This is a genomic window from Paenarthrobacter sp. UW852, from assembly GCF_024608385.1.
Taxonomy (GTDB): Bacteria; Actinomycetota; Actinomycetes; order Actinomycetales; family Micrococcaceae; genus Arthrobacter.
This window is the reverse complement of the sequence record NZ_JAMSGY010000014.1, coordinates 1-57,082: the sequence shown is the minus strand read 5'-3', so window position 1 is coordinate 57,082 and position 57,082 is coordinate 1. Positions and strand designations below refer to the sequence as shown.

The window sequence follows — 57,082 nt, the reverse complement described above, 5'->3', positions numbered from 1 at the left end:
TTGGAGTCTACAATCTTGCCCCGTTCGGCGGGCAATACCTGGGGTGTCAGTCGGCTCGCAAGGGCGGCTTCGGCCATTCCGCCCACGTCAAGTCCCTGCACCATGAACAGCTTGCCGCCCACTACAAGCAACAGCGTCAGCATGATGCCAAGGCCAACACGCAGCCGCTTCCTTGCCGCCGGCGTCTTCGGTTTTTTCGATGTGCCGGGGTTCTGCGCCACGTGGATTCCTTGCTGCTGGCCTTAATTCAATGGACTGATGGGCTACTGCCCTGGTGCCTTCTGCTGCGGAGCAGGTACCGATCCCCCGTGCAGTTCCACCGGCGGGGTTGCTGCCGTCCCAGCCGCCGGAGCGGCAGGCGTGGGGGCCGGAGCGGCCGGTGTTACTGGCTTGAGGTTCTCCAGCGGGTCCTTGGTAGTCACCGACGGAACAACATCAAGCATTCCTGCCACCGCGGGAGGAGCGAGCTGCGCACCGGGCTTGTCCCCCTTAACCGCAGGAGTCGCCTTTCCCGTAACTGTCATGGTGTCCACATCGATCTGGCCTTTCGCCGTGGACGGTACCATTCCCAATTCTGCAGCCTTCGCGGCCAGATTCTGCGGAGCTTCGTAGTTCTGCTTCTTCTGTGTCAGATCCTGGTTTTCCTTGTTAAGGGACGCGGCTTCCGCTTTGAGCTGCACCAGTTGGTACTGCGCTGTAGACACTGAAATGTTGAGTACCAGGACGGTCAGCAGCGCAGCTGCCATGGCCACGAAGCACAGGACGACGAAGGGCGTCCTCCGCTTCCCGGGCGCACTGCGGACCAAGGAAAGCGGTGTGCGTGCCTTCCTCGGCGCATCCGGCTTTCCCGCGGGAACTGGCAATGCGCGTGCCGTGTTGCCCACTACGGAGGGCGATGTCTTCGCTGCGGCGCTGCTCATGCGTCTCTCCTTGGTTTGATACGCTCCACTGCCCTGAGGCGGGCAGATGCCGCACGCGGGTTTTCAGCGATTTCTGCTGCTGTAGGCACTTCCGTACCTTTGGTGATGGTCTTGAGTTCGGGTTTATGCTCTTCGAGCTCAACCGGGAAGCCGAGTGGTGCGGAGGACTTCGATCCGGACTGGAAGACAGATTTGACGATCTTGTCCTCCAGGGAGTGGTAGGACATCACCACGATCCGTCCGCCCATGGCCGTGGAAGCCACGGCAGCCGGTACCGCTCTCTCCAGGACGTCGAGTTCTTCGTTGACTTCGATCCTCAGGGCTTGGAACGTTCGCTTCGCGGGGTGTCCCCCACTTTTGGCAGCGGCGGCGGGTACGACGCTGCGTATTTGCTCCACCAGCTCCCCGGTCGTCGCAAAGGGCTTTTCGGCCCGCGCGTTGACGATCCTGTTGGCGATCCGGCCGGCAAACTTTTCCTCACCCCATTTGCGGATAATGCGCACCAGCTCGTCTTCGCTGTAGTTGTTCACCACATCCGCTGCTGTCTGGCCACGGCTGGTGTCCATCCGCATGTCCAGCGGAGCGTCATAGGAGTAGGCGAAACCGCGTTCACGCTCGTCCAGCTGCAGGGAGGAAACCCCCAGGTCCATGAGGATCCCGTGCACCTCCGGAATGCCGAGATCGGCGAGAACGTCCTCGATCTCGTCGTAGACGGCGTGGACAAGGTCTATCCTGTTCGAGAACGGTTCCAAGCGGGCCCCGGCGAGGGAGAGGGCCTCTTCGTCGCGATCGATGCCAACAAGGTGAAGATCGGGAAAGCGCTGGAGCATCGCCTCGGAGTGGCCACCCATGCCGAGCGTGGCGTCGATGGCAACCGGCGTCCTGCCCAGCTTCCTCGCGGCTTCGAAACCAGGGGCCAGCAGGTTGATGCAGCGGTCTTTCAGGACGGGCACGTGGCGCTCCGATGTGGGCTTTGCCGCGTCCTGCTCTTCCACGCTGCCTCCTCTTTCCTTAGTGCTTGCACGCTGATTCTTGAATCGGATCCCCATCCGCGCCTATTGTCCTGCCGGCCTGGCTCAGGGGAAGTTGAGCCAGGAAGACTGTCCAATGGGCGGCTGGAGATCCCATCCAAGAAGCGGGATCCCTGCTCACTCAGCCCGGTTAGAAGAACCCGGGCAGATTGTCGTCATCCGTTTCCGAGAAGGCAGCTTCCTTCTCGTTGAGGTACTCATTCCAAGCTTCTGCATCCCAGATCTCCGCACGGGTACCGGCACCAATCACTGCCAGTTCCCGACCGAGGCCGGCATACGTCCGGAGCGCCGGCGGAATCGTCACGCGCCCCTGCTTGTCTGGTACTTCGTCCGAGGCCCCAGACAGAAAAACCCTGATGTAGTCGCGAGCCTGCTTGGAGGACAGTGGCGCCTCCCGCATCGACTCGTGAATGCGCTCAAATTCCTTCTGGCTGAAGACGTAGATGCAGCGCTCCTGGCCCCTGGTGAGGACCAGTCCCTCGGCAAGCTCCTCACGGAACTTGGCGGGAAGAATGATTCGGCCCTTTTCGTCGAGACGTGGTGAGTGAGTGCCCAAGAACACTGGCCCCACCGCCCCTCAGTCAAGGTGCCCGCACATGCCCAACACTGCCACTACCCTCTTATGTTCTCCACTTTACTCCACAACGCCCCACAGTCAACGCACGTTTGGACGTTTCTCCACCACTTTGAAATTCGAGCGGCCAATAAACCCGCGGATTTTGGGGAAGGGAGCACAGTGGAGGGCTGCGGGAGACTTGTCCCGGGCCGCGGCAGCCCGGGGGCACGCACAGGCGCCCCAACAGAGGGAATGGCGCTGAATGATGGGCCGGGTGGTGGGAAGTGGAGTGCCGCAGCTGGAGCCAGGGAATGCCCTGACCGGCATAAGCCGTGGGCAAGCGGGCGAAGACGCAAAGGGCCGGTTAAACGCGGAAAGACCCGCAGGGCGGGTCTTTCGTTATCCCCTGGCGGTAGTCAGGAGATGCATAAATCACTTGCTGAGGGCCTTCGCCGGCCGAAGGGAGCCGGAGTTCAGTTGTCGTCGCGGCGGCGTTCGTCCCAGCGTTCTTCGAGGCTGCTCATGAACGTGCTCTTGGGCTTGGCCTTTCCTGACCTTGCCTTGCCGCCTTTACCGAAGGCCGAACCGCGCAACGTGGCGAAGTACACCCCGGCGCCCATGACGACGAACCCCAGGACGCCTATGGGAATGGCTTGGATGGACACCCCAACCAGCAGGAGGAGGATACCTGCGATAGCGCCGAGCACACCGATGATCACATGCCGGGTTGACCAGCTGCGTATGGGATCCGAGCCCATCGTGTTGGCAAACTTCGGATCGTCCTCATGAAGTTGCTTCTCCAGTTGCTCAAGCAGCTTCTGTTCGTGCTCCGAGAGGGGCATCGCGACCTCCTTTAGTCAGCCAGCGTCTGGACATAACGCGTCCTGTGCGTCTGTTTCCAAAACGATCGGACCAGGGGAATCGTTCCCAAAATACTCTCTGGGTTCAGCGGGCATTCGGGGACCGACTGTTGAGGAAACAGTTTGTCCAGACGATCTAAATCTCTGTAATAAATAGGATAGTTTGTCGGACGCCGATCTGAAAGACACGCACCAGGTGAGCAAGGCGCCCTCCCGGGGATCAGGTCCCTGCTGGGGGCTTACCGGGTTCCAAAAGCCGGGCAGGCAGCAAAGTCCTGGAACCAAAGCGTTCAGACACACGGTCCAGGGCCTGCTCCGCAGCACGCCAGTTATCGTCCCTGCGGTCAAGGCTCAACTGCATGGACGTCTGCCCGGCCGGCTCCAGTTGCTCAGCCCGTACCCCTACCAGGCGGACGCTCATGGATCGCGACCCCAAGGACTCCAGCAGCTGCACCGCGACCTGGTAGATCAACTGGGCGCTGTCCACGGGAGTCTGCACAGTCCTGCTCCGCGAAACAGTGGAGAAATCGGAGTAACGAAGTTTGAGGGCAATGGTCCTCGCGAGCATGCCGGAGCTGCGAAGCCGCGAAGCCGTCCTATGGGACAGCCGCAGCAACTCCCGGTGCAGTAACGCGTTATCTCCCGTGTCCACTGCAAACGTTTCCTCGGCGCCGATGCTCTTTTCGAGCCTTGTCGGGGTTACCGGACGGGGGTCTATTCCCATGGAGAGCCGGTGGACATGCTCACCACTGGCCCCAAGCACCTTCTTTAAGGATGCGGGCGGCGTCGCGGCGACATCAGCAACGGTCCGGATACCCAGCCGGGCCAGTACCTCTCCGGTCTTCCCACCCACACCCCACAAGGCATTGACGGGCAGGCTGTGCAGGTAGGGAACCGTGTCGTCGGCATCGATTTGCAGGATCCCGTCCGGCTTGCAGCGCGTTGAGGCGATCTTGGCCACGAACTTGGAGGCAGCAATGCCCACTGAGGCGGTAATCCCCAGCTCCGATTCGACCCTGCGGCGGATCAGGTGCCCGATCTCAAGCGGCGTTCCCAGCCGCCTGATGGCACCACCCACGTCAAGGAATGCCTCGTCGACGCTCAGGGGCTCCACCAGCTCAGTGATCGAGGCGAAGATCTCCATCAATTGTGCCGAGACCTCGTAGTAGACCTTGTGCCGGGGATTGATAATGACTGCCGAAGGGCACCGCCTCATGGCGATGGACATGGGCATCGCGGATTTCACGCCAGTCGCCCGGGCCTCATACGAGGCGGACAGGACCACCGAACGTTCAGCCGGGAAACCAACGATCACCGGCTTGCCCCGAAGCTCCGGGCGGCTGCGAAGTTCCACCGAGACAAAAAAGGCATCCATGTCCACATGAAGTATGCTGGTTCGCCTCAGTTCCCGCAGGGCATCTCCAGCGCTGCGGGCGGATCCGTCGCCGGCACCTTGGGCGCTACCGAATGCTTCCTGCCTCACAACGGCAATACTATGCCCGCCCACTGACTAAACTGGAGGCACAATCCGGCTCAGCCCCAGGAAGGATACCCTGTGAAGCTCTTTGGAACTCCTCAAACGCGAGGGTTTGCCCTGCTCGCAGTAAGTGTCGCAGTGGCGGCCTCAGCCTGCACACCGTCGACCGGGGGTTCAGCAGCTCCATCCCCAAGCGACGCGGCTTCGGCGTCGTCCTCGTCCTCATCGAGCGCCGCGCCGACTCCGTCCGGCTCCGCCACCTCCTCAGCCACAGCATCCCCGGGCACAACCGCTCCGGCTCCCGATGCGACCGCCACGGTGAATGCCTTGGTCCCCGGCTTCCCGCAGCAACTGATTCCAGTCATGCCCAACACGTCGGTCCGCTCAAGCAGCGTGGACAAAAAGGACGCCCTGACCAACGTGGCCCTCGTCGGCACTGTTAAAGCGCCTCCTGAAGGGGTGGTGGACTACTACAAGTCCTCACTTGAAGCCCAGGGATTCAAGCTGGTTCCCGGCCCCGAAGCCGTGGGCAATGTCACCTCCCTTGACTTCATCCGGGGCGACGGGGAGACCGTCAACGTCTCAATCCGGCAGAAGGAGGGTGTTTCCACCTTCACCATCGGAGCCAATGTGGCAGCAGGATCCGTCAAGTGACGGTTTCCGCCCAGGTGTCCTCCGAACAAACAGAGTTCGTCAGTGCCGTTGCCGGGAAACTCAACGGCTTCCTTTCGGGCCAGCAGGACCTCATGGCCGGTGTCTCGGCCGACGTCGCACCACTCATCGGTTCCATTTCCCAGCTGGTCACCGGAGGAAAGCGCCTGAGGGCGCTGATGTGCTACTGGGGTTGGCGGGGCGCGGGCGGCGGCGCCGGCGATCCTGACATCGTCATGGCCGGGTGCGCCCTTGAACTGTTCCAGGCCGCAGCGCTGATCCACGACGACATCATCGACCGTTCCGACACGCGGCGGGGCGGGCCAAGCGTCCATAAGAGATTCAGCCAACTCCATGAGGCCCAGGGGTGGGCCCTGGACAGCGGGCGATTCGGCGACGCCGCGGCCATCCTGACCGGGGATCTCTGCCTGTCCTTCAGTGAGGAGTCGTTCACCGGTATCGGGACACGTGCGGCGTCCGGCACCCCGGCCCGCGGGATCTTCAACGTCATGCGCGCAGAGGTGATGGCCGGCCAGTACCTGGACATCCTTGAAGAAGTGGCCGGACCCGTCCGCGACCGCGTGGGATCCGTGGACCGGGCCAAGTCGATCATCCGGTACAAGTCTGCGAAGTACTCCACCGAACATCCCCTTGCCCTGGGCGGGGCATTGGCGGGAGCCCCGGCGGAGCTCCTGCGGGCCTACTCGGAGTTCTCCTTGCCGCTTGGCGAGGCCTTCCAGATGCGGGACGACGTCCTAGGAGTTTTCGGCGATCCTGAAACCACCGGTAAACCAGCAGGGGACGACCTCCGCGAAGGAAAAAGGACCGTCCTTGTAGGTTTCGCCATCAACCAGGCTGGGCCAGCCGAAGCCGATTACCTTGACCGCACCTTAGGCAATCCCGGGCTCGGAGCGGAAGAAGTGGAAGCGATCAGGCGAATCATTATCGAAAGTGGCGCGCTCGAGGCTACGGAGGCGCTCATTGCCGAACTCAGCTCGCAGGCCTTTGCAGCCCTGGAGCGATTGCCCCTTCAGGAAGTTCCGCTGATGGCGCTCAGCCAGCTTGCCGAAGCAGCTGTGAGCCGCGCGGCCTGACCGCCGGCGCACGTTGCCGCCGCAGGGTCAGCCGGCCCCACAAAACATGACGCGTACGACGACGGTGGAGACCGTCGTCGTACGCGTTTAAGTGTGTTTTACCCCAGGACGCGGCTTTACCAGGCCAGTGACTGGGCGCGGCGCCTGATCTCGGTCTTGCGCCCTTCCCGCAAGGCGTCTATGGGCCGTCCCTGCAGCGACTCGTCAGGGGTGAACAGCCAGACAATCAGCTCTTCGTCGGTATATCCGGCGTCGCTGAGAACCGCGACCGTCCCCTTCAGGCTGTCAACGACGTGACCGTCCTGAATAAACAGGGCCGGGATCGAACGGACATTCCGTTCTCCCCGCCTGATGGCAACTATGGCGCGCTCATCCAGAAGTCCGTGGACCTTGGTGATGGAAACTTCCAGCAGTTCGGCGACATCCGGCAAGGGCAGCCAGTCGGAAACAAGGCTTTCTACATTACTCACGGAACAAGGTTGCCACGCCGCCCCGCCCCTCGCCTAGCCGGAGGACGACGACGATACCGGCCGGTGCGGTGAACGCCCCCAATTCTGTCGGATAAATCGGGAAGCATAATCCATTACGTCCCGAATTGTTGTGCCGATGAAATAAGTGTGAGAGATTCACACTGATCACTCTTGCACCATTGATAACATCAGTAACATTGGTAACACTGACAACAGCGCAAACAATCGCCCCGCTGTTGAGATGAGGACACTTTCATGACGACGCCCCGCTCGCCGAAACGAACCATGAGCATGCCGGTCATTGCGGCAACCACGGCTGCGCTTCCCGCCGTGGTCTTGTCCTCATTGGCCTTGGCGCAACCTTCCATTGCGGCGCCTGCCCCGCAGCAGCCCCGGAAGATTCCGGCCACCCTTGCGGCAGCCATGAAGGCCCAGGCAGCCAACACCGGCACCGTGATACCGGCCCAGGCCGTCGCGGCTACGCTTCCCGCGACCCTCCGCCCGATGGCCCCGTCGGTACCGGACACCTACACCATCGTCCGCGGCGACACCATCAGCGCAATTGCCCGCCGGTTCAACCTGGACACAAACGCGGTGCTTGAACTGAACAAGCTCACGGCAACCACGCTGATCTTCCCCGGGCAGACCATCAAGCTCACCGGGACAGCTTCGGCCGCCCCGGCGCAGCCTTCGGCGCCGGCAGCCCCCAGCACGCCCAGCACCCCGGGGAACGGCGCCGTTTACACGGTGGTCTCCGGCGACACCCTGAGTGCGATCGCTGCCAAGCACGGCGTGCCCTTGTCCAGCATCTTCAGCTGGAACAACCTCAGCGGCAGCTCCATCATTTACCCGGGACAGAAGATCAAGGTCAGTGGCGGGTCCGCTCCCGCTGCGCCCACAGCGCCTTCGGCCCCCGCAACGCCGGCGCCGGCACCCACCACCAGCGCAGGTTCGTACATCATCAAGGCCGGCGACACGCTCAGCTCCATCGCCTCACGGAATGGCGTTTCCCTGGCTGCGTTGATGAGTGCCAACAACGTCACGGCCACCACCGTGATCTATCCCGGCCAGAAACTCACCATTCCCGGCGCGGGCACCAGCCTCCAGCCCGCGGGTGAGACCAAGCCGCTGGTTCCCAGCACCTTCCTTGGTTTCACCTACCCTCCGGCGGTCGTCAGTTCCGCCAACGAGAACAAGGCGCTCCTGAACGCCTCCCCGGTGCCCACCCGCGCCGAAATGAAGGGCATTGTGGCCGACACCGCGCGGCGTATGGGTGTGAGCCCGTCCTTGGCCCTGGCCTTCGCCGAGCAGGAGTCAGGCTTTGACCAGCGGGCCGTATCACCGGCCAACGCGATCGGCACCATGCAGGTCATCCCCTCCTCAGGGCAGTGGGCCTCCGACCTGGTGGGCCGGAAACTTAACCTCCTCGATCCGTATGACAACGCCACGGCCGGCGTTGCCATCATTCGGGCGCTCATTGCGACGAGCAAGGATCTGGACAACGCAATCGCGGGTTACTACCAAGGCCAATACTCGGTCAGCAAGTACGGAATGTACGACGACACCAAGCGCTACGTCGAGTCGATCAAGGCCCGCCAGCGCACCTTCGGCTAGGTCTTTCCCAGCACCTCGGAAGGGGCCCGCATCCTGCGTGGATTCGGGCCCCTTCCCCGTCTCGTTTAGGATCGTAAGGTGCAAGAACCAACGCAGGACCACCTCATCGGGACTACCGTCGACGGCCGATATACGGTCCGTTCACGCCTCGCAAGGGGCGGAATGTCCACCGTGTACCTGGCTACGGACCTACGCCTCGAGCGCGACGTAGCCGTCAAAGTCCTGCACCCGAACCTGGCCAACGATCCCACCTTCCTGCAACGCCTGAGCCGCGAAGCCAAGGCTGCAGCCAGTCTCTCCCACCCGCACATCGTGGGGGTCCTGGATCAGGGCGAGGACGGCCATATCGCCTACCTCGTCATGGAATACGTCAAGGGACACACCCTTCGCGACGTCATGACTGAGCAAGGGGCCCTCCCGCCGCGACTCGCGTTGGCGCTGATCGATCCTGTCATTGAAGGACTCGCCGCCGCGCACGGCTCCGGGCTGATCCATCGCGACATCAAGCCCGAGAACGTCCTCATAGCCGACGACGGGCGCATCAAGGTGGCCGACTTCGGATTGGCCAGGGCAGTCTCAGCCAACACCAGTACGGGCGCCCTGATCGGTACCGTCGCCTACCTGGCCCCTGAACTTGTGCTGGGCCAGGCCGCTGACGCCCGCAGCGACATCTACTCCGCCGGCATCATGCTGTACGAAATGCTGACCGGGAAACAACCCTACGCGGGCGACTCACCCATCCAGGTGGCGTACCAGCACGTCAATTCCGTTGTCGGGCGGCCGTCGGACGTGGCTCCCGGACTGGCAGACGACCTGGACGAACTGGTTCAGTGGTGCACCGCCACAGATGCCGAAAACCGTCCCGTCGACGGCACTGCCCTGCTGACGGAGCTGCGCCACATCCGAACCACCCTCACCGATGAGCAGCTGGACCACAGGCAGTCCCCCGCCCCGACGCCGCACTCCCCTGCATACGCACCTGAATCGGCACCGGTAGGCAGTCCGGCCGGGAATCCCACCGAGGCCTTGGCGACCACGGCGTCGCCCACTGAGTTCATCTCACAGCAGCGCAATCCCACCACCATCATGGCGGCAGCGGGCTCGGGGCTCCAACGTTCCACACAGGATCCCACCGACCACGACCTGAACCAGCCCGGCAAGCGTGAGCTGAAAAGGATTGAACGGCAGCAGGCAAAAGACCGCGCCAGGGCTGCGGCGACTCCGGTCCGCCAACTCCGTGAAGGCAACCCACGCCGCCGCGGCATCATCTGGGCCGTCGTGATCGTCATCCTGGCATTGTTGGCAGCCACTGCCGGGTGGTTCTTCGGCATGGGTCCCGGGTCTCCCGGAACCATACCCGACGTCAAGAACAAGACCGTGGCGGAGGCCCAGCAATTGCTCCGCACAGCCGGCTTCCAGTCTGAGCCGCGGGACGTGTTCGACGACGACATCCTGCCCGGTTACGCTGTGGGAACGGAGCCCAGATCCGGCGCGGAAGTCCGGAAATTCCAATCCGTCACAGTCTTCGTTTCCAAGGGTGCACAGCTCTTTCCGCTGCCGACGCTCACGGGAGGCACACTGGCGGAGGCCAAGACCGCCCTGAACGCGGCGCAAATGGCGCTTGGCAACGTAACCGAAGCCTTCGATGACAAGGTGCCGGCCGGCGTCGTGATCTCACAGGACCCCGCCACCGGCAAGGAAGTGCGGCATGGCACACCTGTGGCTTTGGTGGTGTCCAAGGGGCCGCAGCCGATTCCCGTCCCCGATGTCCGCGGTTTGGCGAAGGACGCCGCCATCAAGGCCCTCCAGGACGTGGGATTGAAGGCTGTGGTCGCCCCGGATAAGGTTTTCGACAAGTTACCCGACAATGGCGTCGTGTCGCAGTCCCCAGCGAACGGCACCCTAGTCAAGGGTGACACCGTGACGCTTACACTTTCCAAGGGCCCCAAGATGGTGAAAGTACCCAACTTTGTGGGAAAGAACGCCGATGCCGCAGAGAAAGAGCTCAAGAGCCTTGGTTTTGAAGTGCTCAGAAAACAAGATGTGGTGATCTTGAACCTCGTCCTGGTGCAGAACCCCGTCAACATCGAAGTTCCCGAGGGTTCCCCCATCACACTGACCGTAGTCTGATACCCAGGAAACAACAGAAGGCGCGGTCCCCTATCAGGGGACCGCGCCTTCTGCTTTGTCAGTTCATGGTGTCAGCGCTTGGAGAGGGCGCCCGCGACCAGGAACGCCATTTCCAACGACTGCATGTGGTTCAGGCGCGGGTCGCAGACCGACTCGTAGCGGTCCAGGAACGCGTCCTGGTCGATCGGATCGGCACCGCCCAGGCACTCCGCGACGTCGTCGCCCGTCATTTCGACGTGAAGGCCGCCCGGGACCGTACCTAGCGAGTGGTGGACCTCGAAGAAGCCACGGACCTCGTCAATGACGTCGTCGAAGTTGCGGGTCTTGTAGCCGTTGGGCGATGTGACCGTGTTGCCGTGCATCGGGTCCGTGACCCACAGGACCTGGGCACCGGAGGCAGTAACGCGTTCGACGACGGCGGGCAGCTTCTCGCGGATGTTCTTGGCACCCATGCGGGTTATGAAAGTGAGGCGGCCCGGTTCGCGGTTGGGGTCCAACTTATCGATCAGGCGCAGGGCGTCATCACCGCTGGTGGTCGGGCCAAGCTTGACGCCGATCGGGTTCCGGACGCGGGACAGGAAGTCAACGTGGGCGTGGTCGAGTTCGCGGGTCCGCTCACCGATCCATAGGAAGTGCGACGACGTGTCGTACGGCAGGCCCGTGCGTGAGTCGATGCGTGTCAGCGCGCGCTCGTAGTCCAGCAGCAGTGCTTCGTGGCTGGCGAAGAATTCGACGCGCTTGAGTGCCTCAAAGTCGGCGCCACAAGAATCCATGAAGCTGATGGCCCTGTCGATGTCCCGCGCCAGGGACTCGTAACGTGCATGGGCGGGGTTCTCGGTGAACCCCTTGTTCCACTGGTGCACCAGGCGAAGGTCAGCAAAGCCCCCCTGTGTGAACGCCCGGATGAGGTTCAGGGTGGATGCGGAGGTGTGGTACGCCTTGAGCATGCGGCTTGCGTCGTGTGCACGTGACTCTGGAGTGAAGTCGTAACCGTTCACAATGTCGCCGCGGTACGCGGGGAGGGTCACGCCGTCGCGCGTTTCATCGTTGGAGGAGCGTGGCTTGGCGAACTGGCCGGCCATGCGGCCCATCTTGATGACGGGCATGGCGGCGCCGTACGTGAGAACGACAGCCATCTGGAGGATGGTCTTCACCCGTGCACTGATCTTGTCCGCCGTTGCTGCCTCGAACGTCTCGGCGCAGTCTCCGCCCTGGAGGAGGAAGGCCTTGCCCTGGGCAGCGGCGGCGAGCCGTTCCCGGAGGACGTCCACTTCACCGGCGAAAACCAACGGCGGCACCGCTGACAGCTCTTTGACGGAAGCCTTGAAGACCTCGGCGTCCGACCATGTTGGCTGCTGGGAGATCGGCAGGTCCCGCCAGGCGTCAAGCCCGGGATAGTTCGCAGCTCCGCTCTGGGCGGTGCTTGCGAGGGGGTCTGCAATGGCGGGTGCGGTGTTCGCGGTTAGCTCAGTCACCCTTAAAGAGTAGTAGCCTCCGGCGGCGTTGCGGGACTGAAGCCGTAACTGACGATGGCCGGTGCGTCACAGTCTCTCCGCTGATCCATTCGCCCCGCTCCGCGGTTCATCCCTGTCATCGGAGATGTCGGGGGTCGCGTCCTCGGCAACCTCGACTTTCCGGACCGGCTCAGGGCCTTTTCCGGCGAGCTGGGCCTTGACCACTGCTGCGTACTCATCCACGTACTCCTGACCTGAGAGGCGCATCAGGCTGGACATGATTTCATCTGTAACGGCCCGCTGGACCTGGCGGTCGTCCTCCATGCCGTAGTAGCGGCTGAAGTCCATCGGTTGCCCAAAGATGATGCCGATCCGGCGGATATTTGGCAGTCTCTTGCCGATGGGCTGGACCTTTTCGGTCCCGATCATGGCTACCGGCACTACCGGCACCCGCGTCTGAAGGGCCAACTTGGCGACGCCCACCTTGCCGCGGTAGAGCCTGGCATCGGGGCTGCGGGTGCCTTCAGGGTAGATTCCCAACAATCCTCCGGACGCCAGCACATCCTTTCCTGCCTGAAGCGACATCTCCGACGCAGCGCCGCCCGAACGGTCCATGGGGAGCTGGTTGCTTAACCGGAAAAACATCGCCGTGAGCCGTCCTTTAATTCCCTTTCCAGTGAAGTACTCGGATTTGGCCAGGAAGATCACCGGGCGGCGAACCATCAAGGGAAGGAAGATGGAGTCGGAAAAGGACAAGTGGTTGGAGGCAAGGATGGCTGCGCCGTTGTCGGGAACGTTGTCCAGGCCCTTGACCCAGGGACGGAACAGAAGCTTGAGGATCGGACCAAGGAAGATCCTCTTCATGACCCAATAGAACACGTTAGTCCCCTTACGGCCGACGGTTGGCATGCTTCCGGCAACCCGGCCGGCACTCAACAGCAACCCTACTCCAGTGAGAAATCTCCAGAACAGTGACACGATGGGACGCATGACGGAACGCCCTTCACCTGCTGCGCCGCTCGCCTTCCACTATGCGGGGCATGGACCAAACGCCTCCACTGGCGTGGCCATCTGCCACGGTTTCACGGGCAGCCCCCTGAGCATGCTCCCGTGGGCTGAGTATCTGGCCTCCCAGGGATTTGCCGTCTCCGTGCCGCTGCTCCCCGGCCACGGCACCAGTTGGCATGACCTCGCAACCACCCGCTGGCAGGACTGGTACCGGACCTTCGAGCAGAGCTACCTTGAACTTGCTGGACAGACCAGGACCTGTTTTGTTGCCGGGCTGTCCATGGGAGGTGCCGTGGCACTTCGGGTTGCCGCAGTCCACGACGTGCCTGGCCTGGTGCTGGTCAATCCCGGCCTCAGCTTTTATGACAGGCGCGTGAAGTACGTGGGCGCCCTGAAGTATGTCATGCGGACCACCACCCCCATTGTGGAGGACTCACCGGCGCCGGCCACCGATGAGACGGGCGACTACTCCAAGACTCCCTTGAAGTCAGTGCACGAGCTGAAGAAGCTTTTCCGCGCCGCGACCCGTGGCCTGCCGGAAGTGCAGGCACCTGCATTGGTATTCAAATCGGCGGTGGATGGCGTCATCCCTCCGAGTTCCGTGGCCACCATCGAACGGCACATCGCTTCCTCGCGCCTGAAGGTCGTGACCCTTCCCCATAGCGGGCACGTAGCCACCCTGGATGTGGACGCGCCCACCATTTTCGAAGAATCCGCCAGGTTTTTCCGTCAGCACGCCGACGACAGAGTAGCCTCAGAGTCATCATGAACATGCTTCCGGATTTCTCGCCGTTCTCCAGCCAGTGGAACGGGATCGGGCCACGCGTTGGCGTTGTGATGTCCCATGGCTTCACTGGCAGCCCGCACAGCGTCAGGCCGTGGGCTGAACACCTGGCCGCTGCAGGCTACGCTGTCCGCCTGCCCCTGCTTCCGGGCCACGGCACCACCTGGCAGGACATGGCCACCCGTTCCTGGCGGGAATGGCACCGGGCAGTTGACGATGCATACCTCGAACTGGCGGCCGAGTGCGACTACGTCTTCGCTGCAGGCTTGTCCATGGGCGGTACCCTGGCCCTGCGGATCGCGGCCACCCGACCCGTAGCCGGCACTATCGTGGTCAACCCGGGACTGGTCCTCGATGACCCGCGTGCAGTGGTCGTAGCCGCGTTGAAGTATGTGGTGAAGTCGACTCCGGCCATCGCCAACGACATCCTCAAGCCGGACCAGGATGAAGGTGCCTACACCCGAACGCCGGTGGCTGCAGCCCATCAACTCAAGAAGATGTACAAGGACACTGCTGCCCTTCTCCCCCGCATCAATGCTCCTGTTCGTGTCTACAAATCAACAGTGGACAACGTCATCTCGAAGGCCAGCCTGGAACTCCTTCGTTCCCGCTCCAGCGCGCCTGTCGACATCCACTACCTGGCCAACAGCTACCACGTGGCCACGCTCGATAACGATGCCCCCGAGATCTTCCAGGGCACGGTGGACTTCATCCAAAAAACCGTTGCGAACCTGGCCGGACACGGAGCTTCCCCCGAAAAGGACACCGCCCATGAACAGGCCTGATCCCAACTCCGCCGATCAAAGCGCGAACAAGGATGACGACGCCGTATGGCTGGACCTCGTGGCCAGGCTGGAGGCCACGCCCTCGCCGTCCACGGAACACTCGGACCCACCACGTGAGGAGCCCGAGCCAGTCGACGGCGGACGGCCACAGCGGGGTACCGGCAAGGCGTTCAAGGACTTTGATCCGCTGGGACTAACGACGCCCGCTACTGAACCTTCGACAGACGCGTCCGCGGTCCCGGACACGGTTGAGGGTGCAGGCCGGCCTTTGGGCCCCCGCGATTTTGAGGTCGAGGACCTGGACGATGCCTTTGTCCCCGAAGAGCCACCCAGTTTGGCGGGCACCGAGCCCCTGATCATGCTGGCATGGGTCGGCGCAGTGGGAGGTCCTTTGGCACTGCTGTTCACGGCCATGTTCTGGCGGTCCGCGCCACTGACCGCGGTGATGGGGATCGTCGCGGCCTTCGTGGTCTCGGTCGTCTACCTCATCATGCGACTTCCCCAGGAAAAGAATGAGGACGACGACGGCGCCCGCCTCTAGGTGCCTACGCCCCCGTTTTGTCCTACGTCCCCTTTGGTCCTGCGGACTTAGCTGTGCGCGCGTCCGCTGACCCGCGATAGGTCTGCAGCACCGATCATTCCGGCCCGCGGACCGAGGGCAGCCAGGTCAATCCTGGCCATGGGGCGGAATCCGCGCCCGGTAAGGTTCTTGGCGAACGATTCCCGCGCCGGGCCAGCGAGCAACTCCCCTGCATCGCACAGTCCTCCGCCGATCACGAACGTTCCGGGGTCGAGGGCAGCTGCGAGATTGGCCAGGCCAAGTCCCAACCATTCTCCCTGGTCTGCCAGAAGCTCGCGCGAGGTGGCGTCCCCGGCCAGGGCCAGGGATGTGACGGTGGCCCCGGTCATGTTCTCGGCCGTGCCACCTGCCCTTTCCAGGAGCGCCCGCCCCTCGGGAGAGTTCGTCCGGACCAGTTGCCGGGCTTCCCTTCCCAAGGCGTTGCCCGAGGCATACTGCTCCCAGCACCCTCGGTTACCGCATTCGCATCGGTGCCCTCCGGGGAAAATGATCTGGTGGCCGAATTCGCCGGCCACGCCGTATCGGCCGCGCTCCACCTTGCCATCCATCACCATGGCACCACCAATACCTGTACCCAAGGTGATGCACACCAAGCGGCTCTCACCGCGTCCTGCACCGAAGCGCCACTCTGCCCAGGCCGCCGCGTCGGCGTCGTTGGTCAGCAGTACCGGCCGCCGGAGCAGTTTTTGCAGGCTGTCCCGCAGGGGCTCATTGCGCCAGGCCAGATGGGGGCTGAAGAGGACCGTGCCGCCGTCGAGGTCCATCCACCCTGCGGCACCGATTCCCACCGAAGCGACACGGTGCCCGGCGCTGAGCTCGTCAACGAGCTCCACAATGGTCTGTTCCACAGCCCGCGGGTCGGACCCTGGGGTCGAGCGTCGGGCTTCAGCGAGGACGCGCCCCTCCGCGTCCACCACGCCGGCCGCCACCTTGGTGCCGCCTATGTCGATCCCGATCGCCAGCCCCCGCCGGCCCATGTGGCTGCGGCGCGCACCCCAGGGAACATCCTTGAAGACCGGCGCTGGAGGCCTGAGTCGGGCACGGGAGCTGGACCTAAATGCGGGCATCCCCTCATCCTATTCGCCAGCCCCCGCACTACGGGAACCGGGCGCCCCCAAAGGGCCCGAGTTGCTTGAAATGACGGGTAATCCGTAAAGTTACTCGCCAGTAGGTGAAATAGAACACACCTCCATGAGCGGGCATACTAGAGTGAAAGCAGCCCCTCGTGGCCCGTGCATATCAAAGGAGCTAGCGTGCGTGAAATCAGTGTTCCTCCCCTCGTGAGCATCGCTCCGGAAACCAACATCACGGACTTCGTGATTCGGGCAGCGGAGAAGGCATCCAACCCTGCACTGTTTTCCAAGCTGGACAGCAACGCCCAGTGGCAGGACATTCGCGCCAAGGATTTCCTCGCGGACGTGCAGGCCCTTGCCAAAGGCCTGATTGCCAGTGGAGTAGGGCAGGGCGACCGAATCGGAATCATGTCCAGGACCCGGTACGAATGGTCCCTCGTAGACTTCGCCATCTGGTTTGCCGGCGCAGTCTCGGTGCCCATCTATGAAACGTCCTCTCCCTCGCAGGTGGCGTGGAACCTGGGCGATTCCGGCGCAGTGGCGGCCTTTGGCGAAGCAGCCCACCACGAGGACATCATCCGCCAGGCGGTTGCCGCGGAAGATATCAGCTCGGTAGCCAACGTGTGGCAGCTTGAGGGTACGGGACTGGATGCACTCCGCGCTGCCGGCGCGGGAGTATCCGATGACGAACTCGAATCACGACGTTCCGCCGCGGGGCTGGCTGACCTTGCCACCATTATCTACACGTCAGGCACCACGGGCCGTCCGAAGGGGTGCGAACTGACCCATGGCAACTTCGTGGAGCTTTCAGAGAACGCCCGTGCGTCCCTCCCGGGAATCATCAACGAAGACGGCAAGACCATCATGTTTCTGCCCCTGGCCCACGTCTTTGCCCGCTTCATCTCGGTCCTGGCCGTGGCCGGTGGAGTCAAGGTGGCCCACACCCCCGATATCAAGAACCTGCTGGCCGATCTGCAAAGCTTCCAGCCCACCTTCATCCTTGCTGTCCCCCGCGTCTTTGAGAAGGTTTACAACTCAGCGCTGACCAAGGCGGAGGACGGCGGTAAGGGTGCGATCTTCCACCGGGCCGTGGACACGGCGATCGCCTACTCCAAAGCCCGCCAGTCCGGGTCACTGGGGCTCGGGCTGAAGATCAAGCATGCCGTGTTCGACAAACTCGTCTACGGAAAGCTCCGGGATGCCATGGGCGGCCACGTGGCCCATGCCGTGTCCGGTGGCGGTCCCTTGGGGGAACGCCTGGGCCACTTCTTCCAGGGCATTGGGCTCCAGATCCTGGAAGGGTACGGGCTCACGGAGACCACTGCCCCGATTTCGGTCAATACACCCTCCATGATCAAGATCGGCACAGTGGGCGCTCCCCTGCCCGGTAACTCCGTGAAGATCGCTGACGACGGCGAAATCCTTGCCAAGGGTGTATGTGTGATGCGCGGCTACTTCAACCGGCCGGACCTGACTGAAGAGACCTTCACTGATGGATGGTTCCGCACGGGCGATATCGGCGAACTGGACAGCAACGGGTTCCTGAAGATCACTGGCCGGAAGAAGGAAATCATCGTCACCGCCGGCGGCAAGAACGTGGTTCCGGCCCTCCTTGAGGACCAGATCCGCGCCGATGCGCTGGTCTCACAGGTCCTGGTGGTTGGCGACAACCGTCCCTTCATCGGCGCTCTGGTCACCTTGGACGAAGAGGCCCTGCCGGGGTGGCTGGAACGTCACGGACTCCCCGCCAAAACCTCACTCGACGAGGCTGCCGGGCACGCGGTGGTCAAGGCCGCCGTGCAGGAACTGGTCAGCAAGGCCAACCAGTCTGTTTCCCAGGCCGAGGCGATCAAGTCCTTCCGGATCGTCACCGCCGACTTTACGGAAGCCTCAGGGCACCTCACCCCCTCCCTGAAAGTCAAGCGCGCCCAGGTCATGAAGGACTTTGACGCGATCATCGAGGAGATGTACTCAGCGCCCCGCGCCTCCTAGCGAACGCAGCCCACAGCGAACAAAAAAGTACCCCGTCCCACAGTGACCAAGTCAATGCGGACGGGGTACTTTTTTGGCCGATTGCTAGCCGATCACCAGCAGCAGATCGCCACCTTGGACCTGCTCCACCGAAGAAATGGCGAGCCGCGAAACCGTGCCTGCCACCGGCGTCGTAATTGACGCTTCCATCTTCATGGCCTCAATGGTGGCAACGGTGTCGCCTGCGTTGACGACGTCCCCTGCCTTGACTGTGACAGTGACGGCACCGGCGAACGGAGCGGCTACCTGGCCCGGCTGGGCGGGGTCGGCCTTCTCCGCAGCCTTGACGTTGCTGACCACGGATCGGTCCCGGACAACCACGGGGCGGGACTGGCCGTTGAGGGTACACATGACGGTGCGCATACCCTTCTCATCGGCCTCGGACACGGCTTCCAGCTGTGCGATGAGGCGCACGCCCTTCTCCAGCTCGATGACGTGCTCTTCGCCGTGCTGGAACCCATACAGGTAGTCACGGGTATCGAGCACCGAGATGTTTCCGTAGCTTTCAACACTCTTCAGGTAGTCCTTGGTGGGCCCTGCGAACAGGAGCCGGTTCAGTGTGTGCTGTCGGGTCTTGGAGTCACCCTTGAGGGCTGCACTGTCCTCGGCGCTGATCTCCACGTCGCGGACCTTGACGCTGCGTCCCTGGAGGGCCTTGGTGCGGAACGGCTCGGGCCAACCTCCCGGAGGATTACCGAGTTCGCCCGACAGGAAGCCGATCACGGAGTCCGGGATGTCGTAGTTCTGCGGATTCTCGTTGAAGTCCGCGGGATCTGCGTTCAGTCCTACCAGGTGCAGTGCGAGGTCGCCCACCACCTTGGAGGACGGCGTCACCTTGACCAACCGGCCGAGGATCCGGTCAGCTGCGGTGTACATATCCTCGATGGCTTCGAACTGCTCCCCCAGGCCAAGGGCAATCGCCTGCTGGCGGAGGTTGGACAGCTGGCCACCAGGGATCTCGTGCTGGTAGACACGGCCTGTGGGACCCGGTAATCCCGACTCAAAGGGAGCGTAGACCCTGCGGACCGCTTCCCAGTAGGGCTCCAGGGCACCCACATTGTCCAGGCTCAATCCGGTGTCACGGGGAGTGTTGGCCAAGGCCGCAACCAGTGCAGACGCTGCGGGCTGGCTGGTGGTTCCTGCCAGGGAAGCTGCTGCTACGTCAACGGCGTCCACGCCTGCGTCCACGGCCGCCAGGAGGGTTGCCAGCTGGCCGCCCGCGGTGTCGTGCGTGTGCAGATGGACCGGAAGGTCGAACCGCTCACGCAGCGCCGACACCAGCTTCGCGGCGGCTGCGGGACGCAACAAGCCGGCCATGTCCTTGATCGCAAGGATGTGCGCACCGGCGTCGACGATCTTTTGCGCGAGGTCCAGGTAGTAGTCAAGCGTGTACAGGTCCTCGTTGGGATCGAGGAGGTTACCTGTGTAACACAAGGCCACTTCGGCCACAGCCGTACCGGTCGCACGCACAGCGCGGATGGCCGGCGCCATCTGGTTCACGTCATTGAGGGCGTCGAAGATACGGAAGATGTCGATGCCCGTGGCGGCGGCTTCGTTGACGAATGCCTCCGTCACTTCTTCCGGGTAGGGGGTGTAACCGACGGTGTTGCGTCCGCGGAGCAGCATCTGGATACAGGTATTCGGCAAAGCCTGCCGCAGAGCGGCCAAACGGTCCCAGGGGTCTTCGCCAAGGAAGCGGAGCGCGACGTCGTACGTCGCTCCACCCCATGCTTCGACGGAAAGAAGTTCCGGCATCAGGGCCGTCACAGCGGGGCCCGCAGCCACCAGGTCCCGCGTACGGACGCGGGTGGCCAGCAAGGACTGGTGGGCGTCCCGGAACGTGGTGTCCGTAACCGCCAGTGCCTGCTGTTCACGCAGCGCCTTCGCGAAGCCTTCCGGCCCCAGTTCCTGCAGTTTCTGGCGCGAGCCGGAGGTGGGAACCGGACCTTCAATGGCCGGAAGTTTGCTGGCCGGGTCGGTGTGGACCTTCAGCTCGCCGTTGGGCTTGTTCACCGTGACGTCAGCGAGCCAGGTGAGGAGCTTGGTTCCACGGTCTGCTGAGATGTGGGACTTGAGGAGTTCGGGGCGCTTGTCGATGAAGTCCGTAGCCACGTTGCCCGCGTTGAAGTCGGGATCGGCGAGAACTGCCTGGAGGAAGGGAATGTTCGTGGAAACGCCGCGGATGCGGAACTCCGCCAGCGCCCGTCGTGCGCGGGCTACAGCAGCGCCATAGTCCCGGCCACGGCAGGTGAGTTTGACCAGCATGGAGTCGAAGTGCGGGCTGATCTCAGCACCCGAGTAGACGGTACCGCCGTCGAGCCTGACTCCAGCGCCGCCAGCGGAGCGGTATCCGGTAATCTTTCCGACATCCGGGCGGAAGCCATTGGCCGGGTCCTCCGTGGTAATGCGGCACTGAATAGCCGCTCCCTTGATGGAGACCGAGTCCTGGCTCAGTCCGAGATCCACGAGGGTTTCCCCCGAAGCAATCCGCATCTGGGCCTGCACGAGGTCGACGTCCGTGATCTCTTCGGTCACCGTGTGTTCCACCTGGATACGGGGGTTCATTTCGATGAAGACGTGCTGGCCGGCCCGTTCACCCTCGGTGTCCACCAGGAACTCGACCGTTCCGGCATTGACGTAGTTGAGGGCTTTCGCGAAAGCGACAGCATCGCGGTACAGCGCCTGGCGGATGTTCTCGTCCAGGTTTGGCGCAGGAGCGATCTCCACTACCTTCTGGTGGCGTCGCTGGAGTGAACAGTCACGTTCAAAGAGGTGCATGACGTTGCCCTCGGCGTCGGCCAGGATCTGCACCTCGATGTGGCGGGGGCGCAGCACGGCCTGCTCAAGGAACATCGTGGGATCGCCAAAGGCGGCGTCGGCCTCGCGCATGGCGGACTGCAAAGCCTCGGGCAATGCCTCGCGTGTTTCCACGCGCCGCATTCCACGGCCGCCACCACCAGCGACGGCCTTGGCGAAGATGGGGAACCCGATCTCGTCTGCGGCGGCAATGAGCTCATCAAGGTCCTTGGAAGGCTTGCTCGACTTCAGGACCGGGACGCCGGCTTTGCGTGCCGCTTCCAGGGCTGCGACCTTGTTGCCTGCCAACTCCAGCACCTCGGCCGGAGGACCGACGAAGGTGATTCCGGCGGCTTTGGCAGCACGTGCCAGATCCGGGTTTTCCGAAAGGAACCCATAGCCGGGGTAGATGGCGTCAGCGCCGGCTTCCTTGGCGACGCGGACAACCTCCTCCACGTCCAGGTACGCGCGGACGGGATGGCCCACCTCGCCGATCAAATAAGCTTCGTCGGCCTTTTGCCGGTGGATCGAGTTGCGATCCTCATGCGGAAAGACGGCTACGGTCTTGGCGCCCAGTTCATAACCAGCGCGAAACGCCCTGATCGCGATTTCGCCGCGATTGGCCACCAGAATTTTCGAAAACATACTTCTCCTGCATCATTGCGGGTGGATCGGTCGGTGGTCACAGTGTGTAGTGCCGCCAGCATCAAACACAAATCTTTGTGGCAACCATCACAAAGGAATCGTCATGTGGGCTGTATATGCGTGCGCGCGACCCGACGCCGTGCTATCGGGAGAGGTTCCGTTGGCCGCCCGGGCGCGTAGAAAGCGGGAATCCGTGGCGATGCACCATATGATGTTGAGGGGGTTCGGCAAACCCCGGCTCCGGTGCGTCCGGAGCCGAATCAGCGCGATACGGCAACCGGCGTTAGGTTTTGGTTTTTCAAGTGCAAGTAGTCAGCATCAGCAGCCTCAAAGGTGGCGTCGGAAAGACGTCCGTGACCACTGGCCTGGCGTCCGCGGCCCTCGCAGCCGGCATCCCCACCCTGGTGGTGGACCTCGACCCGCACGCCGACGCCACGACGGCCCTTGGCGTGCAGCCGGGCTCGCAACTGGACATCGGCAGGATGCTGAAGAGCCCCCGCAAAGCCAAAATCCAGGAGAACGTTGCCAGCAGCAGCTGGGTTTCCAACGGCTCCAGCAACGGCACGTTGGATGTCGCCGTCGGCTCGGCCTTCACTGGAATCTATGACCGACCGGACCTGGGGCGCCGCGATCTTCGCAGGCTGTCCGCGGTGCTGGCGGGTACTGCCGCCTACGAACTTGTCCTGGTGGATTGCCCTCCGTCCCTCAATGGCCTGACGCGCATGGCCTGGAGCGCCAGCGACCGCGTGGTCCTCGTCGCTGAGCCGGGGCTGTTCTCCGTGGCCGGCACCGAGCGCACCATGCGCGCCATTCAGTTGTTCCGCCAGGAGTTCGCGCCCAACCTGGCCCCCGCCGGAATCGTTGCCAACCGGGTACGCACGGGATCGGCTGAGCACACGTTCCGCTTGGCCGAGATGGAATCCATGTTCGGGGAGCTGCTTTTGACGCCCCACATCCCCGAACAGGCCAACTGGCAACAGATCCAGGGTGCTGCGCATTCGGTCCACCACTGGCCCGGTGACTCTGCCAAGAATTCCGCCAAGCTCTTCGACGCCCTCCTCCAGAATCTGCTGGAAGGCCAATCCGCCGTGCGGGACCGCCGTCAGCGGTAGCCTCCCCGCTACTACGCAACACAGAAAGGGCCTCTCCCCCGTGGGGAAGAGGCCCTTTCTGTGTCCTGCGAATTCTTTGTGGTTGGTTCCTAACCGATGCGGCGCGCTACCCGCCGCTTGCTCAATTCGTCGTCCGGAAAGGACTGCTCGGCGGCATGCTCGCTCGGAAGGGCGGCCAGGCTTCCCTCAACTTCCCGCCATACGCGCCCAACGGCGATACCAAATACACCCTGCCCGCCCTGCACCAGGTCAATGACCTCATCGGCTGACGTACATTCATACACGCTGGCGCCATCGCTCATCAGGGTGATTTGGGCGAGGTCCTCGACGCCGCGCTCCCGCAGGTGCTCCACCGCGGTCCGGATCTGCTGGAGGGAGACTCCAGTGTCGAGCAGGCGCTTCACCACTTTGAGGACCAGGATGTCCCTGAAGCCATATAGACGCTGCGAACCGGAGCCGGCCGCCCCGCGGACTGCAGGCTCAACCAGTCCCGTACGCGCCCAGTAGTCGAGTTGCCGGTACGTGATGCCTGCGGCTTTGCAAGCGGTGGGGCCGCGGTAGCCCGCGTCCTCGTCCAGCACAGGAAGGTCCTCTGTAAAGAGCAAACCTTGGGCGCCGGATGCGGGCGCAGCAATGCCGGCAGAGGACTGCTTCAGCTCGCCTGCTTCGCCTTTCGGACTCACGTGACCTCCTTGTTCTCAGTTCCCTTGGGGACGGTGCACACACCCATACAACACCGAAATGCAGCATTGTAATTCCCGCAAGACGGCACCTTCCAGTGTGACTTGCGTGGGCAGCGGATGCAACGGGAACTTGATACCTTCGACGTTAGGCCCGCGGAGGTCCGAAATCAAAGACCTTGGGTCCGAATTCACATCGTGTCGAAAGTTTCACCCTCAACTTTAGGCTTAGGGTGCCGTCAGCCCTCGAAATCCTCAGGCTCGACGTCATCGAGGAACTCACGGAAGCGGCGCATCTCACGCTCTTCGTCCACCGTTGGATCCGGTTCCGAGTCTTCGCCTTCGTCGTGTTCGGTAATGCGGACGCCGGCTTCTTCCATCACGGCATCGGCACACCAGATACGGCATTTGGCCCGCAAGGCAAGTGCCAACGCATCCGAAGCGCGCGAACTGACTACCGTGCCGTCGTCGAACTGCAGTTGTCCGTAGAAGATGTTGTCCTCCACGGCGACAATGTTGACGCTGATGATCGAATGCCCCAAGGACTCCACCACGTCCACCAGGAGATCATGGGTCATGGGCCGTGGAGGGACGACGCCCTGCTGGGCAAGGGCAATGGCGCTGGCCTCAGGGGTACCTATCCAAATGGGAACATGACGCTCGCCATTGAGTTCCCGCAGGAGGACCAGCGGCTGGTTCGACGGCAGTTCGATCCGGACGCCGACGATTTCGACCTCGATCATCAGCCGTCCATCCGGGAAATATGTCCGTGGACCAGTGCCCTGTGAAGAGTCAGGCAGAGGTCACTGATCTCGCGGGCGGCCTCGGCTGCCCGCGCTTGGGAAGCGGCGTCGCGGCGGGATGTCAACGGAGCGACAGCCCGTTCGACCAACCCAAATTCGCGTTCCGCAGCAGCCTGGAAAGGACGGAGGTGACGCGGTTCCAGCCCATGGCCCTCCAGTTGGACACATGCCCTGGCGACCTGAAGAGCATGTTCATCGAACTTCCCGCCGCTGTGGCTGATCAGTCCGAAACTCAGGAGCGACTCCAACAACGGCACGCTGGCGCCGGACTCGGCACGCAGTTGCTCTTCCGTCAGGGCGCGGGCACGCCCCTGCACGTCTGCCGCCATCTCGGCGGAGACCACCCGGGGAGAAACCGTGACTCCCGGCGGGAGGTTTTCGGGACGCTCTCCACGGTCAATGGCGTCGAGGTAATCCTTGATGACTTTGAGCGGCAAGTACTGGTCCCGCTGCAGGGCCAGCACAAAACGGAGCCGCTCCACGTCGTGATCGGCGTACTGCCTGTAGCCGGCAGGAGTCCTCTTGGGGTTAATGAGGCCCTTTTCCTCGAGGAAACGGATCTTGGACGCAGACATCCCCGGAAAGTCGTCGCTCAGCTGAGCAAGGACTTCCCCGATGTTAAGGACCTGCGGTCCGCGGCGGTCCGGCTGGGCAATAGCCACAGGCAGATACCCCGTCAGACTTGGCCTGCAGCGCGGACAGGGCTCAGGTAGTAGGTCAACCGGAACTTGCCGATCTGGACCTCATTGCCACTCTTGAGCTGCACGCGGTCCACGCGGTCGTGGTTGACGTACGTTCCGTTAAGGCTGCCCATGTCCACCAGCTCAAAACCGGTAGCCGTCCGGAGGAACTGGACATGCTTCCGGGACACGGTGACATCGTCAAGGAAGATGTCCGCATCGGGGTGGCGTCCAGCCGTGGTGGTGTCTGCATCGAGCAGGAACCTGGCACCGGCGTTAGGGCCGCTGTGCGCGATCAGCAACGCCGAGTTCGGCGGCAGGGCGTCCACCGACGCCCGCTCCTCGGCACCCAGCTGGGGTGCGATGCTGGGCTCATCCCACGTTGGCGTGATGCTGATCGAGGTGGTCTCCGACGTAGGCTGCTCCTCCGCGCCGTTCCCGACATTGGCTTGATTCTGTTCGCCGCCAACCATGGAATTTCCTCCTCATCCGCTGGCATTTCCAAACCTGCCAGCACTTCCGCATCCCGGTACCGCCGGGCAAATCGGTTCCCGGCCCGCCGTACCCCCTCCCACAAGGGGAAACGGCCTGACGGGCCAGATAACTTTAGCCTACCTGTTGTTCGTACTCCGATGCACTGAGCAGGGAATCCACGGCATCTGCCTCGGCCAGTTTTACTTCGATCAGCCAACCTTCGCCGTAAGGGTCGGAGTTGATAAGGGCAGGGTCAGTATCAAGGGCGTCATTGCGGTTGATGACTTCTCCCGTCACCGGAGCGTAGATATCACTGACACTCTTGGTCGACTCGACCTCCCCCACCACTTGGTTTCCGGTGACTTTGGTGCCCGGTTCGGGCATCTGGGCGTACACGACATCGCCCAGCGCGTCCTGGGCGAAGTCCGTGATGCCAATCCGCACCACCCCTTCGGAGTCCGGGGCGGATACCCATTCGTGTTCCGCGGTGTAGGACAGGTCTGCTGGAATATTGCTCACGGGTGGCCTTTCATCGGGATATTGACGAATCTCGACGGCGGCCCGCAATGCTGGCCACCGCTGAAAGTATAGGCACATTTCCCCTGCACCCAAGGGGGTCTCTGCCATGATTGACCCAAGACTGAACAAGCACAAGTACCAGCCCGGGAAAAGGGCAATGCGGGGGTCAAAGCCATTCTGGTACCGGTGGCATTGCTTATCGCCACGGGCGCCTGCTTCATCCTCGGCGCAGGACGGCAGAGTCTTGGAGCGAGCGTCCCGGCCGGGATGTTTTAGAGCTTCGTCTTCACCTTCTGTCAAAACCCGCCACGGAATAGTCCGTGGCGGGTTTACTTTTTTGCCGGTAGGGCTGACGCTCAGGCGACAGTCGCCCCGCGTGGTTCGCGCTCGACGTCGGACGCTGCAGCAGGTGCCGGAACTCCCCCGCGCTTGGCTGCGGCTGCCGCAATGACCATGACCACAAGAGCTGCGACCGTGATGCCCGCGCCGGCCCAGATGGGCGAGGTGTAGCCGAGGCCGGCTGTGATGGTGACCCCACCAAGCCAGGCCCCCAGCGCATTGCCCAGGTTGAAGGCACCAATGTTCGCACCGGACGCCAACGTGGGCGCCGTGGAGGCGAAGTGCATGACCCGCATCTGCAGGCCCGGAACTGTCGCGAACCCAAACCCGCCCATCAACGCCAGGGATACCAGGGTCGCTATGCTGTTGGACGCAGTGAGGGCGAAGAACACCAGCACGAGGACCAAGCCCGCGAGAATTACGATGAGCGTCTTATCCAAGGCTTTGTCAGCTGCCTTCCCGCCGAGGAAGTTCCCCACAAAGAGTCCGCCTCCGAACAGCACCAGGAGCCACGGCACCGCATTGGACTCGAAACCGGAGACTTCGGTCAGGGTGAAAGCAATGTAGGTGAAAGCGCCGAACATTCCGCCGAAGCCCAGGATGGTGACCAGGATCGAGAGCCAGACCTGGCCGGACTTGAAGGCACCCAGTTCGCTGCGAAGGCCCTTGGTGGGTTCCGTGCTGGCCTTGGGGACCATGAGCGCGATGCCGAGGAGGGCGATGACGCCAATCGCAGTGATCGCCCAAAACGTGGAGCGCCAGCCGAAGTTCTGGCCCAGGAGGGTTCCAAAGGGCACGCCCAGCACATTGGCGGCGGTGAGGCCGGTGAACATGATGGCGATGGCTCCGGCCTTTTTGTGGGGCGCGACCAGGCTCGCGGCCACTACAGACCCGATACCGAAGAAGGCTCCATGGCATAGCGCGGCGATGATGCGTCCGATCAGCATGGCTGTGTAGCTGTCGGCGATCGCGGACAGGAAGTTGCCGGCAATGAACAGGACCAGCAAACCCATGAGGACAGGTTTGCGCGGCAGGCGGGTTACCGCAGCCGTCACCAGGAGGGCACCGACAGTGACGCTGAGGGCGTAGCCGGAAATGAACCATCCGGCAGAAGCCTCGCTGACCTGGAAGTCGACAGCAACTTCCGGCAGGAGGCCCATGATCACGAATTCGGTCAGTCCGATACCGAATCCGCCTAGGGCAAGGGCAATCAACCCTGCGGGCATGTGGAGCTCCTTATCTGGGTGGTTCCCACGGGAGTGGAAGTGCATCCCCGGGAACCGTAGAATAATAGTTGCAGACGCTCTATATATAGTTGCACACGCTAGATACTTGCGCAAGCAACTACATTTGGGTGCGTCTGTCGGAGGCCAGCTAAACAACTGAGGAGCACAGCACACATGGGCATCAAGGATGACGCCGTCGAGGTTCGGGCACAGGGCTGGCGGACCCTTGCGGCCCTGCATGGAAGCATCGAAGCGGAACTGGAGAAGGCACTCCAGGCTGCAAGCGAGCTGTCCGTCGTCGAATACACGGTCCTGGACGCCCTGAGCCGCCAGGACGGCTGGCACATGCGGATGCAGCAACTGGCCCGCGCCACGGCCCTGTCCAGCAGCGCCACTACCCGCTTGGTCAACCGACTGGAAGACCGCGGGCTCCTCACCCGCATTCTGTGCGCAGATGACCGTCGGGGCATTTACACCGAGCTGACGGCATCCGGTCAGAAATTGCTCGAGGCAGCCAAGCCGGTCCATGACGACACCTTGGCAGCTGCGCTGGATGCCGCCGAGGCCGTGCCGGAGCTTGAACCCCTCGTCCGGGCGCTCGGCGCGCTGCAGAAGGCCTAGCCAGGTCCCGGTCTTGTCCGTTTCCCCCGGGCGTAGAACGCAGGAACCAGCGGACAAGCCCGGGTGAAGTTGGCATGTTAACGACCAAAGGCCGGAATCGCCGCGTTTCCGCGTGATTCCGGCCTTTATGGTCGGGCTGACAGGATTTGAACCTGCGACCCCTTGACCCCCAGTCAAGTGCGCTACCAAGCTGCGCTACAGCCCGCTGGTTCCACCGTTCTCCGCCTAAGTTTTCCTCCGAAGAGTCCCACCTAAGCAGTCCGGCCGAACCACCTCCAAAAGCTTACACGAAGTTGGAGGGTGCCAACGCCATCTCAGCCAAACTCGGCTGTGATGCCCGTCTCACTCAGCGCTTCTTGCCACGCTTCTCGCGGACACGCATGTTGACTTCGATGGGCGTGCCCTCGAAACCGAACGTTTCGCGGAGGCGGCGGGTGATGAAACGGCGGTATCCCGGGTCCAGGAAGCCTGTGGTGAACAGGACGAACTTCGGCGGGCGGCTGGATGCCTGGGTGCCGAAGAGGATGCGCGGCTGCTTGCCACCACGGACGGGGTGCGGGTGCGCAGCGACCAGTTCGCCCAGGAACGCGTTCAGGCGTCCGGTGGGAATGCGGCGGTCCCAGCTCTCCAAGGCCGTGTCCAGGGCAGGGACCAAGCGGTCCTTGTGCCAGCCGGTCTTGGCTGAGATGTTGACGCGCGGCGCCCACTCGACGTGTGCCAGGTCCTGCTCGATTTCGCGTTCAAGGTAGCGCCGGCGTTCGTCGTCCAGCAGGTCCCACTTGTTGAACGCGAGAACCAGCGCACGGCCGGACTCGATAGCCAACTGGAGGATGCGGACATCCTGTTCACTGAGGACTTCGTCGACGGCAAGAAGCACGACGGCGACCTCCGCCTTTTCAAGCGCAGCCTGGGTACGCAAGGAGGCATAGAAGTCAGCACCCTGCGCCATGTGCTGGCGACGACGGATACCGGCAGTATCCACGAAGCGCCAGGTGCGGTCGCCGAGTTCGATGAACTCGTCAACCGGGTCACGCGTAGTACCGGCCAAGGTGTCAACCACTACACGCTCGGAGCCCGCGAGCTTGTTCAGGAGCGAGGACTTGCCCACGTTCGGGCGGCCGATCAGGGCGATACGGCGAGGTCCGCCGGTGCGGTCCACGCCTTCAACCAGGGAGTATTCGGGAAGCGTGTCCATGACGTGGTCAAGGAGGTCGGCGACACCGCGGCCGTGGAGCGCGGAAACGGGGTACGGCTCGCCAAAGCCAAGGCCCCACAGGGTAGCCGTATCGGCTTCCTGGGCGAAGTCGTCAACCTTGTTGGCCACCATGATGACCGGCTTCTTGCTCTTGCGGAGCATCTTCATGACACCCTCGTCCGTGGCGGTCGCGCCCACGGCGGAGTCCACCACGAAGAGCACGGCGTCGGCGAGTTCCACAGCCATCTCGGCCTGCTCGGCGACCCGGGCGTGGATGCCCTTGGCGTCGTGCTCCCATCCACCGGTGTCCACGAGGGTGAAGTTGCGGCCGTTCCAGTGGGCCGAGTACATCACGCGGTCGCGGGTCACACCGGGGGTGTCTTCCACGACGGCTTCACGGCGGCCCAGGATGCGGTTGACCAGGGTGGATTTGCCCACGTTCGGTCGACCGATGATCGCAAGGACGGGGTCCAGCTTCAGGGGGCCTTCGTCGCCCTCGTCGCCGTACTCGCCACTGAGCAGCGCCGCATCTTCTTCATCGAGCTCGTAATCGTCCAGGCCCGCCCGGAGCGACGCGGCGCGGAGTTCGGCCTCCTCGTCATCCAGGGCAGCCAGGTTCTCCGCCACCTGGTCGGTGCCGGTGGGCGTGTATTCGTCGTCGCCGGCTCCGTGGAGTCCGGATTTTTGAGTCGTATCGCTCATTGCACTTTCCTTAGGGGTGGTCTGCCGGCGTCCCGGCTACTGCTGTTTGGCGGTGCTGCGAAGTGGGCGCTTCGGGCGCAGGCTCACTGGGGAGGTCCTGGCCCGTGGCCCGGATGGCGTCCTGGACGTGTTCAGCCAGGGCCTCGCGGATGTCCGCAGCCGCCCTGTCCATTGAAACACGCCCGGGTTCGCCCTTCCGGCGCTTCACCGTGACTGGTTCGCCGAAGCTGACATAGAGCTTCCGGCGTGGTTTGGGGATATGGTCCCGATGCTCGTCGCCCTGGCGGGTTCCAAGAATGGCGACCGGAATGACTGTCGCGGCGGAGTTCAGAGCCAGCCAGGCAACTCCGCTGCTGATACTTTCCGCCGAACCGCTCCCCCGGCTTCCTTCCGGGAGAATACCGACGCAATGACCGGCGTCGAGCAGTTTCTTACCCGTATGCAGGGCCGCGCGGTCGCCGGAACGGTCCACGGGGATCTGCCCGGAGCCCCTGAGGACCTTGCCGAGGATACCTGTGAACATCTCTTTCTTGACCAGGATGTGCATGGGACGGGGCGAAGCACCGAACATGACCGGGCCATCGAGGAAGCTGATGTGGTTGGCGGCGAAAACCACCGGGCCTGCCGCGGGCACGTTGCTTTTGCCCGTGACCTCTGTCCGGTAGACAACATGGTCAATGATCCATCCGATGGGTCGGCTCCAGAGCCGGCTCCATTGCGCGGGGAGCTGGTTCTTAGTCGCCATAAATGACCTTGCTGACAATAGCCAAGGCGGTATCCACCGTCTCCTCGAAGTCCAGGTCCGAAGAATCAAGTGTCACTACACCGTCGGCTGCCTGCGTGAAGTTCACTACCGTGGAGTCCTTGGCATCCCGCTGGATGACCTGGGCGGCAAGTTGTTCCTTGCTTTGAGTACCGCCCAACTGGATCCCACGACGCCGGAGCCTGGCTTCCTCGCTGGCGGTCAGCAGCATGCGGACCTCGGCATTGGGTACGACGACGGTGGTGATGTCGCGCCCCTCCACCACCATGCGGTGGTGGTGCTGTCCGATGAGGTCCCGCTGCCGGCGAATGAGTTCCGTGCGCGCACCAAGGGTGGTGGCGACCGCACTGACGGAAGAAGAAATCAGGGGGTCCCGGATCTCTTCCGTGATGTCCGTCCCGTCCACGGCTACATACTCCGTGGCTGTGGACGTGCTGATTTCCAACGGAATCTTCTTGGAGGCGTCCTCCACCGCTGCGCCGTCGTGAAGGTCCACCCCGGTCTTGAGGCAGTACCACGTCAGGGCGCGGTACATGGCGCCGGTGTCGAGGTACGCCAGCTTCAAACGCCGGGCCACCTCTTTGCTGACGCTGGACTTCCCCGAACCTGACGGGCCATCGATGGCTATCACCAAAGGCTTACCGGGGCGGGCGACCGTTTCCGGGCCAAAGAATTCTCGTGTCATTACTGGAGTACCCGCCATCCACGGTCAGTCAGAGCTTCAACAAGGAGATCGTGTTTGCTGGGAAGCACGGAGAGCTCCACCATGCCCACGTTTTGGCCCGACGAATGGTCCAGCCGGAGGTCTTCGACGTTGACACCGATTTCCCCAATCTCCGTGAGGAGGTGCGCGATCTGGCCCGGCTTGTCGTCCACCAGGATGGTGAGCCAGGAGTATGCCTGCGGGGGCCCTCCGTGCTTGCCCGGAATCCGGGCCTGCCCCGCGTTGCCCTCGCTGATGAGTTGCGCCAGGTCGAGGCGGGCACCAGGTGCCAGTGGCTCTTCCAGGGTTCCGATCAGGCGGTTCAGGTCCTCGCGGACACCATGCAGGATCGACACCACTTTCTCCGCGTTGCCACCCAGGATCTGCACCCACAATGTGGGATCGCTGGCTGCAATGCGGGTGGTGTCCCTGAGCCCGTTGCCGGCCAGGGACAACGCATGGAGCGGGGTCCCCTGAAGACGGCTGGCGAGCAGGGATGACATGATCTGCGGCAAATGCGACACCAGGGCAACGGCTTCATCGTGCTCGTCCGCGGTGAACTGCGAAACAGTCGCACCGAGGTCTCCCGCCAGCGAACGGGCTACCTGCAGGGCCGCGCTTCCGGTCTCCTCCGTGGGGCAAACAACCCACGGCATGGACGTAAAAAGCTCACCGCGCGCCGCAACCGGACCGGACTTTTCACGGCCGGCCATGGGATGGGTGCCCACATACCGGGTGAGATCGACGCCCCGCTCCCGGAGTTCGCCCTGGATGCCGGCTTTCACGCTGGCGATGTCGACGACGACGGCGGACGGGTAGTCCACCAGCGCCCTCTCCACCACATCGGCCGTGACGTCAGGCGGTGCGGCAACCACGACAAGCTGAGGCTGCTCGTCAAGCTCGGCCAACGGGCGGCCCGCGCCGATATCCACGGCAACCGCCTGGTTGGTCGGTGATGGGTCAAAAAGGAACACGGGAACCCCGCGTCCGCGCAGGCCCAGGCCTATGCTGGCCCCAAGCAGGCCTGTACCGAGAACGACGACCGGGCCATCGAGATGGCCCCGGCCGTGCGTACCGAATGCCGACATGCCCTAGAGCCCTACGGATGCCAGGAGGTGCCCGACTTCCTGCCTGCCGAGGTTGCGGATGCTGCCCTGTCGCTGGTCGCCCAAACCGATGGGACCGACCTTGACACGGACCAGCCGCTCCACCGGGAAACCGACGGCGTCGAACATGCGACGCACAATACGGTTCTTGCCGGAGTGGAGGACAACCTCGATCAGGACGTGGCCGGGAGTGGAGTCAACCAGCTTGAACGAGTCCACAGCTGCTACGCCATCTTCGAGCTCGACGCCGTTCTTAAGCTTGGCGCCGACGCCCTGCGGGAACGGGCCACGCACCTGCACCAGGTATGTCTTGGGTACCTCATAGGAAGGGTGCGTCAGGCGGTTGGCGAGTTCGCCGTCGTTCGTCAGCAGCAGCAGTCCCTCGGTGGCGACATCGAGGCGTCCGACGTGGAACAGTCGTTCGCCCTTGTTCTTGTTGTTCTTGAGGAAGTCGCTGATGCAGGGACGGCCCTCGGGGTCTTCCATGGTGGAAACGACGCCCTTGGGCTTGTTGAACACCATGTAGACGAGTGTTTCGTCCAGCTGGATCCGGATGCCGTCAACGTGGATCACGGCAGCCGTGGGGTCCACGCGCATGCCAAGCTCGGTGGTCACCACGCCGTCAACCTCGACGCGACCTTCGAGGATCATTTCCTCACACACGCGGCGGGAAGCCACGCCGGCCTGCGCCATGACCTTCTGCAGGCGTACGCCGTCTACGTCGTGGAGGTCCGACTGCGGGACTTCCTGTCGCGGGCCGCGGTTGCGGCCCGGCTTGCGGATGGGGCCCAGGTTCTGGCCGAAGCGTTCGCTGCCGAACGCCTTGGAGCCGAACTGCTTTGCCTGCTTCGGCTTGGGCTTCAGCGCGCCCGGAGTACCGGGAGCCTTGCCAAAGCCGGGCTTGTTGGAGCCGGGCTTACGGAAAGGCTTGGCTGGCCTGGCGGCCTGGCCACGATCGTAATCGCCGGCCGATGTGGGGTTGTCGGGATCGAAGGGAGCCGCTTCGCGCGGCTTCGAAGCCTTGAAGGGGCGGCCCTCGCCCTGGGTGAAGTTGCGCTTTCCAGCGCCGGCGCTGCCGCCGCGGCCGGAAAAGCCGCCGGCGTTGGAGCGGCCTGCGCCGCCCTTGGCCTCATTGCGTCCGGAGCTGTTGCGCCCCGAACCGTTACGTGGTGAACTCTGGCGTCCCGCCTGTGTCATGACCCGTCCTTGTGTAGTAATGGCCGGCATTTGGTGTTGAAATCAACACTAGCCAGCCGGACAGACATCGTCTGCCCCTTGTTGCTGTGCACCTTGTTGCGGTGCGTGTGTCCGTATTAAGTTCTGGTGCCGCCGTCTGTGGCCGTTGGCTACATCCGGGTGGCGTCGTAGTACTCGTCGATCCCTTCCAAACCAGGAAGGTGGGGCGAGAGCTGGGGCAGTTCCGCCACCGAGCCAATGCCCATCCGTTCAAGGAAGTAGGAGGTAGTCCTGTACAGGACCGCCCCGGATTCGGGATCGTTTCCGGAGTCCTCGATCAAACCACGCTGGGTAAGAGTCCGGACAACGGAATCAACGTTGACGCCGCGAATCGCGGACACCCGGGCCCTGGAGACCGGTTGCCGGTAAGCAATAACCGCCAGGGTCTCAAGCGCAGCCTGAGTCAGCCTGGTGGTCTGCCCTTCAAGGACGAACCTGCCCACGATGTCGGCAAAATCCGACCGTGAATAGATCCGCCACCCTCCGGCGACGTTCCGCAATTCAAAACCCCGGGGTGCAGTGCTGGCATCGGCAAAGCCGACAGCATCCACGTCCGGGGCTTTAACAGTATAGCCGCTATACTCCCGCTGCAGGTCATGCAGCAAATCCTCGACGACGGCGACCGTCACGTTCAGTCCTGCTGCCAGCTCTTCGGTGGTGGCCGGTTCGTCGATGACCATAAGGACAGCTTCCAACGCAGCACGGGCTCCACCTGGCAGTCTTTCGAGCGCAGCCAGCCCGTCCGGCTCCATTTCCTGCTCACTCATTGTTACTGTCTCCATCGTTCCCGGATTCGTCGGCGCCTGGCATTGGCCCGTATTCCTCACTCAGGCTGGAACTGTCCCACGCGGCATCATCACCGGTCCAGCGCACCGTCAGCACGGCAAGGGGCTCGGGTTGCTCGAAGGCAACCACCCGGTCCCGGAACATTTCCAGCAATGCCAGGAAGCGCGCCACCACCGTCAGGGTGCTCTCGGCATCGGCTATCAGCGCGTTGAAGGTCAGGGGTGCGCCCAGCTTCAAGCGATATCCCATGATCTCCGCCTGCTCCTTCACGCTTACCGGCGGGGCATGAAGGTGGTCCAAGCCTACTTCCGGGGCCACCGTGTCCTTGGGCTTGAGTGCCTTGGCCGCCAGTTCCGCGAACTGTCCGGGCGTGTGCCGCCACACGAGTTCCGGGAGCAATGCCGCGAAATGGCTTTCCAGGGCCACCTGCCGCGGGTAGCGGAGTGCCTCCTCTTCCAGGGTCCCGCCCAGTATCCCGGCGATTTCCTTGAAGGCCTTGTATTGCAGGAGCCGGGCGAACAAAAGGTCCCGGGCCTCGAGGAGTGCAATGTCTTCCGCGTCTTCCACCTCGCCGGCGGGAAGGAGGCGCGCCGCCTTCAGGTCCAGCAACGTTGCGGCGATGACCAGGAACTCGCTGGCTTCGTCCAACGCCCAGTCCTCCCCCAGTTCCTGCAGGCGGCGGATGTACTTGATGAACTCATCGGTGACGGTGGCCAACGCGACTTCGGTGATATCCAGCTTGTGCTTGGATATCAGGCCCAGAAGGAGGTCGAAGGGCCCAGTGAAGTTGGCCAGCCGAACCTCGAAGCCCGGCTTCCGGGCCTCGGAGGTGGCGGCGTCGGACGCGGCCTCCCCAACGGCCGGTGGCGCGGCCGTGGGAGTGTCAGTCATCGGGGCGAGCGACGGTACCACCGTCGGCTACGGCGCGCCGCCGCGCGAAATCAGTTCCTTGGCGAGGCGGCGGTAGGCGTCTGCGCCAATGTGGTTACCGGCGTAGCTGGTGATCGGCTCGGCCGCTACGGTGGCATCGGCGAACTTGATGGAGCGTTTGATGACGGTCTCGAAGACTTTGTCGCCGAAGGCTTCAACCAGGCGCGAGATCACTTCGCGGCTGTGCAGGGTGCGGGCGTCGTACATGGTTGCCAGGACACCGTCCACCTGCAGGCGCGGGTTGAGGCGGTCCTGCACCTTTTCGATGGTCTCCACCAGGAGTGCTACCGCACGCAGGGCGAAGAACTCGCAGATCAACGGGATGATGACGCCGTGTGCTGCCGTCAGCGCATTGACGGTCAGGAGGCCCAGCGAAGGCTGGCAGTCGATCAGGACGACGTCGTAATCGTCTTCGACGCTCTTCAGTGCGCGGTCCAGGACCTGCTCGCGCGCTACTTCGTTCACCAACTGGACTTCGGCCGCGGAGAGGTCGATGTTGGCGGGGAGGAGGTCCACGCCTTCCACTCCGGTCTGCTGGATGGCGTCACGGATACTGACCTTGCGGTCCATAAGGACGTTATAGACGGTGAGGTCGAGCTCGTGCGGATTCGCACCCAGCCCAGCGGACAGGGCTCCCTGGGGGTCGAAGTCCACCAGGAGGACACGCCGGCCATACTCTGCGAGCGCAGCGGCGAGATTAATGGTGGACGTGGTTTTGCCGACGCCACCCTTTTGGTTGACCATGGCGATGACTCTCGCCGGGCCGTGGGAGGCCAACGGAGCGGGTTCCGGAAATTCGCGGTAAGGGCGCCCGGTGGGCCCCATGACGGCGTCTTCCAGATCGAGCCCGGTACCTTCCAGCGTTGCGGAACCCCGTTCGATGCTCACGTATCCAACCACTCTTTCGACGACGATCTTCCCTGCTGCTGCGCCCCCGGCTACAGCGCTACTACCCACCAAGGCTACAGGCCCCGACACGGTATTCCGGGGAACTTGACATTGGCCGCGTATTGAGCCTTGACCCTCTAGTTGAAGTCGAAGGTTCTGGTTCACGACGCCGGGTCCGGCCTGGGGAGCACCGAAGGCCGGCACCCCAACAGGTGCCGGCCTTCGTTCATTGAGTGCTTCGCGGCGCGGTGCTAGACCGTTGCTTTTTCCCGGGACTCACCCTCGGGGGCAGTTTCCTCATCGCTGCCATGGGCGATCATGGTCTGCTCGTCGAAGGGTTCGTTGCCGGAGAGGACGCGCTCCACCTGGCTGTTGTCGATTTCCTTGACCCAGGTGCCGATCAGGACCGTGGCCACGGCGTTGCCCGTGAAGTTGGTCAAGGCGCGGGCTTCGGACATGAAGCGGTCGATTCCGACGATCATTCCCACGCCGCCCAAGAGCTCCGGCTTGTGTGCCTGAAGGCCGGCGGCCAGTGTTGCCAGGCCTGCACCGGTGACACCGGCAGCGCCCTTGGAGGCGATGATCATGAAGATGAGCAGGGAGATCTGGGCGCCGAGGTCCAGCGGCGTGCCCATGGCGTTGGCGACGAACAGGGACGCCATGGTCAGGTAGATGGCCGTACCGTCCAGGTTGAAGGAGTAACCCGTGGGTACCGTGACGCCAACAACCGGCTTGGAGACACCCAGGTGCTCCATCTTGGCGATGAGGCGGGGCAGGGCAGCTTCGGAGGAGGACGTGGAGAAGATGAGCAGGTATTCGCGGGCCAGGTACTTCATGAGCCGGAAGATGTTGACGCCCGAGACAACCCGGAGCAGCGTTCCCAGGATGACCACGATGAACAGTGCGCAGGTGATGTAGAAGGCCAGCATCAGGGTGAACATGCTGAAGATGGCCTGTGCACCGGTTGCACCGACGACGGCGGCGATGGCACCGAAGGCGCCGACGGGGGCCAGCCACATGATCATGATCAGGATGCGGAAGACCAGCCGTTGACCGTGGCCGATGGCCTTCAGGATGGGAGTGCCTTCCTTGCCCATCTTCTGGAGGGCGAAACCAACCAGGATGGCGGCCAGCAGGGTGGGCAGGACGGGGATGTCGCCGGGGATAATTCCGAGGAGGAAGTCCGCGGTGCTGTCCGTTGCGGCCTTCTTGTTGGGGTCATAGGGGGTCAGCTTGAGTCCCTCGCCCGGGTGGATGAGGTTTCCGACGACCAGGCCGATGGCCAGGGCGAAGGTGGACATGGCCACGAAGTAGCCCAGGGCCAGTCCGCCGACCTTACCGACGGTTGCGGCCTTGGCGATCGAACCGATGCCCAGGACGATTGTGCAGAAAATGACGGGGGCGATCATCATCTTGATGAGCTTAATGAAACCGTCACCCAGGGGCTTGAGGGATTTTCCGACCTCGGGGAACAGCAGGCCGACTACGGCGCCAAGCACCACGGCCAGGATGACGGCGATATACAGGTAGTGGGACTTGTCGAGCCCCTTGCGTCCACCTTTGGCAGCGACTGCCGACTCTCCTCGTTGAGAGGTCATGGGATTCTCCTTCTGGATACTGTGTAAGGCGCTGCGGTCCTGCACTGATGTCCAATCCGCTGCCCTTGTGTGATATCCATCATTGAGCCGTTGGTGACACACATCACCGTTGCGGTCATATTGGTCATGGGAGGTCCACGTGTTTCACAGCTGGAGCATCGCCCGCCGTCTGTTTGTGGCGAACCTGCTGTTCGTCCTGGCGCTGACGGCGGCTTTCGGTGCGTTTTCCTTGCTGGAGGCCAGGGACCGTGCTTACGGAGACGCAGGCAGCCGAATGCGTGCCATATCGACATCCATCGCCAACAATCCGCTTGTCCTTCAGGCCGCGTCCTCGGGGGATCCCTCGGCCGTTCTTCAGCCGTACGCCCTGAAGGTCATGAGTGAGGCCGATGCGGACTTCATCACGATCATGGCTCCGGACCGGACACGCTGGACCCATCCCCGGGCCGAGGAGCTGGGCAAGCCGTACATCGGAACCATTGAGCCTGCCCTGGCAGGCAACACGTTCACTGAGGTCACTGCCGGGACATTGGGGCCCTCGGTCCGGACCATCTCGCCTGTCAAAGACCAAGACGGCACGGTCAAAGCGCTCGTGGCCGCGGGGGTGACCGTGCGGACCGTGGACACTGACGTCGCCGATCGTTTGGCGGTGATCGGCGGCATCGCCCTGGTGGTGCTGACCTTTGGCTCCATCGCTTCCTGGCTGCTGGGACGGTACCTGCGTTCGGTGACACGCGGCTGGGGTCCGGAACAGCTGGCCCAACTCTTCGCCTACTACGAATCCGTCCTGCACTCCGTTCGCGAGGGACTCATCCTGGTGGACACCCGTGGCAAGGCGGTGATGTACAACGACCAGGCGGCGGAACTGCTGGGCCTCGAGCCGTCCGACGCCGATCGCTCCCCTGCTGCTGCCCCACGGCTGGCCGACCTGCCGTTCGATGGAAGCCTTCGGGCGCTGTTCGAGTCCGGGAGGCCTGCCCATGATGAAATCCACCTCACGGGCTCCCGGATTTTGGTGGTCAACCAGGCCCCGGCGGTGGCGCCTGTGCCTGGGCGAAGCAGGCAGAAGCCGGCCGTTTACGGCACGGTGGCAACCATCCGCGACCGCACCGAGATTGAGTCCTTGGGTACTGAGCTGCAGACCATGAAGACGTTGTCCGATGCCTTGCGGGCCCAGACCCACGAACACGCAAACCGGCTGCACATGATCGTTTCGCTGCTGGAGTTGGGCCGCACTCCGCAGGCCTTGGATTTCGCCACGAAGGACCTCGAGTTGAGCCAGCAGCTCACTGATGACATGGTGGCGTCCGTTGACGAACCGGTCATGAGTGCCCTGGTCATGGGTAAAGCTGCGGAAGCCCATGAGCGCGGGGTGGAACTGGTGGTCCGTACCTCCGGAAGTTCCGGTGTCCGCGGGCTTGAGATCCAGGACCTGGTAACCATCCTCGGCAACCTGCTGGACAACGCGATCGACGCCGCTGCCGCCGGCGAGTCCCCGCGTACGGTGGAGCTGGACGTGGAAGCGGGCGCTGCCGCCGTCGCATTTACGGTGCGGGATACCGGCAGTGGCATCAACCCCGATTCCATTGACGACGTGCTGCAGTACGGCTTCAGCACCAAATCGCCGGCAGCAGGTACGGGAGGAGCCCATGGCCGCGGGGTCGGGCTGGCCTTGGTCAGGCAGGCCGTGCAGCGACTGAACGGTACGATGACCATCAGCAATCCCGGCGGTGCACAGTTCCATGTTGTGCTTCCTGTGCCGGATCCCGAGGAAGAGCAGGCATGACAGACATCCGCGTCCTGGTGGTTGAGGACGAGCCGATAGCGTCCGATGCCCATTCCGTCTATATCGGCCGCCTCGACGGTTTCACCTTGGTGGGCACCGCACCGGATGGACAGTCGGCCCTGCGGATCCTGGGCGAATTCGCGGCATCCGGCGAACCGGTGGACCTGGTCCTGCTGGACATGAACCTGCCTGACCTGCACGGCCTGGACGTGGCCCGCCGCATGCGGTCGGCCGGCGTCTTTGCCGACATCATCGCCATTACGGCTGTCCGGGAATTGAACATCGTGCGCAGTGCCGTGTCGATCGGCGTCGTGCAGTACCTCATCAAGCCCTTTACCTACGCAACGTTCGCGGACAAGCTGGGCAGCTACCGGGCGTTCCGTGACCAGCTGGCAGGTTCCCTGTCCGGGATTTCCAAGGCCGGGGCCTCCCAGAGCGACGTGGACCAGGCGTTCGCGAGCCTTCGCGCCCCGACGGAGTTGCCGCTGCCCAAGGGGCTCTCCGGGTCGACGCTGGACTCCGTGAAGGATCTGGTCAGGACGCGGCAACAGCCGGTCTCGGCCAGCGAAGTCATGGAAGCGCTCGGAATGTCCCGCGTCACCGCCCGCCGGTACCTGGAGTATTTGGCCGACGCAGGGACGGTTACCCGGGCAGCGCGGTACGGCACCCCGGGGCGCCCCGAAAACGAATACGGCTGGAACCGAAGCTAGTTTCTGTATACACAGACGGCTAAAAATCGTCCGAAGGTCGCTTTGACACCAAGCTGTGTATACACTGATGCTATGCGCGCCAGTGACCGGGCCTACACTGCCCTCAGGGAAGACATCATCGAATGGCGCCTTCGTCCGGGCACGGTCCTGGCGGAGGTGGAGCAGTCCGAGCGCCTCGGCGTGTCCCGCACACCGGTCCGCGAGGCGCTGGGCCGGCTCACCGCTGAAGGATTGACGACGGCGGCAGGAGGCCGCGGCGTCGTCGTTACCGATATCTCACTGGAGAACATCGACGAACTTTTCGAACTGCGCGAGACCCTCGAAGTGCGGGCTGCGGGGCTGGCCGCCGAACGCGGCGAGCCCGGGATCTTCGCCGAACTCCACGCCCAACTGCTGTTGGCCCCCGAACTCCTCACCGAAACAGATCCCACACGCCACGACTACTACGCGCTGGTTGGCCGGCTGGACGATGCCATAGACGCCGCCATTTCGAACACGTATATGGCCCACGCCATGCGCAGCCTCCGCGTCCATCTGGTCAGGGTCCGCCGCTTGGCAGCTGACGACTCCGCCCGGCTTCACGCGGCCGCAGGAGAACACGCCGCCATCGCAGAAGCCATCGCCGCCGGCAACCCCCGGCTGGCCGAAGCCGCAACCACACTTCACCTGCACCGCAGCCTTACCCACGTCAAAGCTACCCACACGCCTGCCTAGAAACACCACTGCCTAGAAGGAGCACCATGGTTAAGAACAATCACGTCCGTGTCTACAAGAGCGAAGAGAACCTCCCCCGCGAGGAACAACTGGCCCACAAGATCGCCGTGGTCGCCGCCGACCCCGTCGACGTTACGCCCGAGGTCACCGACATGGTGATCAACCGGATCATCGACAACGCCTCAGTGGCCATCGCCTCGCTGAACCGCGCACCGATCGTCGCTGCCCGCGCCCAGGCCCTGACCCACGGCCCGTCCGCCAACGGCAAGGGCGCCCACATTTTCGGTATCAGCGAGCAGGTCTCCCCCGAGTGGGCGGCCTGGGCCAACGGCGTGGCTGTGCGCGAACTGGACTACCACGACACCTTCCTGGCTGCTGATTACTCCCACCCGGGCGACAACATCCCGCCGATCCTGGCCGTCGCCCAGCACGTGGGCTCCAACGGCGCCGACCTGGTCCGTGCCATCGCCACCGGTTACGAGATCCAAGTGAACCTGGTCAAGGCGATCTGCCTGCACAAGCACAAGATCGACCACGTTGCCCACCTCGGCCCGTCCGCCGCCGCCGGTATCGGCACGTTGTTGGGTTTGGATGTTGAAACGATCTTCCAGTCGGTGGGACAGGCCCTGCACACCACCACCGCCACCCGGCAGTCCCGCAAGGGCGAAATCTCCACCTGGAAGGCCCACGCCCCCGCGTTCGCAGGGAAGATGGCCGTAGAAGCCGTGGACCGCTCCATGCGCGGGCAGACTTCCCCCGTGCCGATCTACGAAGGCGAAGACGGCGTGATCGCCTGGATGCTGGACGGCCCGGACGCCTCCTACGAGGTTCCGCTGCCGCTGCCCGGCGAAGCCAAGCGCGCCATCCTGGACACCTACACCAAGGAACACTCCGCCGAGTACCAAGCCCAGGCGTGGATCGACCTCGCCCGCAAGCTGAACCGCGAGCACCCCGAAACCACGGACCCGGCCAACGTGAAGTCCGTGCTGATCAAGACCAGCCACCACACCCATTACGTGATCGGTTCGGGAGCTAACGATCCCCAGAAGTACTCTCCCACCGCATCCCGCGAAACCCTGGACCACTCCATCCCGTACATCTTCACCGTCGCACTCCAGGACGGCGCATGGCACCACGTGGACTCTTACGCCCCCGAACGGGCCGCCCGCCCGGACACCGTGGAACTCTGGCACAAAGTCACCACCGTGGAAGACCCGGAGTGGACCCGGCGTTACCACTCCCTGGACATCGCGGAGAAGGCCTTCGGCGGTTCAGTGGAAATCACGCTGACGGACGGCACGGTCATCACCGATGAGATCGCCGTGGCGGACGCCCACCCGCTCGGTGCCCGGCCTTTCGCCCGTGAGCAGTACGTCAACAAGTTCCGCACCCTCGCTGCGGGACTGGTCGAAGAAGCCGAAATCGAAAGGTTCCTCACCGCCGTCGAACGCGTCACCGAACTGGGCGAAGGCGAACTGGACCAGCTGAACATCACGGCAGCCCCCGGCGTGATCGACCTCAACAACGCACCCAAGGGACTGTTCTAAATGCTGTACTCCAAAATCACACCCGAACAGAAGCGGCTGAAACTCCGGGAACTGCTGGCCTCCGGGACCGTGCAGCAGTTCCCGGGAGCCTTCAACCCGCTCTCGGCCCGGCTCATCGAAGAGAAGGGCTTCGCCGGCGTCTACATCTCCGGCGCCGTCCTCGCCAATGACCTCGGCCTGCCGGACATCGGCCTGACCACCCTCACCGAGGTAGCAACGCGCGCCGGGCAGATCGCCCGTATGACCGATTTGCCGTCGTTGGTGGATGCCGACACCGGATTTGGCGAACCCATGAACGTGGCACGGTCTATCCAGGAACTCGAGAACGCAGGCCTGGCCGGTTGCCACATCGAGGATCAGTTCAACCCGAAACGCTGCGGACACCTGGACGGCAAGAACGTCGTTGACATCGACACCGCGACCAAGCGGATCCGTGCCGCCGCAGACGCCCGCCGGGACCCGAACTTCCTCATCATGGCGCGCACCGACATCCGCGCAGTCGAAGGAATCGAGGCTGCACAGGACCGCGCCCGCGCTTTGGTGGACGCAGGCGCCGACGCCATCTTCCCCGAAGCCATGCGTGACCTGGGCGAGTTCCAGGCCATCCGTGACGCCGTGGATGTGCCCATCCTGGCCAACATGACCGAGTTCGGCAAAAGCGATCTCTTCACCGTCGACCAGCTCCAAAGCGTTGGCGTGAACATGGTCATCTATCCCGTGACGCTTCTCCGCATTGCGATGGGCGCTGCAGAGCGTACTCTGGAATCGATCAAGGCTGCGGGGACCCAAGAGGCTGAAGTGGAGAACATGCTCACGCGTGCCCGCCTCTATGAACTCGTTGACTACGAGGCATACAACCAGTTCGATACCGGCGTATTCAACTTCAAGGTTCCTGGCATCCGCTAGGTTCCAGTTTCATCAAGGGGAACGCAGGGTCCCATCACCGGGCCCTGCATCATGAACGAAGGAGAGCAGCATGGCAGCTGTTGACATCAAAAAGGGCCTTGCCGGCGTCGTGGTGGACTACACCGCCGTCTCGAAGGTCAACCCGGACACGAACTCGCTGCTGTACCGCGGGTATCCCGTCCAGGAACTCGCCGCCAAATGCAGCTTCGAAGAAGTTGCCTATCTGCTGTGGAACGGCGAACTGCCCAACGAATCGCAGCTCGCCGAATTCACGGCCCGCGAACGCGCAGGACGTGCCCTCGATCCCGTCGTCAAGACGGTCATTGATACCCTGCCCACCACGGCACATCCCATGGATGTCTGCCGCACGGCAGCGTCCGTGCTTGGCGCCAGGCACGAATTGGCCGAGGATTCCTCACCCGAAGCCAACATGAAGAAGGCCATCGACCTCTGGGCTGCCATGCCTGCTGTCGTGGCGTACGACCAGCGTCGCCGGCGCGGCGAGGACGTCGTGGAACCACGCGAAGACCTCGACTACTCGGCGAACTTCCTGTGGATGACGTTCGGCGAAGAACAGGTTCCCGAAGTGGTTGAGGCGTTCAACGTCTCGATGATCCTTTACGCAGAACACTCCTTCAACGCCTCCACCTTCACCGCCCGGGTGGTCACATCCACCCTCGCGGACCTGCACTCGGCCGTGACCGCCGCGATCGGCGCCCTCAAGGGCCCCCTGCACGGAGGCGCCAACGAAGCCGTCATGCATACCTTCGATGAGATCGGCATCCGCAGCGAAGAATCGCTGGACGAAGCCGCATCCCGGGCGAAGACCTGGATGGAAAACGCCTTGGCACAGAAAAAGAAGGTGATGGGCTTCGGGCACCGCGTGTACAAGCATGGCGACTCCCGGGTACCCACCATGAAGGCCGCGCTGGACAAGATGATCGCGCACTACGGCAGGCCCGAACTCCTGGGCCTCTACAACGGCCTTGAACAGGCCATGGATGAGGCGAAGGCGATCAAGCCCAACCTTGACTACCCGGCCGGCCCCACGTACCACCTCATGGGCTTCGACACGCAGACCTTCACGCCCTTGTTCGTGGCCAGCCGCATCACGGGATGGACCGCGCACATCATGGAGCAGGTAGCTTCGAACTCCCTGATCCGTCCATTGAGCGAATACAACGGCCCGGAAGAGCGGCACGTGCCCTAGGTTTTACGACCTTAAAGCAGAAAAGTACGACGGCGGTCCGGTCACCTTGAGGTGACCGGACCGCCGTCGTCCGAGGTACTAAACCGGACCCACCCAAGTCTCGGTGCGGACGTCCGCCACGTTTTCGTTGTCGGCGGCCAAGGCGACGCGCACCGCGATACGCTGCCCGGAAATCATGGCCGGCAACCAGTGCTCAGCGTCTGCCCACATACGTTCCACGGGAAGGCGGTCAACAGGGAACCAGGCGGGCGCGATCTCCACGCTTTCGATGGGCTCCCCGTCCCAAGCGCGGGTGAGGAACACGGTAGTGGCCATGTTCCACTCGGGCCTGGCCGGAAAAACAAAATCAACTGTCCCTGCCGGAACAAGGTCCTCCGGTGCCACGACGACGCTGATTTCCTCCATGACCTCACGACAGGCAGCCTGCTCTGCAGTTTCGCCCTTTTCCAGGTGTCCTCCGACGCCCACAACCTTGCCGCGGCCGAAGCCTGTCTTCTTGGTGCCGAGCAGCACGTACTCACCGTCCGCGGCATTACGAAGGAGGAAGCACAAAGTCACCTGGGCTGCAGTCATGGTGACTACCTTAACCTGTACTCCCGCAGCCATGGCCGCCATTGCTACAGTGAGCCCATGAGCGAAGGCGTGGGTGACGTGGGCGCCGTCGTGGGCGACGTCGATGAGGTACCTGAGGCGTCCAACAAAGCCGGGGCCGCTGCCCTGACACCCGGCACCGGTACGACAGAACGGGACAGCTGGCTTCCGCAATGGCTCGTGGCCCAACCGCTTTACGCGGGCTGGGCCTGGACGGTCCTGTGGGCCGGCCTCATTGTCCTGGACGAGGTGGTGGATCTGGCTGGCTGGACCTGGTACCTGCTGGTCCTCGCCGCCGCATTGCCCACCCTGATCTCAACTTTGGTGGTTCTTTATGCAACGCCACGCCGGCACCTCAAGGCAGTGGACGCGACGGTCCTGGGGCATTTCTTTGTCCGTTTCCTGGCGCTCGTCGCAGCCTTCATGGTCTGGGCGGCCTCGGTGGTCATGAGCGCATCGATCTCCACCACCGTGCAGTCCGTGATCGGTGACTCGGAGAAGGAAGTCACGGCGCTCGGGTTCAACCTGATGCTTGCTGCCGTTCCGCTGGTTCTCTCCGTGCTCTGGATGGCATTCATTGTCAGGTGTGCATGGTTCCTGCGGCGGCTCCGCGGCTGGCGGCAAATACCGGTCAAAACCCGGGTGCCCAAGAAGTTCCTCAAGGGACGCCCCCGGCTCAAGCGGGTGGTGGTTGGCCTGGCCCACCCCGGGCTGTTGCTGGTCGCAGGCCTGGGGACCTCTGTGCTGGCCCTGTTTATCGGGGCCGCGGAGTTCACGCTCAACGTCATCGGGTAGCCCCGGCACAGGAATGATCTGTTAGCCCAGTGCCCTTGGGTGGGCCGCTGCGTAGATTTCACGCAGAGTGTCCGCTGTGACCAACGTGTAGACCTGCGTCGTGGTCACTGACGCGTGCCCCAGGAGTTCCTGCACCACCCTGACATCCGCTCCCCCTTCAAGCAGGTGGGTGGCGAAGGAGTGTCGCAGGGTGTGCGGTGAAACATCCTTGGTGATGTTGGCTTTCTCGGCCGCTGCTTTGAGGATGGTCCAGGCGCTCTGCCTGCTGATCCGCCCGCCACGGGCATTGAGGAACAGCGCCGGAGTCCCTTTACCTTTGGCAGCCAGTAAGGGCCTGCCCCTGACGACGTACGCACCAACAGCCCGGGCGCCGTAGGAACCCATGGGCACCAACCGCTCCTTGGAACCCTTGCCGAACAACCTGACGATCGCGGGTTCACCCCCGGAGTCTTCGAGGGATACGTCGTCCACGTCCAGGCCGACGGCTTCGCTGATGCGGGCACCCGTGGAGTAGAGGAACTCAAGGAGCGCGCGGTCCCTGAGTCCGGTAGGCGTGTCCGTGCCGGCGGCCTCCAGTATCCGCGTGACTTCGCCTACGCTGATCGCTTTCGGGAGCCTCTTTCCCGGCATCGGTGGGTGGACATCACTGGCGGGGTCCGTCGTCGTGGTTCCTTCCAGCGCCCAAAACTTATGCAGGCCGCGGACGGCTACCACTGTCCGTGCTGCGGAGCGGACGCCCAGCGCCGCTGCGCCGTCCGAGCCATCGGACAACGCCTGGACGAATGCCGTGACGTGATGGCGCGTGATATTGCCGGGACGCTCGATCCCTTGCGCCGCCAGGAAGTTCGAGTACCTTGCGAGGTCGCGACGGTACGCGGCCAACGTGTTCGCTGCCAGCCCCTTTTCCACGCCGACGTGCTGCAGGTAATCGGTGACTGCCCGGTCAATGGCAGTGAGGGTGCGGGCAGGCGCCTCCGCCATGCTCAGCGCTGGCTCGGATGTGCGGGCCAGGGCGCGTTCGCAGGACGGAGCTTGGTGAATCCATCGGCCTTCGCTGCTGCGGCCGCAAGGATGCCCAGCACCGCCGAAGGGTTGTGCAGCCGGCCCTCGAGGACGGCTTGGACGGCATCTTCCAGCGGGACCCACTGAAGCTCGATCTCGGCCTCTTCGTCAGTCCTGACGTGCCTGTCCGCTTCCGGAACGTCCGTGATCCCGCGGGCCAGGTAGATCCGTACCGCTTCGCTGGAAGAGCCCGGTGAATTGAAGAAGTCCACCAGGACATTCCAGGTAGCCGCAACCAGGTCCGCTTCCTCGGCCAACTCCCGCGCTGCACCGACCACGAAATCTTCGCCTTCGACATCCAGCAACCCGGCCGGGATTTCCCACAGGTCCATGCCCACCGGATGCCGGTACTGCTTGAGCAGCAGGATCTCGCCGTCCACGTTCATGGGAAGGACAGCGACGGCGCCCGGATGGTCAATGTAGTCACGGACCAGGGTGTCCGTGTCTTCGCTGAGCTGGAACGAGTCACTGACCACGTCCCAAATGCGGCCTACGTAAACCTTGTTGGTAGACAAAAGACGGCGCGGGCTCGGCATGTCCGAAACCTGCCTTGATGTGCGGGGGGTCTCAGAGATACCGGGCATCGCGCCGTCCTTCGCTAGTACGCTTATTTACTTGGCCGCTACCGCGCGGGCACCGGTCTTCGTTGCCACCGGTGCGCCTTCGCGACGTTCCAGGGCAGCCTTGACCAGGCCTGCGAACAGCGGATGCGGGCGCGTGGGACGGGAGCTGAGCTCCGGGTGCGCCTGCGTTGCAACATAGTACGGGTGGACTTCGCGGGGCAGCTCCACGTACTCCACGAGCTTGCCATCGGGAGAGGTACCGGAGAACACCAGGCCCTCGGCAGCAATCTGCTCGCGGTACTTGTTGTTGACCTCGTAGCGGTGCCGGTGGCGTTCGCTGACCGTGGTGGTGCCGTACGTCTCGGCAATGACCGAGCCTTCGTCCAGTTTGGCTTCGTAGAGGCCCAGGCGCATGGTGCCGCCGAGGTCTCCCTTGCCGTCCACAATGTCCAGCTGCTCTTCCATGGTGGCGATGACCGGGTACTTGGAATCGGGCTCGAACTCGCTGGAGGAAGCCCCTTCCAGGCCAACCACGTTGCGGGCATACTCGATCACCATGCACTGCAGGCCCAGGCACAGGCCGAGGACGGGGAGCTTGGATTCGCGGGCGAACTTCAAAGCACCAAGCTTGCCTTCGAGGCCACGGATCCCGAAGCCGCCGGGAACGCAGATGGCGTCCACGCCGGCCAGGGACTTGGTGGCACCCTCAAGGGTTTCGCACTCGTCCGAAGGCACCCAACGGATCTTGACCTTCGCTTCGTTGGCGAAGCCGCCGGCACGAAGGGCTTCAGTCACCGAAAGGTATGCATCCGGAAGGTCGATGTACTTGCCCACCAGGGCAATCTCGACCTCGTGCTTGGGGTTGTGGACAGCTTCAAGCAGCTTGTCCCACTTGCTCCAGTCGACGTCCTTGAACGGCAGGTCCAGCGCACGGACGATGTAGGAGTCCAGGCCCTGCGAGTGCAGTGTCTTGGGAATGTCGTAGATGCTGGGAGCGTCAGCGGCGTTGACCACGGCGTCGATGTCGACGTCGCACATGCGGCCGATCTTCTCGCGCATGGCTTCAGGCACCTCGCGGTCCGAACGGATCACGATGGCTTCAGGCTGGATACCAATGGAGCGGAGGGCTGCCACGGAGTGCTGCGTTGGCTTGGTCTTCAGTTCCTGGGAAGGGCCGATGTACGGCACCAGCGAAACGTGGAGGAAGAAGACGTTGTTGCGGCCCACGTCCTGGCGGACCTGGCGGGCCGACTCAAGGAACGGCTGCGACTCGATGTCGCCCACGGTGCCACCGATTTCGGTGATGATGACGTCCGGAGCATTCTTGCCCTCTGCGGGCAGGCGCATGCGGCGCTTGATTTCATCGGTGATGTGCGGAATGACCTGCACCGTGTCTCCGAGGTATTCGCCGCGACGCTCCTTGGCGATGACCGTGGAGTAGATCTGGCCGGTTGTGACGTTGGCCGAACCTTCGAGGTTTTCGTCGAGAAAGCGCTCATAGTGTCCGATGTCGAGGTCGGTTTCTGCGCCATCATCCGTCACGAATACTTCGCCGTGCTGGAAGGGATTCATCGTGCCCGGATCCACGTTCAAGTAGGGATCGAGCTTCTGCATTGTTACAGACAAACCGCGTGCCCGCAGGAGGTGGCCGAGGCTGGAAGCCGTCAGACCCTTACCGAGCGAGGACGCCACACCACCGGTGACGAAGATGTGTTTGGTCGTCTTGGACGAGCCCGGGAACCGGGAATTTACACGGGAATTTGATCGCTGCACCACGGAATTCGAGCTTATCATCAATTACGCCTTCCAAGCGTCTGTTCGGATTCCCCAAATGGTCAATAGTTGCCCAGGACTGCCAGGCAATCAAGAGCCACCGGGGTTTGGGGAGCGGCGATGTGATGGTGCTCGCACTGCCCGTAGCGGTGTTCAAGCCCGCTGCGGCAGGAGTTTCGCGTCGTCCAACAATTCCTGGGCATGTGCCTGCGCGGACTCGGAGTCTTCCTGCCCGGCCAGCATCCGGGCAAGTTCCTTCACCCGTTCCTCCTCGCTCAGCAACTGAACGTCACTGGAGGTGAACCCGGTGGTGGTCTTCCCGTCAGATCCCCGCACGGAGGTTTTGGTGACACGGATGTGCTGATCGGCGAACGCCGCCACCTGCGGCAGGTGGGTTACCACCAGCACCTGGACGTGGCGGGCCAGCATGGCCAGCCTGCGTCCAATCTCGACGGCGGCACGGCCACCCACGCCTGCGTCCACCTCATCGAAAACAAAGGTCGGAACGGGGTCCACTGCCGCCAGCACTACCTCGATGGCCAGCATGACCCGCGAGAGTTCACCACCGGACGCTCCCTTACCCAGCGGCCGGGCAGGGGCGCCCGAATGCGGCTGGAGGAGGAAAGCGATCTCATCGGTACCCCACGGGCCCAACACGCCGCTGCCGTCCACCTCGATGACCAAGGTAGCGTCTGCCATGGCCAAGGCCTTCAGTTCGGCGCTGACGCGCCCTGAGAGGTCCTTGGCGGCCTTGAGGCGGGCTTTGCTGATTGCTGCTGCCTGCTTCCGGAGGGTGGCCTCCGCGGATGCCACCTCTGCGTCCAGGGACTCGATCCGGCTTGAGTCGTCCTGAAGCTCATCCAGCCGCGTCCGCGCCGTGGCAGCCCACTCCAGCACCTCGTCAATGCTCGGGGCATATTTACGGATCAGCTTGGCCAGCGCCGCCCTGCGGTCCTCGATTTCGGACAGCCGTTCGGGCCCCTCCGTATCCAATGCGGCCTGGTAGCTGGACAGGTCCGCGGCAATGTCATTGAGCAGGAACCCGACCTCCGCCAGCCTTGCAGCGGCAGACCTCAGCTCCTCATCATGATCAGCGACGTTCTCCAACGTTCGCTTGGCTGCGTCAACCATGGACGTGGCGTCCCCAGCGTCACCGAATTCCTCGGCGATGAGGGATTCATGGGCGGCCGCGGCCGCCAACCTGAGTTCTTCGACATTCGCCAGCTTCACAGCCTCGGCCTTGAGGGTTTCGTCCTCGCCAGGCTGCGGATCAACGTCGTCTATTTCCTTGAGGGCAACGTCCAGGGACTCCGCCTCACGGAGCCGTTCACGGGCCTCGCTGCGCAGGGTATCAAGTTCGGCCTGGATGGCTTTCCAGTGGTTATACAGCTCCTGGTACTCCCCCAGGCTCTTTGCCAGGGGCGCACCGGCAAAGCGGTCCAAAGCATGGCGTTGGGCTGTTGCGCTCTTGAGCCGGATCTGGTCCGACTGCCCGTGGACCACTACCAGGCTCTCCCCCAGCTCGGCCAGCACCCCCACAGGTGCCGCGCGCCCGCCAACGTATGCGCGGCTGCGGCCGTCGGCACCAACGGTACGGGCCAGCAACAGTTCAGCCACGCCGTCGAACTCCTCAGCCTCACCGCCAGCCTCTTTGGCGCGCTCTACGGCGCTGTGCGCCGGATCAAGCTTCAGTACGGCCTCGGCGGACGCGGACTTGGCGCCGCTGCGAACAGCCCCGGCGTCAGAGCGGGCACCGAGAAGAAGCCCGACGGCGGTCACCACCATGGTCTTACCGGCGCCGGTTTCGCCCGTCACGACGCTCAGGCCGGGGCCCAACGGCAGGGCGGCGTCGGTGATGACGCCGAGGTCACGGATTCGGAGTTCTTCAAGCATGGTTCACTTCGCATTCGTGGGTTCGGAGGTTTCACCGTGCCCTGGGTCCCGCGGGCTGGGCAAAGGTGCCGGTGACAGCGTCCTGATCACCGGGATGGGGCCGGTGTGGACTTCGCCCCTGCGGGGAGCCGGGCCACGCCAGCCATGGATGGGAAGCTCGAACTTACGCACGAGCCGGGCCGAGAACGGCGTCTTGTGTGTGCGGGCGAGCCGCACCGGGGTAGCTGAGCGCGTCACTTCCACGCGCGCACCCGGAGGCAGATCCACAGAGCGTCGCCCATCGCACCAGAGCACCCCCAACGCATCCGTCCGGTTCATGATTTCGACGGCCAGCTTGGAACGCGGCGAAACCACCAGGGGCTTGGCGAAGAGGGCGTGCGCGCTGATCGGAACGATGACCAGGGCTTCAACCTCCGGCCACACCACGGGACCACCCGAAGAGAACGCATAGGCTGTGGAACCCGTAGGAGTCGCCATGACCACGCCATCACAGCCGAACGACGTCAAGGGCCGCTCATCCACCTCCGTGACAACCTCCAACATGCGTTCGCGGTTGGCTTTTTCGATGGCGGCCTCGTTCAAAGCCCAGGTGTGCCAAATCTTCTGGCCCTTGATCCAGACCTGGACGTCGATGGTCATGCGTTCTTCCACCGTGTACTGCCGGCTGGCGATCCACTCGACCGTTTGGGCGAGGTCGGCCCGTTCACTTTCGGCCAGGAAGCCCACGTGCCCCAGGTTGACCCCAAGCAGTGGCACATCGACCTCCCGGACCAGCTCGGCCGCGCGAAGGATGGTGCCGTCACCGCCCAAGACCATGACCAACTCCACGTCCTCCAGGCTGACGTGGTCATTAAGGATCTCGATCGGTGTATCCAGGGCGCCGAAGAACCGCTCGATATCGGCAAGCTCAGACTTTTGGAGCACGGGAACCAAGCCTGACGAGTGCAGCTGCGTACACGCATCCCACGCTGCGCGGAGCGATTCCTCCCGCCCTGTGTGGGCAAGGACCAGTACACGCCTGCTCATCGGGTTCTGCTTTCTAGTGGTTCGGCCAGAGTTTCTCGATCAACGCGGCAACGGCTGCGTCCCGCTCTTCGATCTTAGGCAACACCGCAGACATCCTGCGTTTCATCCACAGGAAGTATTCAACATTTCCGTCCTGGCCAGGCAACGGACTGGCCGCCAGGTCCTGCAGATCCAGCCCGGCGTCCACCGCAGCACGGGCCACCTGGGCAACCGCCCGGCGTCGTTCATTCTCCGAGGTGACCACTCCCGACCGGCTCAGCCGCTCCTTGCCAACCTCGAACTGCGGCTTCACCATCAGGACCATGTCGCCACCGGGTTCAGTGCATTGGGCAAGGGGGTAGACCACCAGCGTCAACGAAATGAAGGACAGGTCCGCGACCGTCAGTTGTGACGGTCCGCCGATCTGTTCGGGCGTCATGTACCGGACGTTAAGGCCCTCATGGACGTCAACCCGGGGGTCCTCGCGCAGGTACGGGACCAACTGGCCGTGCCCGACGTCCACAGCCACCACCCGCGCGGCCCCTTGCCTCAGCAGCACGTCGGTGAACCCGCCGGTGGAGGCACCGGCGTCGAGACACCGCTTGCCGGCAACCACGACGGCGGGAAACGCCTTAAGCGCGCCGTCCAGCTTATGGCCGGCGCGGCTGGCGTAGATGTCCTCAAGGTGGGCTTCGACAATGAGTTCCGTTGCCGCGTCGACGTGGAGCGCAGCTTTGGCCAGGACCGTGCCGCCGGAACTGACCTTCCCGTCGCTGATGAGTTTGGCAGCGTGGGTCCGGGACCTCGCCAGCCCACGGGAGACGAGTTCCTGATCAAGTCGTGCCATGTGCTAGCTGTCGCCTTCCGGGCGGTTGTTTGACGGTGCTGACGGGAGGCCTGGCTCAGCGTCCAAGGCCTCCAACAGGGAGTCGTGGATGCCGGCGTACAGCTCGCCATGGTCAGAAACCGGGGACCCCGCAACATCCGCCAAGGGGCCGAGGGCCTTGTCCACCAATGCGTCACCTGTCGGCGTCGTGTCGGCGGGCCACTGGACTACCGCATCCGCCTCAGGCACGGGGGCATTGCTGGGTTCGGTCATCGTACCAGTCTAGTGACTTTGCCATTCCAGCTTTGGAGCCTTCGCCACGTCGGACGCCGGAACGGCAGCCCACCAAGCGGCACACGCCGCCCGCCAAGCATCAATGTCCGCTTCGTCCCCCGTAACAGTGACCGTGCCGTCCACTGCAACTGCGGACGCTGCACCGCAACGGAACGCACCGTCCTCGCTCAGGACCTCCGGGTAAGGGACATAGAGCCCTTCCAGGTCCGCCAACAGGTAGTCGGGGCGCTCATCCGTGCGCGCAGCCAGGATGGTGTGCGTGGTATCCACGCCGGTGAGGACAGCCGCCGTCGCAAATCCTGCGCGGTTGCCGCCCAAAATGTCCGTGTCCAAGCGGTCGCCCACCACCAGGGGACGATCCGCGTTAAGCCGCTTCGCGGCAGCATGGAAGAGCGGCGCCTCGGGTTTGCCGGCCACCAAAGGCGTCTTGCCCGTAGCGGCAGCTACCGCGGCGACGAGGGTTCCGTTGCCCGGCGCCATGCCCCGGGCCTGCGGAATCGACATGTCAGTGTTGGTCGCGAACCACATGGCTCCGCCGGCCACCACATACGAGGCCTCGGCCAGATCCTTCCAACCGATCTCCGGATTGAAGCCCTGCACCACAGCTACAGGGTCCTCGTCTGCGCTGTGCACGGGCTTGAGGCCAACCAGCTCGATCTCATGGGCCAGTGCTGCGCTGCCTGTTATCAGGACATGCGCCCCCGCAGGCAGCATGGAAGCAAGAAGCTCCCCTGCTGCCTGGGAGGAACTGACCACTTGATGGTCCTCAGCCGGAGCGCCCAGCTCACGCAAATGCGCGGCGACCTGGGCGGGGGTCCGTGAAGCGTTGTTCGTGACGTAACCCAGGCCAACACCCACGGTCTCGAGACGCTTCAACGACTCCACGGCTCCCGGGATGGCGTGCGGTCCTGCATAGACCACGCCATCCAAATCGGAGAGGACAGCATCAAAGGATGAGATCAGCGAATCAGCCATTCCGGGAGTCGGCGTTCTCGTCGTCAGACTCTTCGTTGCCAGTCTCGTCAGCCTGGTCCGCCTCGTCCGCCTCCGCGGAATCGATATCCGACTCGGCATCGTTGGACTCAAAGTAGTCCGACTCCGCGTCATCGAGTTCGACCTCGTCGTGCTCAACGTCCGCTGCCGCCGCCTCGACGATGACCGTCTCAGTCTCAGGCTTCACGACGTCGGCGTCCCGGGCCGGCTTCTCGAAGCGCGGCTTACGCGCGGCTTCTTCTTCCCGCTCGTCCCAGCCCAGGTCAACAATTTCGGGTTCAGCGAAGTCCCCAACGCCAAGCGCATTCTCAGCAACCAAGGCCTGGCGGGCCCACTTCTCGGACTCCTCAGTGCGGCCCACTGCGGCCAAAGCCTCTGCGTAGGCGCGGAAAAGTCGCGGGCTGTACGAGAACGCCCTGTTAATGTCCAGCTGCGGGATCTCCAGTTCGCTGACAGCAGCGTCCAGCTGGTCCAGGTCCGCACGGGCGCCCGATGCCACAATGGCAAGCTCCACCTTGCCCGGAGCGTCAAGGTCCTGCGCCTCAGGAGAGCGAACCATATCCAGGGCACGGTCCGGACGGCCCAGGCCACGCTCACAGTCAGCCATTACCGGGAGGTGGACGTTCGAACCACTGATGCGACGGTAGGTGCGGAATTCACGCAGAGCCTCACCATAGTGGCCGGCAGCGTAGGCCGTCAGCCCGACAGCTTCACGGACCACAGAGAGGCGCCCACCGCGACGGCTTGCAGCCAACGCGTGCTGGAAAGCAAGCTCAGGCTCAATGTCGATCAGGCGGCCAGCCATGACCAGGTGCTTTGCAACCCAGCCCGCGCTCTGCTCCTCGAGGGTCTTGATTTGGTGGCCCGTGGCGCGGTCCAGTTCCTTACCCGTAACGTCGTCGTCGATCTCAGGAGAGCGTTCGCGGTCAGGGCGGTTTGCGCTGCGGATGTCCTTGGCGTTCGGAACCCGGGCAGGACGCTCTTCCCAGGAGTTGCCGCGGTCGTTGCCGAACGAGCGGCGGTCACCATCACGGGCCGGACGGTCACCGCGGTCGTTGTTGAAGGGGCGGCGGTCGCCACTGTCGCGGCGGGGGCCGTCGAAGTTCCGCGGGCCGCGCTCAGGACGATCACCGAACGGCTTACGGTCACCACGGTCATTGTTGAACGGACGGCGCTCACCATCACGGGCCGGACGGTCACCGCGGTCGTTGTTGAAGGGGCGGCGGTCACTACCGTCGCGAGCCGGACGGTCTCCGCGGTCGTTGTTGAAGGGGCGGCGGTCGCCATTGTCGCGGCGGGGGCCGTCGAAGTTCCGCGGGCCGCGCTCAGGACGATCACCAAAGGGCTTACGGTCACCACGGTCACTGCCGAACGAACGGCGCTCACCATCACGAGCCGGACGATCGCTACGATCACCGAACGGCTTATGGTCACCACGGTCATTGTTGAACGGACGGCGGTCGCCATCACGGGTCGGACGGTCTCCGCGGTCGTTGTTGAAGGGGCGGCGGTCGCCACCGTCGCGGCGGGGGCCATCGAAGTTCCGCGGGCCGCGCTCAGGACGATCACCAAAGGGCTTACGGTCACCACGGTCACTGCCGAACGAACGGCGCTCACCATCACGAGCCGGACGATCGCTACGATCACCGAACGGCTTACGGTCACCACGGTCATTGTTGAACGGACGGCGCTCCCCATCACGGGCCGGACGATCGCTACCGAAGGAACGACGCTCCCCATCACGAGCCGGACGATCGCTACCGTCGCGGTTGTCCCTGGAGCGGAATCCGCGAGGATCCCCACCGGAGTTGTTGTTGGGGCGGTACGAACCTCGGTCGTCCCGGTTCCCGCCGTAGTTTCCGCGATTGCCGCCGCGGTTGCCGCCGTTGTGCTCAGCCATGGTGGATTCCTCCTGTTGCGAGCCGACCACTGGCGCGTGCGTAGTCGCTCATAACCCGTATTTCGTTGTCACGCCGCCGGCAGCCCTAGGGTACCGACTCGTTTGTCTTATGCAATTCTATTCGACGCCGCCACGGCGACAGTACGTCCGAGCGACTAAACGGTCCGTGGTGGCAAGTCTCACAGCCATGTGTT

General features: G+C 63.5%; 55 protein-coding genes and 1 tRNA gene (1 of these 56 cut by a window edge). 18 read left to right on the top strand and 38 right to left on the bottom strand.

Annotated elements, in window-relative coordinates:
* From NEK97_RS19195 to NEK97_RS19165, 7 genes are all read right to left on the bottom strand, one after another.
* A protein-coding gene (locus tag NEK97_RS19195; RefSeq protein ID WP_235520429.1) for a penicillin-binding protein 2 crosses the window boundary here: on the bottom strand, positions 1-221 show its 5' end (the start). Its footprint begins 1,576 nt before the window's first position; 221 of the gene's 1,797 nt are visible here — the first part of the coding sequence; its start codon is at positions 219-221; its stop codon lies beyond the left edge, outside the window.
* Between the two features lie 42 nt (positions 222-263).
* Positions 264-920, bottom strand: a complete 657-nt coding sequence (locus NEK97_RS19190) for a hypothetical protein (protein WP_235520428.1) — start codon at positions 918-920, stop codon at positions 264-266.
* Positions 917-1,915, bottom strand: coding sequence for a 16S rRNA (cytosine(1402)-N(4))-methyltransferase RsmH (rsmH, locus tag NEK97_RS19185; protein WP_257371317.1), 999 nt, complete (start codon positions 1,913-1,915; stop codon positions 917-919). Before rsmH ends, NEK97_RS19190 begins: the two co-directional genes overlap by 4 nt.
* Before the next feature lie 166 nt (positions 1,916-2,081).
* Complete coding sequence (mraZ, locus tag NEK97_RS19180; RefSeq protein ID WP_211711325.1) at positions 2,082-2,513, bottom strand: division/cell wall cluster transcriptional repressor MraZ; 432 nt, start codon at positions 2,511-2,513, stop codon at positions 2,082-2,084.
* Positions 2,514-2,980: 467 nt separating this feature from the next.
* On the bottom strand, positions 2,981-3,349 hold the full coding sequence (locus tag NEK97_RS19175; protein WP_257371316.1) for a DUF3040 domain-containing protein: 369 nt from the start codon (positions 3,347-3,349) through the stop codon (positions 2,981-2,983).
* Positions 3,350-3,587: 238 nt separating this feature from the next.
* Positions 3,588-4,850 (bottom strand): DNA polymerase IV, encoded by a 1,263-nt coding sequence (dinB, locus tag NEK97_RS19170; RefSeq protein WP_257371315.1) that lies wholly within the window; start codon positions 4,848-4,850, stop codon positions 3,588-3,590.
* 92 nt (positions 4,851-4,942) lie between these two features.
* Positions 4,943-5,209 (bottom strand): hypothetical protein, encoded by a 267-nt coding sequence (locus NEK97_RS19165; RefSeq protein WP_257371314.1) that lies wholly within the window; start codon positions 5,207-5,209, stop codon positions 4,943-4,945.
* On the opposite strand from NEK97_RS19165, the gene NEK97_RS19160 reads away from it, so the two are divergent.
* Positions 5,208-5,498, top strand: coding sequence for a hypothetical protein (locus NEK97_RS19160; protein WP_257371313.1), 291 nt, complete (start codon positions 5,208-5,210; stop codon positions 5,496-5,498). The genes NEK97_RS19165 and NEK97_RS19160 overlap by 2 nt on opposite strands.
* Positions 5,495-6,589 (top strand): polyprenyl synthetase family protein, encoded by a 1,095-nt coding sequence (locus NEK97_RS19155; RefSeq protein ID WP_257371312.1) that lies wholly within the window; start codon positions 5,495-5,497, stop codon positions 6,587-6,589. The genes NEK97_RS19160 and NEK97_RS19155 overlap by 4 nt, the downstream gene beginning before the upstream one ends.
* A gap of 116 nt (positions 6,590-6,705) precedes the next feature.
* On the opposite strand, the gene NEK97_RS19150 is transcribed toward NEK97_RS19155, so the two are convergent.
* Positions 6,706-7,059 carry an Rv2175c family DNA-binding protein gene (locus tag NEK97_RS19150; RefSeq protein WP_257371311.1) on the bottom strand — a complete coding sequence of 118 codons (354 nt, stop codon included), beginning with the start codon at positions 7,057-7,059 and terminating at the stop codon, positions 6,706-6,708.
* Between the two features lie 255 nt (positions 7,060-7,314).
* Here NEK97_RS19150 and NEK97_RS19145 point away from each other — a divergent pair, with 255 nt between their 5' ends.
* Together NEK97_RS19145 and pknB are read left to right on the top strand one after the other, a co-directional pair.
* Positions 7,315-8,673: a lytic transglycosylase domain-containing protein gene (locus NEK97_RS19145; RefSeq protein ID WP_257371310.1), complete on the top strand. Its 1,359-nt coding sequence runs from the start codon at positions 7,315-7,317 to the stop codon at positions 8,671-8,673.
* A gap of 78 nt (positions 8,674-8,751) precedes the next feature.
* Positions 8,752-10,803 (top strand): Stk1 family PASTA domain-containing Ser/Thr kinase, encoded by a 2,052-nt coding sequence (gene pknB / locus NEK97_RS19140; protein ID WP_257371309.1) that lies wholly within the window; start codon positions 8,752-8,754, stop codon positions 10,801-10,803.
* Positions 10,804-10,874: 71 nt separating this feature from the next.
* On the opposite strand, the gene NEK97_RS19135 is transcribed toward pknB, so the two are convergent.
* Positions 10,875-12,278, bottom strand: a complete 1,404-nt coding sequence (locus tag NEK97_RS19135) for a class II 3-deoxy-7-phosphoheptulonate synthase (RefSeq protein WP_257371308.1) — start codon at positions 12,276-12,278, stop codon at positions 10,875-10,877.
* A gap of 66 nt (positions 12,279-12,344) precedes the next feature.
* Positions 12,345-13,136 carry a 1-acyl-sn-glycerol-3-phosphate acyltransferase gene (locus NEK97_RS19130; protein ID WP_257371307.1) on the bottom strand — a complete coding sequence of 264 codons (792 nt, stop codon included), beginning with the start codon at positions 13,134-13,136 and terminating at the stop codon, positions 12,345-12,347.
* A gap of 109 nt (positions 13,137-13,245) precedes the next feature.
* On the opposite strand from NEK97_RS19130, the gene NEK97_RS19125 reads away from it, so the two are divergent.
* From NEK97_RS19125 to NEK97_RS19115, 3 genes are read left to right on the top strand one after another with little or no spacing between them, the layout of a single operon-like run.
* A complete protein-coding gene (locus tag NEK97_RS19125; protein ID WP_257371306.1) occupies positions 13,246-14,034 on the top strand; it encodes a carboxylesterase in 789 nt (262 codons plus the stop codon).
* Positions 14,031-14,834 carry a carboxylesterase gene (locus NEK97_RS19120; RefSeq protein ID WP_235520416.1) on the top strand — a complete coding sequence of 268 codons (804 nt, stop codon included), beginning with the start codon at positions 14,031-14,033 and terminating at the stop codon, positions 14,832-14,834. Before NEK97_RS19125 ends, NEK97_RS19120 begins: the two co-directional genes overlap by 4 nt.
* Positions 14,821-15,375 (top strand): hypothetical protein, encoded by a 555-nt coding sequence (locus tag NEK97_RS19115; RefSeq protein WP_257371305.1) that lies wholly within the window; start codon positions 14,821-14,823, stop codon positions 15,373-15,375. Before NEK97_RS19120 ends, NEK97_RS19115 begins: the two co-directional genes overlap by 14 nt.
* Before the next feature lie 47 nt (positions 15,376-15,422).
* Here the strand turns inward: NEK97_RS19115 and NEK97_RS19110 are convergent, their stop codons facing one another.
* Entirely contained in the window at positions 15,423-16,481 is a 1,059-nt protein-coding gene (locus tag NEK97_RS19110; RefSeq protein WP_235520414.1) for an ROK family protein, read from the bottom strand.
* 186 nt (positions 16,482-16,667) lie between these two features.
* On the opposite strand from NEK97_RS19110, the gene NEK97_RS19105 reads away from it, so the two are divergent.
* The gene (locus NEK97_RS19105; protein WP_257371304.1) at positions 16,668-18,479 is read left to right on the top strand and encodes a long-chain fatty acid--CoA ligase; all 1,812 of its coding nucleotides are present in this window, start codon (positions 16,668-16,670) and stop codon (positions 18,477-18,479) included.
* Between the two features lie 84 nt (positions 18,480-18,563).
* Here NEK97_RS19105 and NEK97_RS19100 read toward each other — a convergent pair whose 3' ends face one another.
* The gene (locus NEK97_RS19100; protein ID WP_235520412.1) at positions 18,564-21,959 is read right to left on the bottom strand and encodes a pyruvate carboxylase; all 3,396 of its coding nucleotides are present in this window, start codon (positions 21,957-21,959) and stop codon (positions 18,564-18,566) included.
* A gap of 302 nt (positions 21,960-22,261) precedes the next feature.
* Between NEK97_RS19100 and NEK97_RS19095 the strand changes: the two genes are divergently transcribed.
* Positions 22,262-23,071 carry a ParA family protein gene (locus NEK97_RS19095; protein WP_257371303.1) on the top strand — a complete coding sequence of 270 codons (810 nt, stop codon included), beginning with the start codon at positions 22,262-22,264 and terminating at the stop codon, positions 23,069-23,071.
* Positions 23,072-23,160: 89 nt separating this feature from the next.
* Here the strand turns inward: NEK97_RS19095 and NEK97_RS19090 are convergent, their stop codons facing one another.
* From NEK97_RS19090 to NEK97_RS19065, 6 genes are all read right to left on the bottom strand, one after another.
* Complete coding sequence (locus tag NEK97_RS19090) at positions 23,161-23,754, bottom strand: MerR family transcriptional regulator (protein WP_011774391.1); 594 nt, start codon at positions 23,752-23,754, stop codon at positions 23,161-23,163.
* Between the two features lie 236 nt (positions 23,755-23,990).
* Positions 23,991-24,494, bottom strand: a complete 504-nt coding sequence (locus tag NEK97_RS19085; RefSeq protein WP_231339091.1) for a bifunctional nuclease family protein — start codon at positions 24,492-24,494, stop codon at positions 23,991-23,993.
* On the bottom strand, positions 24,494-25,210 hold the full coding sequence (locus NEK97_RS19080; RefSeq protein ID WP_257371341.1) for a MerR family transcriptional regulator: 717 nt from the start codon (positions 25,208-25,210) through the stop codon (positions 24,494-24,496). The genes NEK97_RS19085 and NEK97_RS19080 overlap by 1 nt, the downstream gene beginning before the upstream one ends.
* 20 nt (positions 25,211-25,230) lie before the next feature.
* Positions 25,231-25,707: an FHA domain-containing protein gene (locus NEK97_RS19075; protein WP_235520410.1), complete on the bottom strand. Its 477-nt coding sequence runs from the start codon at positions 25,705-25,707 to the stop codon at positions 25,231-25,233.
* Between the two features lie 133 nt (positions 25,708-25,840).
* A complete protein-coding gene (gene gcvH / locus NEK97_RS19070; protein WP_211711344.1) occupies positions 25,841-26,227 on the bottom strand; it encodes a glycine cleavage system protein GcvH in 387 nt (128 codons plus the stop codon).
* A 356-nt stretch (positions 26,228-26,583) separates the two neighbouring features.
* Entirely contained in the window at positions 26,584-27,792 is a 1,209-nt protein-coding gene (locus NEK97_RS19065) for an MFS transporter (RefSeq protein ID WP_257371302.1), read from the bottom strand.
* Between the two features lie 174 nt (positions 27,793-27,966).
* Between NEK97_RS19065 and NEK97_RS19060 the strand changes: the two genes are divergently transcribed.
* A complete protein-coding gene (locus NEK97_RS19060; RefSeq protein WP_257371301.1) occupies positions 27,967-28,413 on the top strand; it encodes a MarR family winged helix-turn-helix transcriptional regulator in 447 nt (148 codons plus the stop codon).
* Positions 28,414-28,541: 128 nt separating this feature from the next.
* Here the strand turns inward: NEK97_RS19060 and NEK97_RS19055 are convergent.
* From NEK97_RS19055 to NEK97_RS19010, 10 genes are all read right to left on the bottom strand, one after another.
* A tRNA-Pro gene (locus NEK97_RS19055) sits at positions 28,542-28,618 on the bottom strand.
* A gap of 141 nt (positions 28,619-28,759) precedes the next feature.
* Complete coding sequence (gene der / locus NEK97_RS19050) at positions 28,760-30,310, bottom strand: ribosome biogenesis GTPase Der (protein WP_235520406.1); 1,551 nt, start codon at positions 30,308-30,310, stop codon at positions 28,760-28,762.
* Between the two features lie 10 nt (positions 30,311-30,320).
* Positions 30,321-31,055: a 1-acyl-sn-glycerol-3-phosphate acyltransferase gene (locus NEK97_RS19045; protein WP_257371300.1), complete on the bottom strand. Its 735-nt coding sequence runs from the start codon at positions 31,053-31,055 to the stop codon at positions 30,321-30,323.
* On the bottom strand, positions 31,045-31,758 hold the full coding sequence (gene cmk / locus NEK97_RS19040; RefSeq protein ID WP_257371299.1) for a (d)CMP kinase: 714 nt from the start codon (positions 31,756-31,758) through the stop codon (positions 31,045-31,047). The genes NEK97_RS19045 and cmk overlap by 11 nt, the downstream gene beginning before the upstream one ends.
* Positions 31,758-32,864, bottom strand: coding sequence for a prephenate dehydrogenase (locus tag NEK97_RS19035; RefSeq protein ID WP_257371298.1), 1,107 nt, complete (start codon positions 32,862-32,864; stop codon positions 31,758-31,760). The genes cmk and NEK97_RS19035 overlap by 1 nt, the downstream gene beginning before the upstream one ends.
* A gap of 3 nt (positions 32,865-32,867) precedes the next feature.
* Positions 32,868-34,079, bottom strand: coding sequence for a pseudouridine synthase (locus tag NEK97_RS19030; protein ID WP_211711352.1), 1,212 nt, complete (start codon positions 34,077-34,079; stop codon positions 32,868-32,870).
* A gap of 149 nt (positions 34,080-34,228) precedes the next feature.
* The gene (locus NEK97_RS19025) at positions 34,229-34,885 is read right to left on the bottom strand and encodes an SMC-Scp complex subunit ScpB (RefSeq protein ID WP_235520402.1); all 657 of its coding nucleotides are present in this window, start codon (positions 34,883-34,885) and stop codon (positions 34,229-34,231) included.
* Positions 34,878-35,795: a ScpA family protein gene (locus NEK97_RS19020; protein ID WP_257371297.1), complete on the bottom strand. Its 918-nt coding sequence runs from the start codon at positions 35,793-35,795 to the stop codon at positions 34,878-34,880. Before NEK97_RS19020 ends, NEK97_RS19025 begins: the two co-directional genes overlap by 8 nt.
* A gap of 27 nt (positions 35,796-35,822) precedes the next feature.
* Positions 35,823-36,722 carry a ParA family protein gene (locus NEK97_RS19015; RefSeq protein WP_257371296.1) on the bottom strand — a complete coding sequence of 300 codons (900 nt, stop codon included), beginning with the start codon at positions 36,720-36,722 and terminating at the stop codon, positions 35,823-35,825.
* 251 nt (positions 36,723-36,973) lie between these two features.
* The gene (locus NEK97_RS19010) at positions 36,974-38,320 is read right to left on the bottom strand and encodes a cation:dicarboxylate symporter family transporter (RefSeq protein WP_257371295.1); all 1,347 of its coding nucleotides are present in this window, start codon (positions 38,318-38,320) and stop codon (positions 36,974-36,976) included.
* Positions 38,321-38,459: 139 nt separating this feature from the next.
* Between NEK97_RS19010 and NEK97_RS19005 the strand changes: the two genes are divergently transcribed.
* From NEK97_RS19005 to NEK97_RS18980, 6 genes are all read left to right on the top strand, one after another.
* The gene (locus tag NEK97_RS19005; RefSeq protein ID WP_257371294.1) at positions 38,460-40,106 is read left to right on the top strand and encodes a sensor histidine kinase; all 1,647 of its coding nucleotides are present in this window, start codon (positions 38,460-38,462) and stop codon (positions 40,104-40,106) included.
* Positions 40,103-40,816: a response regulator gene (locus NEK97_RS19000; protein ID WP_257371293.1), complete on the top strand. Its 714-nt coding sequence runs from the start codon at positions 40,103-40,105 to the stop codon at positions 40,814-40,816. The genes NEK97_RS19005 and NEK97_RS19000 overlap by 4 nt, the downstream gene beginning before the upstream one ends.
* A 72-nt stretch (positions 40,817-40,888) precedes the next feature.
* A complete protein-coding gene (locus NEK97_RS18995) occupies positions 40,889-41,530 on the top strand; it encodes a GntR family transcriptional regulator (protein WP_257371292.1) in 642 nt (213 codons plus the stop codon).
* A gap of 26 nt (positions 41,531-41,556) precedes the next feature.
* Positions 41,557-43,077 carry an MmgE/PrpD family protein gene (locus NEK97_RS18990; protein ID WP_257371291.1) on the top strand — a complete coding sequence of 507 codons (1,521 nt, stop codon included), beginning with the start codon at positions 41,557-41,559 and terminating at the stop codon, positions 43,075-43,077.
* The gene (gene prpB, locus NEK97_RS18985; RefSeq protein ID WP_257371290.1) at positions 43,078-43,983 is read left to right on the top strand and encodes a methylisocitrate lyase; all 906 of its coding nucleotides are present in this window, start codon (positions 43,078-43,080) and stop codon (positions 43,981-43,983) included.
* Between the two features lie 70 nt (positions 43,984-44,053).
* Positions 44,054-45,193, top strand: coding sequence for a bifunctional 2-methylcitrate synthase/citrate synthase (locus NEK97_RS18980; RefSeq protein ID WP_257371289.1), 1,140 nt, complete (start codon positions 44,054-44,056; stop codon positions 45,191-45,193).
* A gap of 78 nt (positions 45,194-45,271) precedes the next feature.
* On the opposite strand, the gene NEK97_RS18975 is transcribed toward NEK97_RS18980, so the two are convergent.
* The gene (locus tag NEK97_RS18975; RefSeq protein WP_257371288.1) at positions 45,272-45,766 is read right to left on the bottom strand and encodes an 8-oxo-dGTP diphosphatase; all 495 of its coding nucleotides are present in this window, start codon (positions 45,764-45,766) and stop codon (positions 45,272-45,274) included.
* 57 nt (positions 45,767-45,823) lie between these two features.
* Here NEK97_RS18975 and NEK97_RS18970 point away from each other — a divergent pair, with 57 nt between their 5' ends.
* Entirely contained in the window at positions 45,824-46,579 is a 756-nt protein-coding gene (locus NEK97_RS18970) for a hypothetical protein (RefSeq protein WP_257371287.1), read from the top strand.
* A gap of 21 nt (positions 46,580-46,600) precedes the next feature.
* On the opposite strand, the gene xerD is transcribed toward NEK97_RS18970, so the two are convergent.
* The 9 genes from xerD to NEK97_RS18925 form a co-directional block, all read right to left on the bottom strand.
* The gene (xerD, locus tag NEK97_RS18965; protein ID WP_235520390.1) at positions 46,601-47,560 is read right to left on the bottom strand and encodes a site-specific tyrosine recombinase XerD; all 960 of its coding nucleotides are present in this window, start codon (positions 47,558-47,560) and stop codon (positions 46,601-46,603) included.
* Between the two features lie 2 nt (positions 47,561-47,562).
* Positions 47,563-48,225, bottom strand: coding sequence for an NUDIX hydrolase (locus tag NEK97_RS18960; RefSeq protein ID WP_257371286.1), 663 nt, complete (start codon positions 48,223-48,225; stop codon positions 47,563-47,565).
* Positions 48,226-48,252: 27 nt separating this feature from the next.
* A complete protein-coding gene (locus tag NEK97_RS18955) occupies positions 48,253-49,998 on the bottom strand; it encodes a CTP synthase (protein ID WP_235520388.1) in 1,746 nt (581 codons plus the stop codon).
* A gap of 132 nt (positions 49,999-50,130) precedes the next feature.
* Complete coding sequence (gene recN, locus NEK97_RS18950; protein ID WP_257371285.1) at positions 50,131-51,870, bottom strand: DNA repair protein RecN; 1,740 nt, start codon at positions 51,868-51,870, stop codon at positions 50,131-50,133.
* A gap of 3 nt (positions 51,871-51,873) precedes the next feature.
* Positions 51,874-52,896, bottom strand: coding sequence for an NAD kinase (locus NEK97_RS18945; RefSeq protein ID WP_257371284.1), 1,023 nt, complete (start codon positions 52,894-52,896; stop codon positions 51,874-51,876).
* Positions 52,897-52,909: 13 nt separating this feature from the next.
* On the bottom strand, positions 52,910-53,722 hold the full coding sequence (locus NEK97_RS18940) for a TlyA family RNA methyltransferase (protein WP_235520385.1): 813 nt from the start codon (positions 53,720-53,722) through the stop codon (positions 52,910-52,912).
* A 3-nt stretch (positions 53,723-53,725) separates the two neighbouring features.
* Positions 53,726-53,974 carry a hypothetical protein gene (locus NEK97_RS18935; RefSeq protein WP_257371283.1) on the bottom strand — a complete coding sequence of 83 codons (249 nt, stop codon included), beginning with the start codon at positions 53,972-53,974 and terminating at the stop codon, positions 53,726-53,728.
* A gap of 9 nt (positions 53,975-53,983) precedes the next feature.
* Positions 53,984-54,970, bottom strand: coding sequence for an HAD-IIA family hydrolase (locus tag NEK97_RS18930; protein ID WP_257371282.1), 987 nt, complete (start codon positions 54,968-54,970; stop codon positions 53,984-53,986).
* Positions 54,963-55,793 (bottom strand): hypothetical protein, encoded by an 831-nt coding sequence (locus tag NEK97_RS18925; protein WP_257371281.1) that lies wholly within the window; start codon positions 55,791-55,793, stop codon positions 54,963-54,965. Before NEK97_RS18925 ends, NEK97_RS18930 begins: the two co-directional genes overlap by 8 nt.
* A 6-nt stretch (positions 55,794-55,799) precedes the next feature.
* Between NEK97_RS18925 and NEK97_RS18920 the strand changes: the two genes are divergently transcribed.
* On the top strand, positions 55,800-56,942 hold the full coding sequence (locus tag NEK97_RS18920; RefSeq protein ID WP_257371279.1) for a hypothetical protein: 1,143 nt from the start codon (positions 55,800-55,802) through the stop codon (positions 56,940-56,942).
* The last annotated feature ends 140 nt before the right edge of the window (positions 56,943-57,082 follow it).

Coding starts and splice junctions, on each gene's coding strand:
- NEK97_RS19160 (WP_257371313.1), top strand. CDS start 5,208: ATGCCCAACACGTCGGTCCGCTCAAGCAGCGTGGACAAAAAGGACGCC.
- NEK97_RS19165 (WP_257371314.1), bottom strand. CDS start 5,209: ATGACTGGAATCAGTTGCTGCGGGAAGCCGGGGACCAAGGCATTCACC.
- NEK97_RS18925 (WP_257371281.1), bottom strand. CDS start 55,793: ATGGCTGGCCGCCTGATCGACATTGAGCCTGAGCTTGCTTTCCAGCAC.
- NEK97_RS18990 (WP_257371291.1), top strand. CDS start 41,557: ATGGTTAAGAACAATCACGTCCGTGTCTACAAGAGCGAAGAGAACCTC.
- xerD (WP_235520390.1), bottom strand. CDS start 47,560: ATGGCGGAGGCGCCTGCCCGCACCCTCACTGCCATTGACCGGGCAGTC.
- NEK97_RS18960 (WP_257371286.1), bottom strand. CDS start 48,225: ATGCCCGGTATCTCTGAGACCCCCCGCACATCAAGGCAGGTTTCGGAC.
- NEK97_RS18980 (WP_257371289.1), top strand. CDS start 44,054: ATGGCAGCTGTTGACATCAAAAAGGGCCTTGCCGGCGTCGTGGTGGAC.
- NEK97_RS18975 (WP_257371288.1), bottom strand. CDS start 45,766: ATGACTGCAGCCCAGGTGACTTTGTGCTTCCTCCTTCGTAATGCCGCG.
- NEK97_RS18945 (WP_257371284.1), bottom strand. CDS start 52,896: ATGAGCAGGCGTGTACTGGTCCTTGCCCACACAGGGCGGGAGGAATCG.
- NEK97_RS18940 (WP_235520385.1), bottom strand. CDS start 53,722: ATGGCACGACTTGATCAGGAACTCGTCTCCCGTGGGCTGGCGAGGTCC.
- NEK97_RS19025 (WP_235520402.1), bottom strand. CDS start 34,885: ATGAGTGAGCAGGAAATGGAGCCGGACGGGCTGGCTGCGCTCGAAAGA.
- NEK97_RS19000 (WP_257371293.1), top strand. CDS start 40,103: ATGACAGACATCCGCGTCCTGGTGGTTGAGGACGAGCCGATAGCGTCC.
- NEK97_RS19075 (WP_235520410.1), bottom strand. CDS start 25,707: ATGGTTGGCGGCGAACAGAATCAAGCCAATGTCGGGAACGGCGCGGAG.
- NEK97_RS19060 (WP_257371301.1), top strand. CDS start 27,967: ATGGGCATCAAGGATGACGCCGTCGAGGTTCGGGCACAGGGCTGGCGG.
- NEK97_RS19085 (WP_231339091.1), bottom strand. CDS start 24,494: ATGATCGAGGTCGAAATCGTCGGCGTCCGGATCGAACTGCCGTCGAAC.
- NEK97_RS18970 (WP_257371287.1), top strand. CDS start 45,824: ATGAGCGAAGGCGTGGGTGACGTGGGCGCCGTCGTGGGCGACGTCGAT.
- NEK97_RS19110 (WP_235520414.1), bottom strand. CDS start 16,481: ATGCCCGCATTTAGGTCCAGCTCCCGTGCCCGACTCAGGCCTCCAGCG.
- NEK97_RS19065 (WP_257371302.1), bottom strand. CDS start 27,792: ATGCCCGCAGGGTTGATTGCCCTTGCCCTAGGCGGATTCGGTATCGGA.
- recN (WP_257371285.1), bottom strand. CDS start 51,870: ATGCTTGAAGAACTCCGAATCCGTGACCTCGGCGTCATCACCGACGCC.
- der (WP_235520406.1), bottom strand. CDS start 30,310: ATGAGCGATACGACTCAAAAATCCGGACTCCACGGAGCCGGCGACGAC.
- NEK97_RS19045 (WP_257371300.1), bottom strand. CDS start 31,055: ATGGCGACTAAGAACCAGCTCCCCGCGCAATGGAGCCGGCTCTGGAGC.
- NEK97_RS19115 (WP_257371305.1), top strand. CDS start 14,821: ATGAACAGGCCTGATCCCAACTCCGCCGATCAAAGCGCGAACAAGGAT.
- NEK97_RS19020 (WP_257371297.1), bottom strand. CDS start 35,795: ATGACTGACACTCCCACGGCCGCGCCACCGGCCGTTGGGGAGGCCGCG.
- NEK97_RS18995 (WP_257371292.1), top strand. CDS start 40,889: ATGCGCGCCAGTGACCGGGCCTACACTGCCCTCAGGGAAGACATCATC.
- NEK97_RS19190 (WP_235520428.1), bottom strand. CDS start 920: ATGAGCAGCGCCGCAGCGAAGACATCGCCCTCCGTAGTGGGCAACACG.
- NEK97_RS19125 (WP_257371306.1), top strand. CDS start 13,246: ATGACGGAACGCCCTTCACCTGCTGCGCCGCTCGCCTTCCACTATGCG.
- NEK97_RS19010 (WP_257371295.1), bottom strand. CDS start 38,320: ATGACCTCTCAACGAGGAGAGTCGGCAGTCGCTGCCAAAGGTGGACGC.
- cmk (WP_257371299.1), bottom strand. CDS start 31,758: ATGACACGAGAATTCTTTGGCCCGGAAACGGTCGCCCGCCCCGGTAAG.
- NEK97_RS18930 (WP_257371282.1), bottom strand. CDS start 54,970: ATGGCTGATTCGCTGATCTCATCCTTTGATGCTGTCCTCTCCGATTTG.
- prpB (WP_257371290.1), top strand. CDS start 43,078: ATGCTGTACTCCAAAATCACACCCGAACAGAAGCGGCTGAAACTCCGG.
- NEK97_RS19030 (WP_211711352.1), bottom strand. CDS start 34,079: ATGACACAGGCGGGACGCCAGAGTTCACCACGTAACGGTTCGGGGCGC.
- NEK97_RS19100 (WP_235520412.1), bottom strand. CDS start 21,959: ATGTTTTCGAAAATTCTGGTGGCCAATCGCGGCGAAATCGCGATCAGG.
- NEK97_RS19145 (WP_257371310.1), top strand. CDS start 7,315: ATGACGACGCCCCGCTCGCCGAAACGAACCATGAGCATGCCGGTCATT.
- NEK97_RS19175 (WP_257371316.1), bottom strand. CDS start 3,349: ATGCCCCTCTCGGAGCACGAACAGAAGCTGCTTGAGCAACTGGAGAAG.
- NEK97_RS18955 (WP_235520388.1), bottom strand. CDS start 49,998: ATGATAAGCTCGAATTCCGTGGTGCAGCGATCAAATTCCCGTGTAAAT.
- NEK97_RS19120 (WP_235520416.1), top strand. CDS start 14,031: ATGAACATGCTTCCGGATTTCTCGCCGTTCTCCAGCCAGTGGAACGGG.
- NEK97_RS18935 (WP_257371283.1), bottom strand. CDS start 53,974: ATGACCGAACCCAGCAATGCCCCCGTGCCTGAGGCGGATGCGGTAGTC.
- NEK97_RS19035 (WP_257371298.1), bottom strand. CDS start 32,864: ATGTCGGCATTCGGTACGCACGGCCGGGGCCATCTCGATGGCCCGGTC.